Here is a 56479-nt window from a genome sequence, read left to right on the forward strand (position 1 = left end):
AGCCGGGTTTACCATCCATTTTTGCCACCTGTTCTTTTACTTCTTTTCTTAAATCTTTAAAAGCCTGGTATAAAGCTTTCTCAGCCTCTGTCGTTTCTCTCTCCAATTTCCTTCTTTTTTGTTTTATGTTCCTCCAAATCCAGAAAAATCCAGAGATTACAGTTGCAGTTAAAACTAAAAGGGGAATAGTAATAGAAAGATAATCGATAATTTTCCCTCCAATTCTAACAAAAGCTGGGGGAGCAATATAAGTAACAACTTTTTCTGAAGGATTGCTTTTTGCTCCCTTTAAATTTATGGCCTCTGCAAAGATTGTATACACTCCTTTTTCCAAAATTCTATCGTGGATATAAAACCAATTACCCTCCTCATCGCTTTGGATTTGACCTGTTTCTATCTTTCCTTCTTTTTGAATATAAACCTTTATTGTAACCTCTGGCGCTGAAATTCCTTTAATTAAAAGAGGGAAACCAGAAATTAATTCTTTGGGATATTCGGTTATCATCGGAGGATCAAGAAGAGTAGTATCTATTTGAAATTTAAAATGAGAAATCCCTCCCCAACCGAATTTGTTTTGTAGTTGGGCATGAAAATACCAAACACCATCAGCTAAATCTTCTAATTGTTTCTCTGATATTGGCTCTGAATAAAATACGGTGGGAGTGTCAATGGGCTTGTGGTTAACCAACAATTTTACCCCGGTAATGTCTTCGGGAACCTCCCAATTAAATTTCGGATCATTATTTGAATACCAGTTATCGGGATCGGGGTGGGTAGAAGAAGAGATGCTTGGAGCCGTCGGTGCATTTTCAGGAGGAACATATTCTTCGACCGGCGGAAGAACTGTTTTCGGCTGAATAACGTAAGTCCCAGAACCCATGCTGGCTAAAACATTTGTTCCCTTATGATCAGCGGCTAATACTGAACCGGTAGAAAACTCTATATTACTAGCACCAATAGTTTCGGCTCGAAAAATAATGGTGATAATAGTTCCTGAACTACCGGTAAAGCTTTCAGGTGTTCCTCCCCCAAAGCTAACGGTTCCATCAGAATTAGAAAAAGTCGGCTCAGTAGTCCATAAAGTAAAAATTGAGTCGCTTTTGGAAATACTAACCACATTAAGTTCATCTGGATCAAATGTCAAAGTTCCTTCAGCGGCATTAATAGCCTCTCCCTCGCTATCTACTTTAACTTTCACTGAAAAAGTGCCACCAGCAGTAAAGGTTCCACTAGAAGGAGATAGATACAGGGAAGCACTAGCAGCGTTCGTTCCGCTCGCTAATGTTAAAAATAAAAAAGCAAAAATCCAAAATACAGCTAAAATACCAAAAATATTTATTTTTGATATTTGGAATTTGGAATTTAAAATTCGGGCTTTATTATTTGTCATTTTGTTTTTTTATTTTGGTCTTTTTAATTAGCCACCAGACCACCCCTGCCCCTATCAAAATTAAAATGATTATCCGATAAGGGGATGGTTTTGGTTTCACTGGTGGCATATATTCGGCAATTCTCTCATTCCCGGCTTTATCCACCGCTTTCACTAATATTTCACTTTGCAAACTCTGGTCTTCCAAAAGATAAGGGCTCTGGGCTTCATCCCAATCTTTGCCCTCCTCTTTAATTTCATAATAACTCATTCCGGTCTGTTTGTCAGTAGTAGAAAAAATAATAAAATATTTTTCTTCGAAAATCAATGGATCCTGACGAACTTCTATTTCAAAGGGTTCTGGTGGAATATTATCTTTTTCTATCATCTCCTGCCACTCATCTCTGGGAATTCCTGGCTTACTTAAAATTTTAAATTTTGCTCCCTGAGTAGCGAGTTTAGCTTTTGTTCCTAACATATCGCTTAAAAGCACCTGGGAGCTCTCTAAAAATTTTACTTCGGCTAACTTTTCTCCTGATTCTTTAACCATAAGTCCGGGGACTTTGAATACTATTTTCCCTATTAAATTACTCACTCCCGGGTCACCGGGTATTTTTCCACAATAACCCCCGGGAATTCCCCCAATAAGAGAAATTTCGCCTTTACTTTGATCAATGGTTGGTAATTTTACCCAAAGAGTTAAAATTGATTCCCCCTGGCTAAAATCAATTGCTTCTAAAATATCCTGAGAAAAACTTAAGTTAGCTCCAACAACATTAATACACTCTTCAGTATCGATCTTTATCTCAACTAAAAAAGTATCGCCCGGCCGATAATCTCCCTCTGAGGGTTCTAAATATAAAACAGCTGCCTTTGTAAATGAAGCAACAAGCAACAAGCAACAAGCAACAAGAAGTAAAAATTGAACTTTTAGAACAGAATACTTCATTTTTTAGTTGATTTTATAAACCCATTAAGAAGTTTTCCTACTTCATTTCTTAATTTTATTAATAAGTTATATTGGTCCTTATTCAAATAATCCAACCTAAAAGAGAAATCTAAATAATACTCTAATTCAGTCAGCGAACTTTTAGCAATATTATAAAATTGAATTTTTTCTTTCTTACTTGATCGACTATATCCTTCTACAACGTTAGCTGGTACAGAAATTGCAGCTCGCCTCATTTGAGAAACTAAACTAAATAATTCCTCTCGAGGAAATATTTTAGTAGCTACATAAACTTGAAATGCTAACTCATCTGCCTTCTGCCAGACAATTAATCTTCTGTAACCCTTTTGATTATTACTTGTTTCTTGTTGCATGTCGCTTATCGCTAATATCTTGTCGCTTGTCTCTTGTCTCTAGTTAGCCGGTCCAGTAACTTAAAAGAATGCTAAAATCAGCCAAATCTACGATTCCATTTTGATTCAGATCACATTGAGGATTAGGTTTCTCCCACCAGGAAAAAAGAATACTGAAGTCAACTAAATTTACCCTTCCATCTTCGCTGAAATCAACCTGGGAAGAAATCTCTTCAAAAGGGACTGTTACTTCTCCAATATAAAAAGTCAACACTTTTCCAAAGCCGCTTCTTTCTTCAGCATTGAGCTGAGAGCGGGCCTTGGTAATGTGGGCTCCCTCATCTAAAGGTTTGGTATCAAAAGGTAAAAGCCAAGCCCCGATTTCATCGCTAGTAGTAGTGGTAACAATCTCAGAAGACAAGACATGAACATTTACTTCGATTTCTGGTGCGGTTTGGCCAAAAATATTTAAAGTTTCACCTTTGGGAAGTGAAGTTTTATCTATACTAATAGTTGGGGGTAAAAAAATACCACTAACTGTAGTGATAACATTTGAAGTAACCCGGAAAGTCAAAGTATAGGTAATGGACCTTATTCCGTCTTTATCTTCAACCCAAAGACCAAAAGTATAAATGCCGGGAGTAATTTCAGTAATTTCTTTCTTAAAATCAGCTTTGGAATCAGCTTTGGTAGTAGTTATTTCTTTCCCATCTTTTAAAATATGAACTTCAGAACCGGGAAAGGCTTTTCCTTTAATAATAACCTTAGTGCCAATAGGTGGCGGAGTCCAAGCACCTCCTCCACCACCAGGAGAAGTACAATCAGAAGTATCAAAGGTACAATCATCATTACAGCTTAAAGTACCACTCGCAAAACCACGACTTACGCAAGTTTCTCCTCCAAAAGCAGAACCGTCGCACTGCTCTCCTGTTTCAAGAATTCCGTTACCGCAATTCCCTTCTACCGTAGCTGTAATATTAACTGTTCCTTCTAAAGCCCGAACATAATAAAAACTGATGGTCAATCCTCCTAGAATAACCAGAATTAAGAATAAATAAATTTTGGGATTTTCCATCATTCATTTTTACCTTACTTTAGTGCTCTAGCCTTAGCTATTATCCACTGGTTATATTTTTTTATTCCTTTAGCAAGCAACAAGAAGGCTATAATTAAGAATGAAATTGCCAGAGTTAAAATCCTCCAGGGAATAACAAAAAAACTAAAACTAGCCCGAGCTTTCTCATTTGATGCACCGTATTCTAAGCTTAAATTAGCAGTATATCTACCTAAGGCAAAATTATTCCATTCTCTTTTCAAATCTTGGAAAAATCCTCCTTTTATGTCTTTGTCACTTGTCTCTTGTTGCTTGTTGTTCTGTGTTTTCTCCCAACTAACCTCAAACTTTCGAATACTCTGGGGCAAAATATTTCCTTCAGATTTATTTGCGGGTAAAACTGCTGAAGTCCCGCCGAATATATTTTTTATTGTCATCTCCCCTTCTGGTTTAATACGGTCGTCTCCGCTGTTATGGAAACGGTAAGTAAACGTTACAGGTAATGAGCTAAAAAACTTTTGTTTATCTTTGGTACTGAATTCCAAAACTCCTCCTCCCTCTTCTATTTCCCCACTCACCCTCAACAAGATTAGAACGCCCACTTTTGTTCCAATGGAAACCTGCCCTCCTTCTTCAGTTTTAGGGGGAGAGGTGCCCCAAAAAATAGCAGCAAAATGCCCTCCAGGATCAGCATCCTGAGGGATTGTAATGGTATAGGGAACTTCTTTTTCTCCTCCTGACCCCAAGGTTATTGAAGAGGCAGTTTCAATCCAGGTAGCAAGACCCTCCTCTCCTGGAACAAACGAGGGTGTACCTGTTTCTCCAGTCGCCTCAAAGTTCCCAGAAGAAGAATAAAAAGTTCTGGTTGCCTCCTGCTCGTTGGTAAGTATGAGCTCGCCCTCAATAACTGTTCCTGGATCACCAGTGAGTTCTATTCTTACTGGAGAGACAGTTAAAGCAGCTACCTCAAAAGGCAACATACTTCCCACGGCTAAGAGAAAACTAATAATTACCAAAAATCTCATGGTGCTTCGATGGTACCACAAACAGCTGGCTTTTATAGCAACCTAAAAGTTTCCGGTTGCAATGTAGGTAATGCTCGTGGTGTAAGAACCTGCCTCTGTATCTCCTGAAATATTTGCGAGATAAAATGCAGAAAATGTCTCTGTAGCAGTTGGGCCACCCTCTGTAATAATGGCAGTCGTTGTGCTTGCGACAAAACTGTAGTTAAAAGTTGGAGTAACCTGATTGTATGCTGAAGTAATGGTTGCATCACCGTTTGTTGTAAAGCCAATAGCAAACTGCTCAGTTCCAGGGGTTCCGTCTTCGTCGCCAGTGACTGTGGCAACGCTAATGGTGGTATCTGGATCTGGATCCGTATCGGTGAGTGTAGCCCCATTGTAGGTAACGGTGTATCCGCTCGCAGCATTGGTTGCAACAGTCATAGTATGAGCAGAGGTTGATGTAGGACCATCTGACCCGGTCGTATCTGTTGCAAAACGAGCATTCCCTGACACAAGAGTTCCAAAACCAATGGTCAGGTCTCCAACGATGGTAAAGGTGAGTGAGGGATTCACTGTGCCTGAAACCGCTACTGAGTCATCATCAATAATATTTATCACATAGGAACCTGAATCCACAGAGCCAACAGTCAAACTTACTGTTTTCTCTCCTGTTGTGGTAGGGTTTATATACTGGGAGTTTGCAGAACCACCTGTAGCATTTTCCCCTATCTTAATACACACCTCGGAAGTAGCAGCTATAATTGCGCTGGCACCACCAGAAGTAAGAGTGAGGACTCTATTTTCCGTGCCGCTAAATGCTGCGTTCCACTCTGACGAACTAGCGCCAGAGGCAACCAAGGTCTCCTCTACGCCATCACAAACTTGGTCAGGCGTAGTATCCTCAAAAAAATCAACGTCACTAAAATCAAGAGCTCCTTGAGGATCATTTGACCCGTCAAAGTCAGCGGGAAAGGTAATAACAATGGTCTCGGTAGACGCTACTCCAGTAACGGTTTCAAACTGAATCGCGTGGTCGGCAAGCACGGAATCTGCGAGCGTTGAAAGCGTGTCAGTCAAATTTGATAAGCCAGCCGCGTTAACAACAGGAGCTGGCGGATAAAGCAAACCTATCATGGCCAAAATCACTGTCAGGGCTAAAAATCTTATCAATATTTTTTTCATTCTGCTTGCCCCGTTAGAATTTTTTCCATTAAAATTTCTAATAGGGTTTTTATTTAGAGATATTAGAACTCTCGACCTTTTATTTGTTTAAATTATTATACCAAATTACATTAGTTAAGTAAAATCTTTTAGTTGGGGAAAAACTCTTGGGCTAGAAATTCCCAGTAGCAATATAGGTCACACTGGTGCTGTAACTCCCAGCTTCAGTAAGCGAAGAAATATTTGCAAGATAATACGCAGAAAAGGTCTCTGTAGCAGTCGGGCCTGACTCTGTAATGATGGCAGTCGTTGTGCTTGCGACAAAACTGTAGTTATTGCTTGCCTTAGCGTATGCTGAAGTAATAGTTGCGTCACCGTCTGTTGTAAAGCCAATGGCAAACTGTTCAGTTCCAGGGGTTCCGTCTTCATCGCCAGTAATTGTGGCAACGTCAATGGTGCCTCCACTCGCTGTGAGCGTAGCGCCGTTGTAAGTAACAGTGTAGCCCGATGAAGCATTTGTTGCAACAGTCATAGTATGAGCAGAGGTAGCAGTATCTGACCCGGTCGTATCTGTTGCAAAACGAGCGTTGGCTGACACAAGAGTTCCAAAACCAATGCTCAAGTCTCCATCAATGGTAAAAGTTAAAGTTAGAGCAGCGGTCTTGATTGAAAGTTCAGTGGCATTGGCTTTATGGCCGTAAGTATCGTAAGCCCAAATATTAAAGACATAATCTGTGTTAGCGGTAAGCCCAGAAACGGTTGTATTGGTGGTACTGTTGTAGTCAATAAAGCCAAGATCTGCATCCGAATGCTCTGTATCACTTTCAGTAACGCCTGTAGTGCCTTGCTTGTAGTAAATGCGGTAGGTGCTAAAGTTCGTTTCGGTCGTCTGGCTGCCAAAAGTTAAGGTAATACTGGAGGTCGTCTTGCCACCGTCGGTTAAATTTCCTGGCGCAGTTGGAGCAACATTATCAATAGTTAGGGTTTGAGTAACTGGTGTGGTCTGGTCCACTGTATCGTCATTAACTGTCAGACGCAGACAATAAGTGCCGTTCCCGCTCGGCGCATCAGTAGCTGAATTCCAATCAAATTGAACAGTGTTAGAGCCAGAAGAGGTGATAATTCTATAATCAGCCGTAGTCCCCACCTGATAAGTGTCAGCGTTAACTACTGAAGGAGCCCCACCCGAATCATTAAAGTCTGCTGTTGCTCCTCCGGCTTCATCTAAAGTAGGGTCTAAGGGAGTAGCAAAATCACAAGTGCCATTAGCTACATATTCTATTTTGGCCTTAGTATCATCATCATTGGGGTCATCAACTTCAATAGAAATATCCACTGCCCCGGAACCATCGGTTTTTTGTGCTGCAGAATTAATAGAGCCCGTTGGCGGGACGTTTGCTGGCGGCGTGTAGTATATCTCAATGGTTACATAGTCAACATCCACATCAGCATTATTCGCTGTAGCAAGAATACCAATTGCTACACCAAAATTGGCATTCTTTACCCACGCAGCGTCCAGGGCATTGCCCCACAAATCTTCTGAAGTACCCTTGGTAATAATTGTTGTATCATCTTCGGTCAGCACTACGGGTGTAGCGCATTGATTCGTGCCGACTTTCGCTTTAGATGTATCAAGTAACTGAAGCAAATCCATTGAACCTGAACCCTGACCAGACCTATACCACGAATTAACGCGAACTATTACGCCGTTAATAGTAGAACCATCTAGAATTGCGCTGAAATCAAAGCCGGTTGCCTTCAAAACAGCTGTCTGGTCGCCGTTATCAAAATTCGCCGCAGTTACGTTTGCCGTAGCCCCATCATCAGCATAGATATTGGTAGGCGTATTCCAGCTATTATCACTCCAAGGTGATTCTTTTACCGACTCACCAAGAGTTGGATATACTTCTTCAGTAGTATCCGCCCGTGCTTCCGGAATTTCCGGCGGAATTGGTGGCTTTTTCCAAATCTGGGGCCAGCCAGAAAAAATCCAAACCGCCACCATTAAAAAGATAAGGCAAATCGCCAAAAAATTAGCTAAGGCATTTTTAATAATTTTAGCCATTATTTTATTTTACCAAATCAGAAACAAAAGCAAAGGCCCGAGAAAAACTCTCGGGTGGGGGCTTGCACTAAGCGTTGTCCAGGTGCTGCGGGGCCTGAACGCTGTTCGAACCTATTTTATGATACAAAACGGTATTTTGAGATACCAGTTTTGGCCAGTCCCTAATATACCCTATCCTCCTACTTACTATTTCTTTCTTATTTTGATTGCTTTTCCATTGATTAAGGCTTCGGCTACTTTTTTACGAGCAGAAGTTAAAATTCGGCCTAAAGTGCTTTGAGAAATTTTCATTCTCTTAGCAGCTTTGATTTGGTTTAAACCTTTCAAATCACACAGTCTGATTGCTTCTAATTCATCTACGCCTAAATCAACTTCTTCTAACATAGAAAGAGGCACTGCCCTAGGCTTAAAATATGTGACATTCGGATCAAACATGACCCTTCTTGGTTTTATTGGTCTTACCATAATTGATTGAGATTTTTAGAAATCTTTTTAATTTCTTTTTTAACTCTTAAATTGGTTTCTACGATTGGTTTTAAGTTGGCAATGGCTTTAAATATTTCCTTATCATAAGATATTTTGCCCAAAAATTTTTTGCCAGCCCACTTTTCTATTTTATTGCTTAAACTTTTATAAATATCCCACTTATTAATTACTACACCATAAGGAATATTGAAATGATTAACTACTTTCAAAACTCTTTTTAAGTCAGTAAATCCAGAAGGAGTGGGTTCAGTAATCAGAATAGTAAAGTTTGCTCCCTGTAAAGAGGCAATCACTGGACAGCCGGTTCCAGGAGCGGAATCAATTAACATTATTTCATAATTGAATTTTTCTGCTTCTTTTTTAATTTCGGTAACTACTTTACCAGACCCTGATTCTCCCGGATAAAGCTGACCAGAAATTAATGGAAAACCATATTTTGTTTTTTTAATTCTAATTTGGCCGTTTTGAACTGGTTTCAAAGAAATAGCTTTTTGGGGACAAATAACTTCACAAGCACCACAACCTTCACATAAAAATGGATTTAGTCGAGGTTTATCATTTACCATTTTTAATGCTTCAAATTTGCAATTTTTAACACAGAGGCTACAGCTATTGCATTTGTTTAAGTCAATCTCTGGCTTAGCCGAAGTAACCACTGGTAAAGTTTTATCCCATTTTTTTATTCCTCCTAACCAAATAGCTAAATTAGGGGCATCAACATCACAATCTACAGCCGTAATCTTTTTCGATTTTCTAAAAAGCATTGCCAAAGCTGAAGTTAGCATCGATTTCCCTACTCCGCCTTTTCCAGAAGCTATAACTATTTTCACATTTCTTACAATTTTACTAATTCAAAATCGAGTAATTTCCCTTTTGAATAGGCCTCAACTAATTTTTTTGAATAAGGAATTTCTTTTTCTATTTTAATTTTATATTTTTTGGCGATTTTTTGAATTTTCCTTTTATCTCCTAAATTAGCGTGATTCAAAATTATTTTGGCTGGCACCTTGAGTTTTTGGCATAAATCCAAAATTAAATTCAAATCATAAGCTCCCATTGGAGTAGGTTCAGTAACAGCGTAAGCCAAATCACAACCCAAAAGAGCAGAAATTACTGGACAATGAGTACCGGCAGCCGTATCAAATAAAAGAAAATCTGGCTTATTTTTCCTAACCAGATTTGAAACAAATTTTTTTGTTTTAGTAACTACAGGGCCTGTTTCCTCAAGGCCCGGTTTGGCAAGACCAGTTACTAGCCAATAGTCTTTCTCAATTTTATTTAAAAAGATTTGACCAATCTCTTCTTTTTTCGGCTGGATGGCTCCGTGTGGACAAACAATCCAGCAAGCTCCACAAGCTGAACATAGATCTTTAATAAATACTGGATATTTCTCTGGAGCTTGAAAAGCAGCATTATTTCGACAGATTTCGACGCACAAACCACATTTTTTACATTTTCTTTTATTTAATTTTGGGAATTCAGCATAAACTTTCTTTTTGGATTTTTCTAATTTTTGACCCAATAACAAATAATCATTAGGGCACTCCACATCACAATCACAAAGAATAACTTTCTTATCTTCTTTAATTAATTTATTAGCAAATAAGATAGTAATGGTACTTTTCCCAGTACCACCTTTGCCACCGGTAATAGCAATTTTTTGCATGCTAAGTTGATTCTAATTCTCCTTTTTTAAATTTCTCCAAGGCCTCCTTGGCGGTTCCCGAAACCCCAGAAATTACTTTAATTCCCGATTGTTCTAGTACTGCTAAAGCATTAGGCCCAACATTGCCTACAATTACTACTTCTGCTTTTTCATTGGCAACAGTCTGAGCAGCAGCAATTCCTGCTCCGCCCACTGCCTTTTTTGCTTCATTTTCTACTGTTTTAAATTCTTCGGTTTCCATATCTACAAATAAAAAATAACTACATCTACCAAAAACTTGATCAATTGGAGAATCTAAATCAGGGCCAGTTGTACAAATACAAATTTTCATAAATTTTATTTAGCCCTAGTCATTGAAGTGCCACATTTTGGGCATTTATAAGTATAACAAGGTGTCCCTCTTCCGTGAGGAACTTTGGTCCCACAATTCGGACAGATACATTCTCCCCCGGGTCCTAAACCAAAACCACCAGGTTGTCGACCCCGACCACCTCTTCCGGGCGCTCTAAATCTCCCACCAGGAGGAATTGAAGGAATTCTCTTTGGCATGTTATTTTTTTCCTTTTTTAGTTTCTAACTCTCTTAATCTTTCTTCAATGGCTTTCATTTCCTCTCGTAAGGCCTTAAGCTCTTCCAAAAGCATCTCTTTTTCTTCTTTCGGAGTAGGCTCTTGCCAATTCTCAGGATAAGCCCACCACCAACGAGGAAGCCAAGGAAATCTAAAACATCTTCCCCCATATCTTCTTAAATCTCTTTGATTGTAAGCCCACCAAGGACCACCACCATAACCAAAAGGCATAATATTATAATCTATTAATTGCTATTACTTTTTCGACCTTTCTATTATGATTATAAACCCATAACTATGTCTTGTCAAGGTTTATTTATCCACAATTAAAAAAAATCGCTAAGGGGATTTTTCCGGTAGCGATTTGTAACGAATACTTGCGAAAGAACAATTTTATCCACTGTTGGACGAGAGGCACTTATTTTATTCTTGCTGTCTGTTCCCTGATTATATTCATTACTTCTTCTGGTTTTTCAGTTGAAAAAACAAACTCTTTAAATCTACCTTTCTTCAATAAAAGCACAACTCGAGGAGCTCCTATAACATTATACACTAATCTCCATTTTCCCTTAACTCTTCCTATGCGTATGCCCCAACCTCCATATCTAATTATTGAGGCTTCGTCTAAATAACAATTCTTAATATTCTCCCAGGTGATGATGTGCCTAAAAATCCCATAACTGACCTTGACAGACAGATGAGTTATTCTAATGCTTAGCCTACTAAAATTAATCGTCACGCCTAAAAACAATAGAAACATAAGTAGGAAAAACCAGTTTGAAGCGGGACGAGTACCAACTGGTCCTACCAAAATTTGATAGACCAATACAAAAAGAAATCCAGCTGTAAAAGCGGTCAATATACTCGTCATCCACCACTTCGAGGATATCTTTTCTTCGTAGAGGTTACTTCTCTGCATTTTTTTTACCTAAACAATAAAAAAACTCTAAAAGAAAGCATACAATACAGCCATTGCCAGCGTGATAAATAGAGTCATACCAATCCAAAGTTTAGCACCAACTCTCCTTGTTATGTATCCAATATAAAGAAACACTGGAATTAAATATAAGGGCACCACATTCAGCGGTTTGTATATTACATTCTTAAAAATTATTATCAATCCTATCATGAGAGCAGCTGTAACTATTGCTGTTTTTGTTTCATCTTTCATGTTTTTTGGTTGCTTATAAATTATTTTATATAACCTTTAAAACATTCTACCAAAAAACCGCCTCTTTGGCGATTCTTTGGCTCCGCATATGCGACAATGCCTGCCCCGTATACAGCTTGCTGTTATTTTGGGTTAGAACCTGTTTGTTTAACTTATCTAAAAATATCTGTAAATCCTTTTCCGGAATTTAAGTAACCTTAGCCCATCACCCCTTCGATCCACCAAGACAATGAGCACAGTTATCAAATCCTTGTTTATAAGCATCAATGAGATTGATAAATTTTACTTTATTAGTATTCTTGACTAAATCAAGCCAAGGACAGGTATGTTGATGCACCTCCATATGATTTTTGTCCTTATTTCCGATGTATAAAATTTTAGGCCTTTTTATAAATTTTCCCCACACTAAAAGCCAAATTCGCGCTACTGATTCAACGACATCGTGAAAAACTCGATTAGTAATATCTACAAACTCTTCTTTCCCTTTTCTTTTAATTAATTCTCTTACATCGTCGTATCCTAATTCTTCATTTTCTGTGTCTTCTTTATCAATCCAAACTCGCGAGAGAGCATAAGATACTCTGCAGATATTAACCATCTCTTTCCATACATCACTATTGCTTTTCTTAAGTCCGTCAGCACTTGCACTTAATTTATACTTTTTTTCTTTATCTATTTTAATTATAGAATTTTTTGGAAGGTTAAGGACAATATCATCTACTGAATCTTTAGAATATTTACCTATCCCTACTATTCTCTCCTCGGGAAAAGATTTATCCCATCTTTCTTCTATCGAAGGATGCAGGCGGGGCGGAATAGGTCTTATTCTGTTACCTCTATCATAATCTCGATAATCACAATGCAAAGGCATATGGCCATCAGCAATATAATGAGAGAGCATAAAAAAAGTGGTAGCGATTTGGCGAGCAGAAAAAGTAGGCGATAAAGAAAGACTCTTTATGCTTGCAGCAGACAAATCACACTCATAAGCCTTTCTTCTTTGCTCTCTAAGATAAAAGGCTAAGGGGAAATCACCAAGTTTCAGCATATCACTAACAGTATGAGTAAGAGCTATTACTCGATCAGGTAAATGTCCTTTCTGTGACCAATAAGATTCATTTAACACTTTTTCTCCTTCAAGGTATTTCAAACAAAGACGTCTCCCCCGGAGCCTGGATATAAGTTCTTCGTAGGGTACCTGGCTTCGTTTATCTTTTTTTATAGAACCTAGAAGTTCTGGGTCATTAGTCTGTTTAAAAATATGGCCATACTGCATATCGCAGATTAAACTATCAGGAATCCAGGCTCCATTCCATGTATCAGAAAGATAATAAGAAAGGAGCTCTATTAATTTATCAGTATGATATACATTACCTATTTTACCATTAACGCTAATGTCATCTATAAACTTATAAGCTCGGAGGGCTATCCAACCATGAGCAGTACGTTTCATAATTTTTTCCTTTTATATGTTTTTATATTATCGACCTTTTCATTTCTATTCTACCACAAAAGAAAACCCCGAGAAAAACTCTCGGGCGGCGGAAATAAAAATACTGCGGGTAGTGGACGCTGTTAGAACCTATTTTATGAGAACAAAAGAGTATTTTGAGGTGCCGGTCTTGACCCATTCATAAACAAAAACTGCCTAATTATAGACAGTTCTTGCGTTCTTTTCTCCTTTTTCCAGCTCATAATTTACATTCTGGGCTCGAAAAAAGAGGGGGAAGGTGACGGCAAACGAATGATCCTGTGGTACCTCTACAATAGCAGTGCGCCTAATAGGAAAGAGATTAGCAAGGCGATGATTACTCCAGTGAGATACTTTTCGCCGTCGCTGCTCTTCTTCCACCTACCGTAGAAAACGGCAGGAAGGAAGGCGCTTACCAAAAAACCCAAGTAGACGAAAGCTGGGATAACAGTTCGAGGAGTTAACGTTGCTGCGCTGTGTTCGTTTTCTAAGTCCTTTATTACCTCTGGCAAGCTTATGTCGAGCTGTTCGGGAGTCGTCATAGTGGCAAGGATTTGAAGGTTTTCCATGTTTGGTCCCTGTTGGTAGTGTTGAATAGCTTCTTTGACGTATCCAATCTTGTCTTCGAAAGCTTGTGCTTCCTTAGCTTGCTGTAAGTCAGCTATAGCGTCTGAGATGTGGCCGTACTCCATTGCTACGAAGTTGCTGTAACTATACCATGAGTAGAGTGCTACTGCTATTCCAATCACGAATAGTACCACGAAACCAAGCCTAGCTTTTTCCATTTTTTTGCCCTTTCACTCCTGCTTTGAGCGAGCGAACTATTTACCAAACATGATAGACAATTCGCTCGCTCAGAACTCCTTTCCCCCTTAATTTTTTATCAAAGAACTATCTTATTCTTACACCTTAATTATACTATATAATTTTCTATCTTGTCAAGCGGCGGCTCTCAGAAAGACGGGGCGGGGCGGAAATAAAAAAGATAAAATGTGAGGCCTTTCGGTCATCCGAAATGCTCACAAGCCTGCTCGGACTATTGGACGATTTTAGAACCTTAAGATGGGAAGACGTGTTTAAATATCCTGAGGTTGTATTAGGACAGATGAGGGAATTGTGTAAACGATGCTAGGACCTGATTTATGAGGTTTTAATCTAAATATGAATCTATAACTTTCCAAGTAATTTCACCCCCATCTGAAACCGTATATTCAAGCAACATATATCCCCCAATGTGTCCATCTTCAAACCAAGCCAAAACCCATTTTTTTGTTAAAATCCATATATTATCTTTACTGTAAAAACCCATAGTGCCTCCCAGAATACCTTCATATGGTATCAACTCTGAATGTTGCATAAGGTCAGATTTTAAATCGTTAACAGGGTCTATCAATCCTTTCTTTTTTAGCTCATCAATTTCCCAACTCCATAATTTGGGATCACTTTCTAAGCATCCTTCTCTTTGTTCTAATAATTCATTAATTTGCCGCTGCAAATCCTCCTTTTCCCTCTTCTCTTGTTCAAATTGAGCCTGTAATTCACTTATCTGTTGTCCCATCTCAGATTTTACACCCTCTAAAGCAGATTTTTGCCACAAATAGACACCGCTCGCCACTAAAACGATAATAATCAATAAAATGATTCCCTTTGCAATATCTTTGTTTTCCATATTATTACATTATAACACAAACCTAAGAAAAACTATCGGGGGCGGGCGGCTCGGTCTAGCGGACGATTTTAGAGCCTTGAGATGGGGAAAGGTGTTTAAATATCCTGAAGTTTTATTAAAACAAACGAGGGAATTATTAGAATTTACCCCAAAAACCTAAAAGTAGAAAGCATCTCTTCGTTTATTTTTGAATATCAATAATTATTCTTACTGGATTTGTTAAGGCGTAGAGATAATATTCAGAATATTTATTTAAAGCTATTGAATATTGAAGTGTTTGATCGTCATAAATTTTTTCTTGGACATAAGAAAATACTACCGGATCTCCGATCTCTACAATTTTTCCAATTGATGGGCCAGCGAGATTGTTTCTCATACCATTGATTACCACCTCAATCACCTTCGCGCTTGCATAAAGAACAGCCTTAGTAAAAGGAATCGCTTGGGCTTCTGAACCATCGAGTTTCTTTATTTCAAAAACAAAACGATAAAATGCTCCGTGATCGCTATATCTAATAGCATTAAGCATTAATCCATCGGTTGGCTCACCTATTGTTTGCGCTCCGCCTTGAAATTTTGCTTCTTCGCCTTCAAATATTTCTGAAGAAATTTCTAGCACCTTGTTATAAATTTTATTGTATAGTTCAAGATACTTAACGCTAAAATCTACCTCAAAACCTTCCAAGAGAGAACGGTGTAATTTTATCTGGTTGAAATAATAATCTGCCCTTAGGTGATCCTCTTTATAATAGTGGGCAAAGCCATTAATAAAAAATGAAATTACCTGCGTATCAGCTAAAAGGTCATCAGCGCCCGAAAAAAAGAATTCTGGTTCATATCCACACCGTTGGGTAGTATTTTCTAGATCATTAAAAATGATGCTTTCTGCAATACATACTTTTGTTCGCTGAACTTTCCAACTTCTCAAGTCAGGGGCATCTTGGATTTCTAGCTCTAGATCTTCAAATTTTCTGATAAGTTCCTGAACTCTATTCTTTATGTCTGTATCTTTAAATTCCAAAGCGTCTAACAAGATTCTATCAGCCCCAACATCATTAAAACTTATCGTTCTTTTTTGAGCATATTCTCTTAATATTTCATTAACCCCTTCATCAGACAAAATAACTTGTTGGGCATTAATGCCCTCCTCTGGTTTCTTTATCTCAGGAAATTCAGTAAGAGAAATCTCTTGTTTTATTACATACCATAAGATTGTTCCAACAACTAAGATGCCTAAAAGTATTACAATTCCAATATAGTTCCAATTAGTTTTACCTTGTTTAATAAAATTCATATTATCTAATTATAACTTAAATCACCCGCAAAACAAAACCCCGAGAGAAAAACTCTCGGGCGGGGCGGGCGGAAATAAAAAAAGAGGCAGTTGAAACTGCCTTTGTTCGAGAAAATAAGGTTTTTTTAACGACCGTGGTTCAGTCCTCGAGGATGACTTCGTTATTTCTTAGAAAGGCTTTTTGTCCAGCTCTGTTGTAAGTAAGCGAACCATCTCCCCAATGGAGACGCCCACAGGTATCACAAGGGTAAGCGGTCGCATGAGGACCGCAGCATCCGCCACCACACCCAGTCATAAGAGAGATAGGATTACTCGTATCAATTTCTCCTGTGCAGCCTTCCTGTTTACATTTCATTTCTAAACCTCCTTATCTCTTACTGATAAAGATTATATAACTTTTTATCAAAAAAATCAACTCCTAGGGGGCAGGAGGAGCAAGTTAGAGGATTTGTCGATGCTCCCCTGGTGGACGATGTAAGAACCTGTCTGGTGGAATCTCAGAACTAATCTGCACAAAGCATTTCTTCTGGGCGTTCGGGATCCCAGAAATAACAACCAGTCCATCTTCCTGAACAGAACCAGTTCTTTCCATCTTTAGAGATGCAACGCTCATCTTCAGGACAATCGGTGTGTAAGCTACAAGGTTTCTGTGAGTCTGGAGCACAATAAGGACCAGAGAGAGAACCAAATTTTTTGTATCCTTCGGGACACCGCAAAAGTTTGTAGCGGATTGGTATAAAAAAGGGGGAATTATAGATGAACCATCCACCGATTATAATTATTCCAACTATTAAAATGACAATTAAGGTTTTTGTGGTCATATTATCTAATTATACCTCAAATCGTCCGCAAACCAAAACCCCGAGAAAAACTCTCGAGGGCGGGCGGAAATAAAAAAGCTCCCCCTATTGGACGCATTCAGAACTGTCAATTGGAAAAGAATTAGAGAGGAATTGGAAGAATTAGGGCTTAGTTTAGGGATTCAATTAGCTCCTGTAAAGATTTAAATAAAAAAATTCGGGCGGTCAGTTTTCTGAAACGCCCTTTGAATTTGGTTAAGTAAGTCCTGGAGTCTCCTTGGGGGTTCTTTTGTTTCTTTAATCCTTTTTAATGCTGGAATCCAAATGAAATTTCCACCGCAAAATCTGCAACTCGGGTCGTTTCCTTCCTTAATCTTTTTGAATCCATACTGGCTTGCTGTATGGCCTGTTTTTCCTTCTACTACAATCCCCTCGCATTCAAACTCTGCACCGCAACCTTTACATCTGTATCTCTCGCTCATTCTTCCACTTCCTTTTATATTTTATAGAAAGAACTGTCTTTAAATTATACTATTATTATTTCAAGCTCGTCAAGATTTTAACAGGGTCTGCCCGACATAATCAAAAACCCCGAGAAAAACTCTCGGGCGGTGCCATGCTGCGGGGCCTGAACGCTATTAGAACCTATTGGCAGTGGACAATGGAATACTCTGCGATACCAGTCTTTAATAAAATATAAAGGAAAACTGTTGTCAACTAACTAAGCATCTTAGTGTTTTGGGTTATATTAAAATCATTTAATTTTTTTGTAACTTCTTTAAGATCTATTTTTCTGGAAACATAAGGAAAACGTACTACATTTTTGGTGTACTCTTCTTCAAAGCCAACTTTAAATAGGACTTGGCTCTGTTTTTTATCTTTATATTTGCAGAGCCCTGTTAATACAGATATTAAGTTGGAATAATCAGGAACATAAATTCGATTACCAAAAGCTCGTTGGAGATCCTTTGTTACAAAAATGCCATTTATACTAACTTTAAAAGCATTATTATCTATCATAAACTTGCCTGTTTTTATTGCAACTTCTATTACCTCCTCTCGTTTCATGTCTAAACCGCCTAGCATTATATATCCGTTCCACTCAATATTTAGTTTATTTAAAATATCTACCGCTTGCTGAATTTGTTGTGTGTCGTTCCCTTTTTTATGTTTTTTTAATAATTCATCATCAAAAAATTCTATTCCTAATCTTATTCTCAATTTTTTTGTCTCTAAATGAGATTTTATAGTTTTAAGTTTTTCTTGGAAACGAATTACATCATCTACTCTTGCCTCGATTTCATACGCCTTACATTTTTGATGAAGGGCAATATACTTTGGGATATCTATTAAAATAGTTGGTTGATACATCTCTTCCTCCCTCAAGATATTCCCGCCGTTATATAAAACTAGTGAATTCGGAGAATACTTGGTTATATACTTTTTAATTTTAGCTAATACTTCATTACCAAATTCTTCATTGATTTTTAAATTCTTATTACGCTCTTCCTGAACACCGCAAAATAAACATCGGGGAGTCTTCGTGCATCCTGTATAAGGAATAGTTACATAAAGAACTTTCTCTTTGCCTAATTTAATTAAAGTAACCTCATAACGCCCTGATTTTCCTTGTTCTTCTATTTTGATATTTGATTCTTTAGAATCCATATTCTCAATTCTACCAAAAAACCGCCCTCTTGGCGATTTTTAATGCCGCTCGGTCGCTCGAACCGAGCACTAGCCTGCTCCGCGATTTAAACAATTACAAACTTTCTCTATTATCCTACCAAATCTTATCCATCAGTGTAGGAAACGGGACTTAAAAAACTAAAAACCTTACCCCTAACTATATATACTTTTACTATTATTTTCTTTTACTCTTTGGTGGGCTCGGTCGCTCGCTATTGCTCGCTCCCTCGCCCCTATTTTATATTCAAAAAATGAGTTTTTGAAGGTAAAAAATCCTCTAAGACCCCTCTTTTGCAAAAATTAAAAGTTGACGTTGACTCGACATTCGAGTGTCGAGTTTTTATCAAAAGTTGTCGTTCACTTGTCGTTCTAGAACGACAAGTTTTTGAATCTAATAATTTTTAAAGAATTCTCCCAAAAAATCGCCCCTTTGGCGATTAGTTAGCTCCGGGGATGGTACAATATTAGAACTTGGTTTTGGGATAATTTTCCAATAATAGGCCCATTATATCTTAAAGTACCTTGTTATCTCGAATAAATTTAAGTTGTTTTGTCCAATCCATTAGATTGCCTTCTACCCTACTAAGATCCCGATCTGACAATGGATTATGATGGGCAATAATACGTCTTGATGGTATAGTTTCATCTAGTTTCGATAATAACCATTCGGTTTTTCTCCTTTGATTTTTCAAATACTTATTAAAAATTCTATTATGGCTCTTCAAAATTAAAATTAAATCTCCAAAATCAGAATAATATATTGGATGATCGCCCCTTTTACCGTGCCAGGCTCTTCGCTTTTCTTCTTTCATTCGCTCTTTTACTCTAGTCATGATTTCAGAAAGTTTTTTGGTATTCATTTTTGTCGGCCACCAATCTGAACCAAATTCTTTTTCTAAGACTTTATTTATAAAATTTCTAATAGAATTTTCAAAAATATAAAGTACAAGATATGCTTTTCCTGCCATTTTTACTGCGTCTTTTTTCACCGAATTTGGCAACAAAGGTTCATTGATTATACCAAATTGGGTCTTAATTGGCCTCGACACAGAGGATCTAGCCTTATAGTATAGTCTTCTTTTTTTCTCAGATTGAGAAACTTGAATTGCACTAGCTATTTTACTCTGTTCTTTTAGGGAAAGTTTCTTAAGTTCCCTTGAATAGCCCACATTATTTTCTGCAGCCAGAATAAAAATAGCCTCTTTTGAAGTAAGACCAAGAGGTCTTCCTCTTTGCCAAATTCTTTTCTTTAGAGCGACCACTGTGGAAGATCTAAGTTTTTTTTGAAGACGTTCAAGAAGAGTCATGACTTCTTTTTCTTTTTTATTTCCTTAATTGGAACAATTTGCTGAACTCTTCTCTTGCTAATCTCTAAAATCTCTGCAATATCCTTTGATTCAGCCCCGTTCAACATTGCATTCAAAATTAGAAGCCTTTTAATCGCTTCCAGTGGTTTTAGTGATTGTTTCCTTTTCTTAGCCATATTGTTTTTATTTCTTTTTCAAATGTTTGGCAATTTTATTCACCATGTTAATATCTGTGCCAACTATCTTCCGTATCTTACGTTGGGTCATACCAGCTCTGCTAAGCTCAACAATCAAAAGCTTCTTCAGTAAATCTATAATCTCCTCTGTTTCAGATTTTTTTTCCTGTTTTTTATTCATTTTACTTCTTCTTTCTTCTTTTGTTATCATAAAGTAAATGTGATACTTGTGTATTAGTTTTCCCTAGCAATCGTGCAATTTCTTGGTTTTTAAAACCTAATTGTCTCAATTGACTAGCTAAACTAGCCAAAGTCATTTTTGATCTTTTTTCTTCACTTTGGGTAAGAGAGGTTAGTAAAAAGTTAATTATCACATCTAATCTCTTTATGATGTCTTGTGTGTTTTTGTTCGAAGGCATATTGCTTTGTTGTTTAAATCAATTTAAAAAAATATTTTTTGCCTTTTCTGGTTTCACTTGTGATAAAACCTAACTCAGAGAGTGTTGTTAAGTGGTGGGTAACTGTTGGCTGTTTGACCCTGAGGATTTTAGCAATTTCAGTAACACCTTTTTTGCCATCACATAAATTATAGACTTTTTTTCTAGGCCCACTAGCTAATGCTTTCTCTTTAGCAGCTTCTATTTGATCAGCGTGTGTTAGCTTATAGAGAGAGAGGACTTGGTTAAGAACAGACTTTAAAGCTATTATTTCTTTTATAAATTCTTCGTTCATTTATATCTTTTTTCTATAAGTTTAATTTTTAACATTGTCGACCATATATAGTTTAGCTGATATAGAAATTGTTGTCAAGAACCAGAACATAATACTCACACAGGGCTCGAATCGAGAAAATAAAAAATTGCCCAGCGAATGGGCTTTTTGTTTTTAAATCTCTTGGTCTCTTGATAAAAAATTTGGTTACGGAACATCGTGGACAATGTTAGAACTGTGTTTAGAGAATTAGATGAATTATGTTTATATACCCAACTTAAAGGTCTCAAGCACATCCACTCTATGACCATCGGGCGGTAATCCACCTTTAATTATATTGATTTGACTGACAAGCATTTTCCCAAACGAAATTTCTTGGTAGTTTTTCTTGATGGTTTCAAATAATTCAGTAGGCTCTTCGTAGAAATAAATTACTGCAACGTGGGGCATATAATTATTTCCCTCAAATTCGGGATACTCGCTAAAAGGAATTGCATTGTTTAATCGCTTATGTAACTCAAAGAGTTTGTCGTCAGGAGAAAAAACCTGCACAAATATATTATTGGGAAATTGACTAAATCCTTTAAGTTCTACCTCAAATGGTTGAAATCCAACCAATGCTTCTTTAGTTTTTTTAATAACATCTGGTATTACAGATTCTTGAATCTGTTTTCTCAACAAACCACAGGATTTAACAGTGCAGTGATACATATCCTGAGGTACATAATCTTGATTCGGAAATTTTTCTCTCAGAAGTTGGGCAATTTCACTGATTTTCTCTTTTAAAGGAGGTGAAATCCAAAAATTAAGAGATAAATCATTGAATTCTGGAATAGGATTATTCTTATTTCTTAGAAATATCTTATTTTTCATAAAATTTCTTAAGTCGTCTTCATTCTATCAAAAAACCGCAAAAAGTTCTAACCGTCCACGACGGGTAGCTAATTTTGAGTTAAAAATTGAGTGCTGGAGGGGTAGGATTCGAACCTACATTACGGGTTCCAGAGACCCGCTGCCTACCGTTAGCAGACCCTCCAAAATAACGAGAATTATACTTCTAAATATCTCCTGATAGCAATTATACTGGAAATTACCCCTAATCCTATTCCGGTTAAAATCTGAATTAAAAGCAATGTCCAGAAATTACTGACAAAGAAACTGTAAATATTTAAACCGGGAATGAGAATTTCCAGTTTTGGACTTAAAAAATAGCAAAGAGGAAGAAAAATTAAAAGGCAAATTAGAGTAGCGAGAAAACCAGAAATTACTCCCTGGATTAAAAAGGGTCCTCTGATAAACCGATTTGAGGCACCAACTAATCTCTGAATTTCAATTTCCTCTCTTGAGTTATAAATTGCTAATTTAATGGTATTAAAGGCAATTAAAATGGCCAATATCCCAAAAATCAAACTGGCTCCAATTCCCGCTTTGTTAATCCCGGAGGTTATTGAGAAAATTCTTTCAATGACTGGTTTTCTTTGATAATAATCAACTTTTTCAATTAGATTTTCAGAGGAATTGTCTTCTAAAAAATTTGCGACAATTCCGTATTGAGTGGCTTCCCAGGCTTTAATATTTAAGGCAGCTAAAAAGGGGTTTTCAACCTCAACCAAAGAGGCCATTAACAAAGGATTATCTTTGTGCCTCTGAGTAAATCTTTCTAAAGCCTCAGTTCGAGAAACATATTCTATATTCTTTACTTCTGGAATCTTAGAAATTTCGTCCTTTAGTTCTAAAATATCTTCTTCTGGAGAATCTTCTTTAAAATAAACTGAAATATCAACTTTTTCTTGAAGGCTCAAAATCAAAAATCGAGTCGCTTTTTGTGAAATAAAAAGGGAGGTGGCCAAAGAAATAACAATCAACATAATAAAAATAGTAGCCAAAGATAATCCGCTATTCCTTTTAAAATTTAACCAACCAGATTTAAATATTCTTTTAATTAGTACAAACATTAATTTAGCTTTTTAGCTTCTTAGCCGGTTAGCTTATTAGAAATTTATATCTTTACCTAAAAAGCTAATAAACTACAAACTAGTCAGCTACAGAATGAATCGGCCTTTTTCTTTATCCCTAATTATTCTTCCCTCCTCCAGGGTTATTACCCTTTTCCTTAAGATATTAATTATTTCCTTATTATGGGTGGCTAAAATAACAGTAGTTCCCAATTCCTGAATTCTCAATAAAAGTCTAATAATGTCTGAGGCGTGATAGGGATCTAAATTACCAGTTGGTTCATCGGCTAAAATAACATCAGGTCGATGGATAAAAGCCCGAGCAAGGGCTGTTCTTTGACGCTCTCCCTGGGAAAGTTCAGCTGGGAAATTATCGGCCCGATCAGTCAATCCAACAATTTCCAAAACTTCAGGAACCTGACGGGCAATTTCCTCGTCTGTTGCCCCAATTACTTCTAAAGTATAGGCAATATTTTCATAAGTTGTTTTTGAAGGTAGAAGTTTATAATCCTGGAAAACTGTCCCAATTCTTCGCCTTAGTTGAGGAAGATCACCTCTTTCTATTCTATGAACATCGTTTTTATCAAAAAAAACTCTTCCTTTAGTTGGTCTTTCTTCGGCTAGGAGTAATTTAAACAAAGTTGTTTTACCAGCCCCCGATCTTCCGACAATTGAAACAAACTCTTTTTTTGCTACTTCAAAAGAGATATCCTCTAAGGCAATAGTATTTGGAGGATAGACTTTAGTAATATTCTGAAATTTAATCATTTAATTTTATTTGGGCTTCAATAAATTTATCTAAATTACCATCCAAAACCCCTTCAACGTCAGATGTTTCTATTTTGGTTCTGAGATCTTTGACAAGTTTATAAGGATGTAAAACATAAGATCTAATTTGATTTCCCCAGCTAGCCGAAATTAGACTACCTTTGATTTCTTTTAACTCTTTTTTTTGTTTTTTTGCTTTCAGTTGAAGAAGTTTAGCATATAAAACCTTCATTGCCTTTTCTCGATTTAGTCCCTGGAGTCTTTCGCCTTGACAGGAAACAGTAATTTTAGTTGGTAAATGGGTGATTCTAACTGCCGATTCTCTCCTGTTCACATACTGACCACCAGGACCTGAAGCTCTAAAAGTTTCTAATTTTAGATCATCCTGTTTAATTTTAATATTCTGTTCCTCAACTTTTCCAATCTCGGGCAAAACTTCAACTAGGGCAAAAGAGGTATGACGAAGGCTCTTTGGAGAAAAGGGAGAAATTCTAACAAGTCTGTGAACTCCAGTTTCTTTTTTAAGGAAACCGAAGGCATAAGGTCCTTTAATCTCTAGAGTGGCTGATTTTGTCCCAATTCTTCCTTCTGGACCACCTCCTTGACCAAAGGATTGGTCTAAAATTTTTGTTTTATACCCCGAAACCAGGCAATACCTTTGATACATTCTAAGTAACATTGTTGCCCAATCTTGAGCATCCTGTCCACCTGCCCCGGCCATTATCTGTAAAGTCGCACTTCCCTTGTCATATTTTCCAGAAAGAAAGATTCTCAGTTCTTCCTTTTTAATTTTAGTTTCTAAAATCTGAATTCTTTTTTGTATCTCTAATTCTTTAAAATCTTTCTCCTTAAGTAAAGCACTCAATCCTTTTAGTTCCCTTAATATCTGATCCCATTTTTTTACCTCATTAGAAATGTGAGCCAATTCTTGACTAATTTCAGTTGCCCTAACTTTTTCTTTCCAAAAATCGGCTTTTTGAGATTCTTTTTTAAATTCTCTAATTTTCTCTCTCTTTTTTTCTAAGTCAAAGACGGTCCATCAACTGATGGATTTTAGTTTGAAGTTCTTTTAATTTTAAAAATAGATCAGCCATAATTTTATTCCTTTTCTAATTAACTTCAATAAAGCCAGAGATCGGATTTGAACCGATGACCTGCGCTTTACGAGAGCGCTGCTCTTCCTCTGAGCTACTCTGGCATCATAGCTCTTCAATTTAAGCGGGATACGGGGATTGAACCCGTGTCTCAACCTTGGGAAGGTTGCATTGAGCCACTCAACTAATCCCGCAGATTTGCTACGAAACTTGGGAAAAGTCACAGTAACCATTATACGACACCCGCCCATTAAAATTTTAACTTTTCTAACTTTTCTAAAATTTTCTGCCAGAGGCTTTTTGGCTCCTCGGTTTTTTCTTCCTCTGTTTCTCCTGATGGCGAAATAACTACTACCTCTTCTCCTTCTTTTTTGAGTAAAAACTTTTCTCTGGCCACTTTTTCTAAATAGCTTTCATCTGAAATCTGAAAAATTCCAGCTTTTAATTCCTCATTTTTTTTCTCTAGAGTTTGGATTTCTTCTTTTAAGCGCTCAATTTGGGAGGTAAGTTCTCTCTTTCTTTGATTTATTCTTGAATTAGAAAGGAGTAAAAAGGCGATTATTCCTAAGGCGAAAAGGGTTGAAAAAATAGTAAAAAGGACTTTCTTATAAAGGCGCTTCCTTTTAAATTTCTTTGATTTTGCTATCATATACCAATATGCCTAAAATTAGACCGAAGAAAATTTTTAGAATAATCTGGATTATTATAGTCTTTTCAGTGATCTTAAGTACAGTTTTCTTTCTAATCGCTCCCCTATTTTGATTATACAGAATTAATAAAATTTTAAAAGGGTAGTAAAAAACAGCGGTCATTTGAGCCGCTTTTTAACGAACTGTTTTAAGATAGCGAAATAATTAAGAATTGTCAACTTCTTTTAGGCCTTAAATATTTCTAAAAATACCTTTGTAGGAATTCTTACCCCTCCAATTTCTTTTAATTTTTTCTTGCCTTTTTTTTGTTTTTCTAGAAGCTTTCGCTTCCGAGTGTAATCACCACCATAAAGAGGAGCGGTAACGTCTTTTCTCCTAGCTTTTATTGTTTCCCGGGCAATAATTTTTCCGCCAACTGCTGCCTGGAGGGCAACAGAAAAAAGTTGGGAAGGCAAAATTTCTTTTAATTTTTTAACAATCTTTTTTCCTTCTTCAAGGGTCCTATTTTTTGGAACGATTTTTGAAAAAACCTCTTCTTTTTTCCCAGCAATTAAAATTTCAAGTTTTATTAAATCTGCCGGCCGATAGCCTAAAATTTCATAATTCATTGAGGCAAAACCCTGACTTTGCCCTTTAAGTTGATCATAAAATCCGACAATAATTTCTCTTAAAGGGACCTCGTAAATTAGAAGTAATCGATCCTGGCTGAAATACTTTTTTTCAATGTAATTTCCTTCCAATTTTTCGACGATTTCTAAAACTCGGCCAAGATAACCCGATGGGGTAATAATTTCTAATCTTACCCAGGGTTCTTGAATTTCTTTTATAACTGAAGGGTTGGGCCAATCACTGGGGGAATAAACAAAAAATGTTTCATTATTTTTTTTGATAATTTTATAAACCACTGAGGGGGTGGAAATTACCAAATTCAAGTCAAATTCTCTTTTTAATCTCTCAGCGACAATTTCGATATGGAGGGAACCTAAAAATCCACAAAGATATCCTCGACCGAGACCCTCTTTTCTTTCTGGTTCAAAAATAAGAGAGGCATCGTTCAATTTCAATTTCATCAAAGCTTCTTTTAAAAGATTAAAATCATCAGGATTTTCTGGATAAAAACTAGCAAAAATCATGGGTTTAGGCTCCAAATAACCAGGTAATGACTTCACTGAGTGACTGAGTGACTGAGCGACTGAGTGACTGGTAATGGTATCCCCTACCCTTACCCTTCCCGGTTCTTTAATTCCAGTAGCAATATAACCAATTTCACCTGTCTTTAACTCTTCCTGAGGTAAGAATTGAGGTCCAAAGAAACCTAGCTCTTTTACTTTACCCTCTATCTTTCCAGCCAATAAATAAAGGTTTTGTCCATTTTTAATCTTGCCATCAACTATTCGGACAAAACAGATTACTCCCTTATAAGGATCGTATTTTGAATCAAAAATTAGAGCCCGCAAGGGCCCTTTTATATCGCCTCCTGGAGAGGGAATTTTTTCAATTGTCGTTTTTAAAATCTCTGGGGTGTTGGTTCCGTATTTGGCTGAAATTTTCATAACCTCTTTTTTTTCTATACCCAAAAGGTTAGCCATTTCCTCAGTTGTTTCCTTAATTCGAGCATTAGAGAGGTCAATTTTATTAACCACTGGTAGAATCACTAAATTTTGCTTTTTAGCCAAATCTAAGTTTGCCAATGTCTGGGCCTGAATTCCCTGAGTAGCGTCAATTAATAAAATTGCTCCTTCAACCGCTGCCAAAGAACGAGAAACTTCGTAAGAGAAATCAACGTGGCCAGGGGTATCAATCAAGTTCAGGGTATAGGGTTTAGCTACTAGGGTATAATTCATTCTTACGGGATGCATTTTTATTGTAATGCCTTTGCCTCTTTCTAAATCCATTGTATCGAGATATTGTGGCCTCATTTCTTTTTTATCTACGGTCTCTGTCAACTCTAAAAAGCGATCAGCCAAAGTTGACTTACCGTGATTTATGTGTGAGATAATACAGAAATTTCTGATAAAAGATTGATCTCTCATGATTTGCTTTGAAATTGTCTTAAAATCGAATATTTAAAGGTTTCAAATTCCGGTGATTTTAAAAGAAAAGTGATTAAAATATAAACAAAACCACCCACTGCCCCAGCTAAAACCGTCTGAAGGGAAAGCCCAAAGACTGTTTTGGTGTTAACAAAATTGGCTGAAAAATAAAGAGTAAAATAAGTGAAAAGGATCATTAAAATACTAGCTATAATAATTTTTGAAAGAGAGCGCCAAATTTCTATTAATTTTATATCACCGATTTTTTTATAAAAGAAAAATAAAAGCAAAATAAACTGAAAGATAACACTCAAAGAGAAGGCTAAGGGTAATCCAGTAACTGATATATTTTCCATTCCCTCTAATTTTAAGATTGCCCTCAGGAAATCCTGAATAAAGTTAGGAAATTTTAAAAGCCGGACAAAATTAAAACTCAAAATAATATTTAAAATAACCGCTCCGACAGCAATTAAAGTAGGAGTTTTAGTGTCTTGCATGGAAAAGAAGGCCCGGGAAATCAAATGAATAAAAGCCAGGGCAAAAATTCCAATAGAAAAAAGTCCAAGACAGGCAGCGGTCAATTTAGTGGCTGGCCAATCAAATTCCTGGGGCCCTAAGGTCCCTAAAACTAATCTAATTATCTGAGCTCTTAAAATAAACATTAAGAGTGAAATTGGAATAATTAAAAAAAGAATATGTCGAAAGGCCAAAGAAAATTGTTCTAAAAATTTTTCTTTGTCATTACTAGCCCAAGCCTTAGAAAGAGTTGGAAAAACAGCAATGGCAAAAGGAATAGCAATTATTCCAATAGGAAAATACTGAAAATCATTTGCATAATTAAAAATAGCAATCCCACCAGCGATCGTTGAGGCAATAGCAGTAATTACCAAAAGGTTTATTTGTTGAGCAGCGACAGTGAAGGTTCGAGGGATCATTAAATAAAAAATCTTTTTTATAGCCGGATACTTAAAATCAAAAAGAAACCTATATGAAAAACCAGAATTTATAGCCGCCGGAATCTGAACTAGCCAGTGACAAAAAGCTCCTAAAATTACTCCATAAGCTAAGCCTAAAAGACCAAAGGTTGGATAAAAAAACAAAATCCCAAAAATAATTCCCAGATTATACAAAATAGGAGCTAACGAATAAACAAGGAATCGATTAAAATACTGCAGAATTCCAGAAAAGATATTTGACATCCCAAAGAAAATCGGGCTTAAAAACATTATTCTAGCCAAAACAACAGTTAAGGCTCTATCTTGAGGAGAAAAGCCAGGAACAATAATTTCCATTAACTGGGGGGCTAAAAAAAAGAGTACCAGTGAAGTTAAAATAAGGAGAAACAAAAAAATATTTAAAACGTAGTTTGTCATTTCCCAGGCTTTTTCTTTATTTTTAGTAAAATATTCTGAAAACAATGGTAAAAAGGCAACCGCCAGTCCACCAACAATTAAAACATTATAAACTAAATCAGGGATTCTAAAGGCGGCTAAATAAATATTTGCCTCAGTTTTTGTTCCAAAGTAACCAGCCAAAAGCCCATTTCGAATAAGTCCTAAAATTCGACTGATTGCCGAAGAAAGACCGATTAAAATGGCAGCAAAGGTAACGGTTTTAGTTTGAGAATTAAAAATCCGATTAAACATTTTATATTAAGTTAATATATCATTATACCCTTGACAGAAAAAAATTAAAGGGTTAAAATGAATTTGTCCTAGTAAGTCGGGTGATTGCGGATCGTTTTTACGATCTGAGGAAAGTCCGAACACCCATTTCCATCGCTGAGACGGATCTAAAAAGATAGCGGTTAACAACCGTCGATCGTAAGATTAGAGGTGCGAACAGAGACGCCGAGGCTCGAAAGGGTCGAGGCGCCCTCCGAAGCCAAAGGCCTCGGAGGGCGAGTTCAGCCTAAAGGCTGAGGTGAAACGGCTAAATCCTTATCGGGTGCAAGAACAAACCAAAGTTCTGCTAAATCTTGTAGAACTCTTGGAAAAGTAGTTCGCCTGAGCCCAGTGGTAACATTGGGCCTAGAGAGATAATCACTTAAAACAGAATTCGGCTTATGGACTTACTAGGACATTAAAAAACAGGGAATATCCCCTGTTTTTTAATTATATTTAGACTAATTTCTGAGTCTTTGCTCGAATATTGAGAGCTTCATTTACCAGCCTATCGGCCTCTTTATTTTTTTCTCGAGAAATGAGTTTAAATTTAACTTTTTTAAAATCAATTTTTAGGTTCCAGGCTTTTAAAAAAAGAGGTTGAATTTTTGAATCTAAAATTTTGAATTGACCTCGCAATTGTTTTACTAAAAGCTCTGAATCTGATCTTAATTCGATTTCTGAGTTTTTGGCTAATTTTTTTCCAAAAAGAGCCTTAAATTTTTTCAAAGCAGAAATGCAAGCTAAATACTCAGCCTCGTTATTTGTAAAATTCTCACCCAAATACTGAGAGTATTTTTTTATCATCTGACCCTTTTCATTACAAAACAAAGCTCCAATGGCCGCCGGCCCAGGATTACCCCTGGAACCTCCGTCGATGTAAATTATTATCTTTTTCATAGGTTTAAAAGTATACTTTATATTAAAATCTGACAGTAATCCTGGGCCACAGAAAGGGGTCGGGAAAACTGGGTGTTTTCCCGTAGTGGAAGTATTGAAACCGCAAGGTTTCAAGGAGCGAAGCGAAGCCCCGAAGGGGCGCTCGAGCCGAAGGCGAGAGAGAGTGGAGCGACGGCCCAGGATTACCTCTTGAGCCTCCATCTATGTAAATAATAATTTTTTTCATAATTTTTAGATTTTTTTTCGTGGTGACAGTCACCTTTTAGAGAAATATTCAATTAGGCGTTTTTTAAATTGTTCTAAGTTTTCATTTTTTATTCTGAAACCACAGGCCGGTGGATGACCACCATAGGTCTCTAAAATTTCTGGACAAGTGCCCATCGCTTTGACTCCATCAAGTCCTTGAGGTATCCTTACTGCTCCTTGACTTTCTTTTTGGCCCTTCTGAAAAAGGAAGGTCGGCTTTTTATATTTCTGGCAGATTCTGGAAGCAACTGGACCAAGTAAAGTTAATGACCAGTCAGATGCTCCTTCAAAAACTATTTCTTCTGATTTTTTCAAAATCCTTTCCTCAACTTCTCTATTTATCTCTCTGATTCTGACTTTGCGTTGAGAACTTTTTTCAAGGAGACCTTTAACCAAATATTCCGCTGTTTCTTCGTCTTTTTGAGTTAAAAGTAAATAAGCTCCGGTAAGGTGATTTTTAACATCGGCGGTATTTAAAGAAGAAATAATTCTTTGAATAAATTCTTGGAAATTTTTACAACTTTTAAGTAAATTTATTTTCAAAAAAGCCCTCAATCCCGGTCGCCAACTATTTCTAAGAGACCTAATTCCTTCTTCAATGAAAATCTGATTCTCTTCAATTCTGGGCATCTGATCGGCGATAGTGGCTAAAGCAACGAGTTCAAGGAAATTTTCTTTTAAAGACTGAGTTAATTTTTTTCCTAAGAGAGCCTGGGAAAGCTTAAAAGCAATTGCGGCATTGGCCAGTTCTTTAAAAGGATACTCATCACCTTTTTGTTTTGGATCAACGACAATAGAAGCCTGGGGAATTTTATTTAAAACTTGGTGATGATCAACAATAATTACCTCAAATCCCAATTTTTTAGCAAGTTTTATTTCCTCAAAATTTCCGATTCCACAATCTAAGGTAATTAGCAAACTAGGGGCTTCATTTTTTAAATAATTTAGAGCTTTAACATTTAATCCATATCCTTCTTTTTCTCGGTCAGGAAAATAAATAGCGGGAATTTCTCCGCCCAGAGTTTTGAGAGTTTCTTTTAAAATAAGGACTGAGGATACTCCATCTAAATCAGCATCTCCATAAAGGATGATTTTTTCTTTCGACTTAATTGCAACTATTATCCTTTGGGCTGCTTTTTTTAAATTTTTAATTTCCACAATATCCTAATTTATTTTTTTATTCCAGCATAGAATTTTGAGTTTTTCTCATAGAAATTTAAAGCTTCCAGGCCTGGCAGTTTTTCGCCACCTAGAAATTTAAGCATTGCCCCTCCTCCAGTAGAAAGATAATCAAATTTATCCGCTAAATTAAATTTATTAAGAGCAGAGAGGGTATCCCCTCCGCCAGCAATTTTAAAGACGAGGGGGTTCCTAATAATAGCCTGGGCAATTTCTTTAGTTCCTTTTTCAAATTGTTTTTTTTCATAAACTCCTAAAGGGCCACTCCAAATAATCATTTGAGCATTTTTAATTATTTGAGAAAAAATTTTGATAGTTTCCGGCCCGATATCAAAAACTCCCTCTTCTTTTCTAATACTTCCCAGGGCAGCCTCTCGAATATAATCCCCCTCTCCGCTCTCTAAAGAAACAATCCCATCCATGGGAAGATGAAGCTTGGGATTAGTTAAATCTAATTTTTTAATTTCTTCTATTACTTCTTTTTCTGGCCAGGGTTTTCCTATAGAAATTCCTTTTATTCTCAAAATAATATTAGCTATTTCCCCTCCCACAAGTAGATGGTCAGCTATTTTGAGAAATTTAGGGATTGCTTTAGCCTTAGTTGAAACTTTTATCCCTCCAATTATTGCTACCAGAGGACGCCAAGGTTTTTCTAAAACCTTAGAAAGAATTTTAATTTCCTTTTCTGATAATAATCCCACTCCCGAAGGTAAATATTTCGGTACTTTGGCAATTGAGGCATGGGGTCTATGACAGGTTGAAAAGGCTTCATTAATAAAAATATCCCCTAATCTGGAAAGTTCTTTGGCAAAATTTTCAGAATTTCCTTTTTCCTCTTTGTGAAATCTTAAATTTTCTAAAAGTAAAATTTCTCCAGACCTCATTGAATCTATCCATTTTTCAATTTCTTTTCCTAAACAATCTTTTGCCTTTACTACTGATAAATCTAAATATTCCATTAATTTTTCCTGAATCATATTCAACCTCAATCTCTCCACAATTTCACCTCCGGGATTATCTAAATGACTCATTAAAATAATCTTTGCCCCTTTTTTTATTAAATATTCAATGGTGGGGATGGTCTTTCTAATTCGGAAATCATCTAAAATTTCCCCTTCTGGAGTAAGGGGAACATTAAAATCACATCTTACCAAAACTCTTTTATCTTTGAAGTCAAAATCCCTTAGACTTTTCATTCTAAGTTTTATCTCCCTGATTTTTTGTCTTTGATTTTGTTTTCTTTAAAGATTCTTCTAAAACTTTCTTTAATTCTTCTAAATTAACGGTTTTTCTCTTTGGTCTTTTTGTTTTTTTTATTTTTTTAGATAAAAAGGGGGTGGGTTCTTTTTTAAAAGCCTCTTTAAGGGAAATGGTTGAAACTTTTGATGTTTTTATTTTCTTAAGACAAGATTTACAATAAACTGGCCTGGTTCCATCGGGAGGAAAAATAACTTTTGTCCATTTTTTGCACAAAAAACATTGGGCATCGTAAAGAACAGGAGTGGCTGGTCTGGGAGTTGTAGGCAGGGTTGAAGTTCCCAACCAGCGACTAATTTTTTCTTCAACAATTGACCTTGAGGCTCCATATCTTTCCCTAGAGGCCTTAATAATCTTTTCTCTATTTGATTTTTCTGGTTTTAGTATAGGAAGTAGGGTTTCAGCAGAAAATGGACGGCCTGCTATTCCATCAATCATTAACTTCAAATAAATGTTGTATTTTGCCAGATTAACCAAATCAGTAGCCGAAAACTCGGGAATAAATTCTTTTTCTAAGTATTCAGCGTCTTCAGCTCCCACTCTAAAAGAGATGAGAGTTCCGACATTACCAAAAACAGCATCTCTAACTGAATCTTCCATTTGGGCAATATATTGATGCCCTAAAGTCAAAGACAGCCTATATTTTCTTGCCTCAGATAAAATGTTAACAAAGGATTCAGTGGCAAAGTTCTGAAATTCGTCAACATACAAAAAGAAATCTCTTCTTTGTTCTTCGGGAACATCCACCCTTGACATTGCTGCTAATTGCAATTTTGTAATTAAAAGAGCTCCCAAGAGCATTGAATTATCTTCACCAATTCTTCCTTTAGACAAGTTTAAAATCAGAATTTTCCCTTCATCCATTATTTCTCTCATATCAATAGCTGACTTAACCTGGCCAATAATGTTTCGAACTAAGGGGGCAGAGATGAATTGGCCAACTTTATTTTGGATGGCAGCTGTTGCCTCTACTTCATATCTCTGGGTGTATCTGGCAAATTCATTAACCCAAAAAGTTTTTATTACCGGGTCAGTAATTTTCTCAACTACCTTTTTTCGATATTCGGGATCAGCCATCATTCGGTTAATCCCTAATAAAGTTGAACCAGGATATTCTAAAAGAGCTAAAATAGAATTATTTAAAATGTATTCCATTCTGGCTGACCAGACATCTGGCCAGATTTTTTTAAAAACTCCCATTAGGCCCGAGGCGATCAAATGTCTATGTTCTAAACTAACCTTTTCCATAACATTGAAGGTAATTGGATAGTCTAAATCGGCCGGATTAAAATAAACAACATCATTAATTCGATTAGAGGGAACAAAGTTTAATAATCTTTCGGCTGCCTCACCATGGGGATCAACAAAACCAATACCTCTACCCTGCTGAATATCTTGAATAGCCATATTTTCCATCATTACTGTTTTTCCCATCCCCGTTTTCCCAATAAGATAAATATGTCGACGCCGATCATCGAGTTTTATGCCAAACTTTTTCCTTATGTTCCGGAAAGTTGTTTCAGCAAAAAAGGTTATATCTTTGTTATTTTTCATATTATTCAGTAGGTAGACCCGGAGGGGCTTCTCCTTTTTTAGCCTCTATTCGAGGAACAGCTGGAGCAGGAGCAACTATTCTCCCAGGGAAATGATACAAAGTGGCTAATTCGGCAGTATTTAAAATATAAGTGCCACCTTTTCGAGGAAATAAAGGAGGCCATCTTTTTATATAATATTTAAATAATCTTCTCTTCCTTAGATAGGTTCTTCTCTTTCTCAGAATCCATTGAATCTTTGGCATTGTTTTTGTCCAGGGTTTAAGACCATTCATATTCTCAGTAGAAATTTCCTTAAAAAAACCAAAGGGAATTCGGGCTTTTGGTTTAAAGAAAACACCTTTTTTCCCAAGATAAAAATATCTAACATTACAGTCAAAACCAAATTTTGAAATTTTTTCCTGAATTCCTTTAATTATCTCTAATTCTCCGGGAGAAAGTCTTAAGGCTCCAAATTCTATTTTTTCTGGTTCTTTTTTTGCTTCTTCAAGGGGTTCCCCAGCTATTAAAACCCGAGTGGTCCCTTTTATAGCATACTGAGGAAATGGCTCCAAAGAAGGAGGAGCAGCCCTACCCATTAATTCCTCAACTATTTTTTCTCCTTCCTTAATCCAGGGAATCTCGTCTCTAATTGGTTTAGCAATTATCTGAAGCCAGAGTTGTTCGCCTGGTTTAAGAGTAGCCATTCCTTCAAGAAGTCCAGCTAAAGGGTCAATTCTTTTTTCTTCCTTTATCTCTCTTTCTAATTCAAATTTTGAATAAGTCTTAATTGGGTAAGGACTTGGTCTAGGGTTTTTCATATCAAAACCAAAAAGATCCCAATCTTTGTTGGGAATATCTTGGGGAACATATTTTGTATAGTCATCAACTTCAGAAATTTCAGCCTCGGCATATTGAGAATAGATATTTGATTCAATAATATTTCGGAATACTTCTGGCGCTCTGACATAAAAGTGAACCTCACCACCAAAACTAACGATTTCCAGAGAAATGGCCAACTGACATTTCCCTTCTAGCCATTTCTCTCTAAAGCTAAAAATATCATGAATTGCATGGAAACCAGCGAAAACCTGTTCCATGGCCTTGATAGGCTTTAATACTTCTTTTGGTATCTTGATTTCGAGGAGAATAAATTTAATTTTGGATGTCCACCTGTCTCGAATAAAATAAAGATAAAGATACAAAAAAGGCTGGATAAAAATAAAAGGCAGGATAACCCACCACCAATTCTTTAAAATTTCTAAACTAGAAATTGAAGTTTTAGCCCAGAAATCAGGAGTTTTTAATAAATCTAAAATTTCCAGAATCATTTAAACTTCTTTAATTTTGTACTTCCCAGCAGAATTTTTTAAAAAATACTTTTTATCTTGGAGATTTATCAAAATAGTATTTATCTTAACTAATCTTTGTTTTAAAACCTCTTTCACTATTTCTTCTTTGCTTAGAGACCTCTTGCTCTTTTTTAAAACCATTGAAATTATATCCTTGACCACTCCCGGGACATATCCCCATTCTCTTAGGGCATAAAGGCCGCGACCAACCAGAACAAATCTGGGATCTTTGATTAATTCATTATGAACAGTCTGGGGTAAGGCCAAAGATTGAGATATTTTTTCCAGTTTTGAATTGTTAATTAATTGAGTGACCTCTCGAAAATGCAAAGGCTTTTTTTCTCTTTTAAATATTAAATGGGCCCTATCTTTTATCCCTCGGGGATTAATCTCTGGCCAATCTTTTAGGCCAAATTTCTCTTCCGGCCCCTTTTGAATTTTCTTTGAAACCTCAAGATAGGAAACTAAAGCTTTAGGAGTTAGCTTTTCAAAGCCCAAATTGGTTTCTTTAATAATTTCTTCAAACAACAAGGGACGATTAATCTCTTCAAATTTATTATAGAGAGAAGATAAGACTTCTTGAGCAAAACTTAAAGAATTGGGATTAATTGTCCAGAGAGAATAAAGGTTTCTTGTTTCAGAAAATCTATCAAATTTTTCTCCCAATTTTAATAAGAAGAAAACCTGGTTTTGAAATTTGGAATCACCCAGCAAATCAAGTAATACTTCTTCTCTCCTTAAATCTCCGAAAGTATGAATTTGATCAGAAAAATATTGAAAAACCTTTTGGTGTTTCTCCAATTTCGGTTTCAACTTTAAAAATCCGGCCTCTTCAATTTGCCGAACCCTTTCTCTGGTAATACCGTAGCCTCTTCCAATTTCCTCTAAAGTCTTTCTTTTGCCAGTCTCAAAACCAAAACGAGACTCAATAATATCCTTTGTTCTTTTGGGTAAATCCTTAAGCAGATTTTGACAAATTTTTTGGTAATTAAGAATCATTATATCTTTATATCACAGTTAAAAAGATATGTCAAGAAATTTTAGAGCTTTTAAGAACCTCCTTATGCGGGGACGGCGAGACTCGAACTCGCAACTCTCCCCTACCAAATCTGCGGGTCCGATGGGATTTGAACCCACGATTTTCGGTTCGACAAACCGACGTGTTAAACCTAGCTACACTACGGACCCATTTTGGTGGGGGGGGTGTTCTAACCAATTGAACTACGTCCCCTATGCCGAGGGTGGGGTTCGAACCCACGACTTTCGCCTTATGAGTGCGATGCTCTAACCAACTGAGCTACCCCGGCATTATTCCAAGTCGTTTCTGCAATTTGGAAAATCAATTTGTTGCGCCGCCTGGAATTGCACCAGGGTCTTCAGCTTATGAGACTGACGAGGTACTACTCCTCTACGGCGCGCCATTTGAAAATCGTATCATAAAAATTAGAATAAAGTCAAGTCTAAAATACCTCTAGTTCGTGAAGGGTTTGTTCATAAATTTTCAAAACACTTCTGGCCTGGTCTAAATCCAGCCTGTAGCCTGGATCATGAACAATATTGTTGCGAATTTTATGAGCCCCCCACAAGGAATCTAAGTTTGAAATTACATCTCTGCTCAATTGTTTCAATCTTTCCCCTAAGCTTTCTCCTCTATATCCCATCCTTTTTAAGGTATCGCCTAACATTGAATCAGCCTCAATGATTGCCAGCTTTGCTTCCGATTCACTGTCTTTTTCCAATCTTTTTAAAATTTCTGCCCAGACCTTTGCCGTTTTTCTCATTCCATAGGGTTTAAAAGTTAAAATTTCTACTAAATCCGCCAAACCCATCCTTCTTAGCCAGGTAGATTTTAGAAGAATATAGATAAGACCAAAAATGGAAAATAGAAAAAGAACTAAAAATATAATTTTTAAAATGAAAAGGATTTCCTGAAATGGAAGTGAGGTTAAATTTTCGTATATCATATTTTTTCAAAGATTAGACCTGCCTCTAAGATTTTACTCTCCTCAAAAGCCTTTCCAATGATTTGTAAACCAACTGGAAGATTCTTAACCTTACCCACAGGAATAGAAAGGGCCGGTAGTCCAGCTAAATTGACTGAAACCGTAAAAATATCAGAGAGATACATTAAAAGAGGGTCAGTAATTTTTTCTCCCAGTTTGAAAGGAAGGCTGGGTGAAACAGGGACTAGAATGACATCGACAGTTTTAAAAGCTTTTTCAAAATCTTTTTTAATCTTAGTTCTAACTTTTTGAGCTCTTAAATAATATGCTTCGTAATAACCAGCAGATAAAGCATAGGTGCCAAGCATTATTCTTCGTCTAACTTCCTCTCCAAATCCTTCTTTCCTTGAATACAAATATACATCTAATAAGCTTTTAACTTTTGCTGGAGCTTTTGACTCCCCTCCATAAAATTCTTTTGATAGTCCGTATTTTATTCCATCATATCTGGCTAAGTTAGCCGAAACTTCAGATGGCATAATAATATAATAAGTAGCCAAAGCGTATTTTGTATGGGGAAGACTAATTTCTTTAATTTTTGCCCCTAGATTCTCAAATTTTTTTATTGAATCTCGAATTATTTCTTCAACTTTTGGATCCATCCCTTCAATAAAATATTCCTTGGGAATGCCAATTTTTAAATTTCTAATTTCTAATTTCCTTCTTCTAATTTCTGGTATTTCTACGCTTGTCGAATCCATTTCATCCTTGCCAGAAATTACCCCAAAAACTATCTTTATCTCCTCAACCGTTTTTGCGATTGGTCCTATTTGGTCCAAGGAAGAAGCCATGGAAATTAGGCCATAGCGAGAAACTGCTCCATAAGTTGGTTTTAACCCTACTACCCCACAAAAAGAAGCTGGCAATCTAATTGAACCTCCGGTATCTGATCCTAAGGCAAAACAACATAAATTTCCAGCTACCGCCGCTGCCGGTCCTCCCGAAGAACCTCCGGGAACTCGAGTTAAATCAAGGGGATTATGGGTAGGACCAAAAGCTGAATGTTCAGTAGATGAACCCATGGCAAATTCATCCAGGTTTGCCTTTCCTAAAATCACTGCCCTTTGAGCTTTCAGTCTTCTTATCACTGTAGCATCATAGGGAGCGATATAGTTTTCCAGAATCTTAGAGCCGGCCGTAGCTCTTATATTCTCGACTAAAATATTATCTTTTACTGCCAGGGGGATTCCAGCTAAAATAGGAATTTCTTTTTCTTTTGAAATTAAATCATCAATGATTTTAGCCTGCGAAATTGCTAAATCTTTGCTTATTGTTAAATAGGAAAAAAAATTTTTATCTAATTTTCCAATTCTATCCAAAAAAGCCTGGGTTAATTCTAATGCCGAAAATTCCTTTTTTATTAAACCCTGGTGGGTCTGGGGAATGGTTAGTTGGTAAAGTTCCATATTAAAAATTTACAATACTGACTTTACCCGAATATATCTTTTTTTCTTTTCAGGAGCCATTTCAATTAATTTATTGACTTTTTCTATCGGTTGCTTTTTTCGTTCATCCTTCCTCATTATCTCTTCTTTTTTTGGTAAAACATGAAAGGTCGGCTCAACCCCCTCTACGTTAACTTCTTTTAAAGAGGTAAAATAATCTAAAATTGAAGAAAGTTCTTTTTGAAATTTTTCTTCTTCTGATTCAGTAATTCCTAATCTAGCCAGTTTGGCAATGTGTTTTACTTCCTTTTTTGAAATCATAATTCTAATAAGCTATTTTGGGAGTTCTAAGTATTCTGTTTCAATCAATACTTCCTGTAATTCATCAAGATTTTCTAAAACCATTCCTGCCCCCCTAACCATTGCTGTCATAGGATCATCAATAATTTTAGTTAGAATTTTTGTTTCTTTAGCAACTAAGATGTCTAATCCCCGAAGAAGGCTTCCTCCACCAACCAGATGAATTCCTCCGGACATAATGTCAGATAAGAGTTCGGGGGGAGTTTCCTCCACTGTGTTTTTAATTTCAGTAACAATTCGTCTTACCGATTTTTCTAAGGCTTTTCTAATATTTTCATCAGAAACTAAAATTTCCTCAGGTAAACCGGTAACTAAATTTCTTCCTCTCATGGCCATTTCCTTTTTTTCTTTTAAAGGATAGGCAGAACCAATACCAATTTTAATTGTCTCAGCCATTCTTTCCCCTAAAAGAAGTTTATATTCCTCCCGAGCAAAATGAATTATGTCTTTATTAAGTTTATCCCCGGCTATTCTAAGACTCTTGGCTATAACAATTCCACCAAGGGAAATTACTGCTACTTCAGTTGTTCCTCCCCCAATGTCGACAATAAAATTCCCTCCTGCTTCCTGAATTGGTAATCTTGCCCCAATCGCTGCTGCCATTGGTTCTTCAATTAAAAAAACTTTTCCCGCTCCGGCATTTTTGGCGGCATCTTGAACTGCTTTTTTTTCCACCTCAGTAACTCCACAGGGAACACCAACAATCACCCGGGGCCTAAGACTCAAAATAAATTTTCTTTGTCGAACCTTCTCAATAAAATACCGCAGCATTTGTTCGGTTACCTCAAAATCAGAAATTACCCCTGAAACAAGGGGTCTGGTAGCTACAATATGAGCAGGGGTTCGACCAACCATTTTTTTGGCCTCTTCCCCTATTGCTAAAATCTGGCCGGTTTTTTGATTAATGGCCACTACTGAGGGTTCAGAAATAACTATTCCCCGACCTCGAACGTAAACTAAAGAATTTGCTGTTCCTAAATCAATAGCAATGTCTTGAGAAAGGAAAGAAAAAAGTTTTTTTAACATATAATTTTCATTAGTTGACTTATTTTTATCAATCTTGCCTTTTTTTCGCTACGCTTTTTTATCTCCACTCTATTTTTAGATAAAGTTTTTTCACTTACTACTAATCTCTGGGGTATTCCAATCAAATCAGCCTCGACAAGCTTTTCTCCGGGGGTAACATTCTTTCTATCATCATATAATACTTCAAAATTCGATTTTCTCAAATTTTTATATAATCTCTCAGCTATTTTTCTTACTTTTTTTGTATTTTCAATTTGAATCAAGTGGAGAGAGAAAGGAGCTACTTCTTTTGACCAGATAATTCCTTTCTCATCATGATGAATCTCAACAATTGTTCCAATTAAACGGCCCAAGCCAATCCCATAGCATCCCATTTTTACTAATTGTTTTTTGCCATCTTTATCCACAAAATAAAGACCTAGGGCTTTTGCATATTTAGTTCCCAAGTTAAAGGTATGCCCTATCTCAATTGTATTTATTTTTTCTAATTTTGTTTTACACTCAGGACAAGGGTTTCCCTTCTTTACTTTGGCTACCTCTAAATTAACTGCGAAATTGCATTTTGGACAAAAAATCACTTTATCTTCTCCTACCTCGGCTGGGACCTGAAATTCATAAGTCTCAAATTCGGTAAAAGTTCCTCCCGAAGCCTCAGAAATTTCAGCCCTCAAGCCACATCTTCTGAAAATTCTCGAATAAACTTTAACTACTTTATCAAAGAAATTTCTTAAATCTTTTTCTGAACTATGAAAACTATAGAGATCTTTCATTATAAATTCCCTGGTTCGTAGAAGCCCACCAGTAGACCTCATTTCATTTCTAAATTTATTTTGAAATTGATAAAGATATAAAGGTAAATCTTTATAGGATTGAATCCGAGATTTGGCAATTTCAGTAATTACTTCTTCGGCGGTTGGGCCGAGGGCAAATTCAGCCTTGTGTCTATCTTTAAGTTTAAAAAGAGGGGGCTGCATATTTTGCCAACGATTTGTTCTCTGCCAAAGCTCTTTTGGTTGGAGCGTAGGCAAAAATACTTCCTGACCAGAAATTTCCTCCATCTCTTCCCGAATTATCTTCTTGATTTTTCGATGAACTCTCCATCCCAAAGGTAAAAAACTATAAATTCCTGAGGCTAACTGGGCAATAAAATCAGCCCTAGTTAAAAGTTTATGGGAAATAGTTTTGGCTTCTTTTGGTAATTCCTTTTTAGTTTTATAAAAAAGTTGAGATTGGCGCATTTTTTAAAATAGCCTGGATATCTTTTATTGTTACCCAAATCATTAAAGCAATTAATAAAGCAAAAAAGATAGTATTAATTCTTTGCTCAATCTTTTGATTTAACGGTCTTCCCCTAATTTTCTCAATCCCCAAAAAGAGAAGTCTTCCTCCGTCTAATGCTGGAATAGGCAAAATGTTAAAAAAAGCAAGGAAAATAGAAATCATTGCAAGGGAAGATAGAAAATAGTTTATCCCTTTTTGGAGTTCTCCAACCATTAATCGACTAATACCAACAAGGCCCTTAAATTCAACTTCTTCCACTCTTTCACCTCGGATTGCCTTTTTCAGGATATCGCCAAAAAGATAGGGTATTGAAATAGTAGTCTTGGCTGTAAGTAAAATTCCCTGAATCGGGGCCTTGGACCAGGGATAAAGTTTTAAAGCAGTTCTAATTAAAGCCACCCCCATTGGCCCCTCCCCTTCCGGAGGAGAAACTCGCGGAACCAAGGAGACCTCAAAGATTTCTTTCCCTCTTTGAATAGCTAGAGTAATTTCTTCTCCCTTATGGGCCTGAGTAAATTCAATCACCTCTTTTACTTTATCAGTTTTTAATTCTTGATCATTTCTCACAAGTTTTAAAATAGTGTCGCCAGATCTCAGGCCGGCAACTTCGGCTGGGGAACCAGAAGCAATCTTAATAATCTGAATTTTAGAATCAATTAAATTATGATTTGACTCATCTTCCACTGCTATTGGTAACCCCCAAATTCCAGCAATAATAGTTAATAAAATGGCAGAAATTATCCAAAAAGTAACTACTCCCCCGATAACAATTAAGGTTCTCTGCCAGATTGGTTTTCCACTAAAACTTGTGGGTTCTTTAATCCGCTCTTCTTCACCATAAAGCTTAACAAAGGCCCCAATAGGCAAAAGATTCAAAGAATAAATTGTCTCTCCTATCTTTTTCTTTAAAATTCTTGGCGGGATACCGATTCCAAATTCCTCAACTTTTACTCCAAATTTCTTGGCTAAAATAAAGTGGCCAAACTCATGTAGGGCAAGTAAAAAAACGAGGCTAAAAATAATAATAAGGATGTTAAAAACCATATTTAAAGAATTTTCGAACTATTCTTCTAATATCTCCTTTCTTTTCTTTTCCCCAATTTCTTTAACTTTTTCATTATAATCGTCAACCAATTTCTGAAGTTCATCCTTGGCTCGAAATTTATCGTCCTCTCTAATTTCTCCCTCACTAAATTTATCTTGAATTTCATCCCAAGCTTTTCCTCTCCAATGTCTAATAGTTTTTTTACATTCTTCTTGTTTTTCCGACAAAATCTTAAGCAAATTCTTTCTATATTCTTCGCTTAGAGGTGGGAGAGAAATTCGAATCGACTCTCTATCTACAATTGGAGCCACTCCTAATGGGGACCGAGAAATTGCTTTTACTATTCCTTCAAGATATGATTTATCCCAAGGCTGAATGATAATTTTCCGAGGTCCAGGAGAAAAAATTGCCCCAAGTTGCTTTAAGGGGAGTTTTTGGCCAAAACAATCAACTTGAATATTTTCAACTAAAGAAGGGGAAGCCCGGGTGGTGCGAATCTTAGCCAATTCCCTCTCTAAAAAATCAATGGTTTTATCTAACTCAGGTTTAATTCTTTCTAAAATTTCTTTATGAGTATTCATAGCTCCATTAGTAAATTCTCCAGGGCTAATCTCGGATTAACGTTAGTAGTGGATAGGAAAAAAATTGTATTTTGAATAAGTTTTAAGATGCTCTTTAGTTTTTTCAAAGAATATTTCTCAGATGGATGATCAATATTAGAAAATAAAATGTCTCTAAAATATCTTAGCCAGATTTCTAAAATTTCTTTTAAATTCTGAGGTTTTAAAGATAAGTCCTTGGCATACTGAAAACGGGAAACTAAATTAGAATTTAAAACTGAAATTAACTCTTTTAATCTTTTTTCTTGATTTTCTATTTTTTTTGGGTCTAAAAGAAAATCTAAGGCTTCTCCTGGCTTTCCTAAAGAAAGTTGGCTAATCTTTGAAGCAAATTTTTGGGAAACTCCCTGGGTCAAAAGATATTTTTCAATTTCTGCTCTTTTTATGGGATAAAATTTAATTTTTTGGACTCGAGAAAGAATAGTCGGTAAAAGAATCTCTGGATATTCAGTTATCAAAATCAAAAGAGTTTTACCCTTTGGCTCCTCAAGGGTTTTTAAAAAACAACTCTGAGCCTCTCGATTCATAAAATGAGCCTTGTCTATAATTGCTGACTTAATCGAGGCTGAATAAGGCTTTAATGCTAATTTCCAGGAAAGATCTCTTATCTGGGAAATTTGAATTTCCTTATTGATTGGTTCAATTAGTAAAACATCAGTGTGTTGTCTTTTTTGAATATCCTGACAGGATCTACAAATTTGACAGGGCCTCTTTGAAAATTGAGGATTTTGACAATTCAATAACTTAATAAATTCCAGAGCTATTGTTTTTTTTCCCAATTTTTCTTCACCATAAAACAAAAGACTATGGGAAATTCTTTCTAATTCTGCCGATTTTTTTAGAAACTTCCATTGTTTTTGATGGCCCAAAATCATTTTTTTGCCAATACACTTTTTTTGTAAACCTCCAAGTTTTTCAATACTATTCCTGTTCCTTTAGCAACGCAGAGTATCGGTTCTTCAGCTAAAAAGCAGGGAACGCCAGTGCTTTGAGAAATTTTCTCATCGATATTTCTGAGCAGGGCCCCACCACCTGCAAGAACCATTCCCTTATCCATTATATCAGCCGATAGCTCAGGTGGAGCATCTCTCAAAACCATCTTCACCGCCTGAGTAATTCCTGTTAAAACATCGGAAATTGCTTCACAAACCTCATTAGAGGAAATCTTAATGGTTTTTGGTAGTCCTAAAATCAAATCTCTGCCCCGAACTTCAAAAGATTTTTCTTCTTTTTCTGGTAAAGCTGTCCCAATTTTTATTTTTATTTCTTCAGCTGTCTGCTCTCCAATGGCTAAATTATATTTTTGCTTAATATAGTCTGAAATAGCGAGATCCATTTTATCTCCGGCTATCCTAATTGAATGCCAGCAAACTATTCCTCCAAGAGAAATTAAGGCTACTTCTGAGGTTCCGCCGCCAATATCAATAATCAAATGACCTGAGCAAGAATTAATAGGAATACCGGCACCAATAGCAGCTAAAATTGGTTCCTTAGCTAAATAAACCGCCTTAGCGCCGGAAGTCATCCCGGCCTCAATTACTGCTCTTCTTTCAGTAGAAGTAATTCCAGCTGGTACCCCAATCAATAGTTCTGGTTTTAAAAATCGAAAATATCCCATGGCTTTATCAATAAAATATCTTAGCATCGCCTGGGTCACTCGATAGTCAGCAATCACTCCATCTTTGAGAGGTCGATAAACTCTTAAGGTATCGGGGGTCCGACCAAGCATTTCTTTGGCCTCTTGACCCACTGCCAAAATTTTATTCTCAGAAAGGGTTACCGCTACTACTGAGGGCTCTCGCAAGACGATTCCCTTCTTAGGAATAAAAATTACCGAATTGCAGGTTCCAAGATCAATACCGATTTTTCTTAAAAACATATTTTTTAGGTTTTAACTCTTTTTATATCTGCTCCTAATTTTTGTAATCTTTGCTCTATTTTCTCATATCCCCTATCTATCTGATAAATATTTTCAATAGTAGTCTGGCCTTTGGCAATTAAACCGGCGATAATTAAAGAGGCTCCGGCTCGAATGTCCCAACTTTCGATTTTTCGACCTCGCAGAGAAGTCTTCCCAAAAACAAAAGCTCGGTGGGGATCAACAATCTCTATATCTGCTCCCATTTTTTTTAATTCTTGAATGAAATTAAATCGATTTTCATAAAGGGGGTCATGAACTAAACTCTTTCCTTTAGCCTGGGTTAAAAGAGGAGCAATAATTGGAAGCAAATCAGTTTGAAAACCAGGATAAGGAAAGGCCTGAACTCGGGTAGCCTTTAAATTCTGCGAAAAATCGCCAACCCTCACAAAATCTTCACCTCTTTCAAAATTAACCCCAATTTCCTCTAATTTATCTAAAAAGATATCTAAATGCTCAGGAATTATATTTTTGATTTCAATTTCCCCTGGAGTTACTGCTCCAGCAACAATAAATGTTCCAGCTTCTAAGAGGTCAGGGATAATTTTATGATAGGTGCCTTCTAACTTTTCAGTACCTTCAACAAAAATTGTATGAGTCCCCAATCCATCAATTTTAACTCCCATTTTTCTAAGAAATTCTCCTAAATCTTGGACCTGAGGTTCAGCTGCCGCCCCTTTAATAATTGTTTTCTCTGGTAATCTGGCTGCGGCCATCATTAAATTTTCAGTAGCTGTAACACTAAATTCTTTAAGAATAATTTCTTTGCTTTCGAGATTTTTTCCATTAAAAGAATAAAAATCACCTTCATTTTTAATATCTGTACCCAGTTTTTTAAGAGCTTTGAGATGAGTAGTAATTGGCCTTACCCCAATTCTGTCTCCTCCGGGATGAGAAATTTTAAACTTTCCAAATCTAGAAAGCAGACTACCAATTAACAAAACTGAAACTCTTGTTTCAGTTATAGGACCTTGAGTCATTTTTTCTGGATCTGTTTTTGAGCCTGCTTTAATTTTTACCTTTCTCTCATTTAACCAGGTAATTTCAACTCCCATGCTTTCTAAAATTTTCAACATTTTAAAGATGTCCTCAACCAAAGGCAGGTTATCAATGATAACTTCTTCATCAGTTAATAAGGCAGCTGCTAAGCAAGCCCCAGCTGCATTTTTATAGCCTGGTATCTCAACAACTCCTTCTAAAGAATTACCACCTTTAATAATAAATTTCTCTGGCATACTTTTATATCATAAATTAAAATTTAAAATTTAGCAAGTTTTTTTCCTAAAATCCCCGCTATTAAAACGAAAATTCCGCCAAAAATAAATAAAAAGCTATAACCTAAAAAACCAATAACCAATCCTGAAATTAAAGCCCCGAAAGCTATACCTAAAGGAGAAAAAATTGTATCAATAGCACCGGTTTCCTCGGGATACTCTTTCAATTTCTGAGAGATTAACCCACTTCTTCCAGAACCTGTCATCAGGGCACCCGCAGATTTCCCAATCATAATTAAAAGAACTGTGAAGAAGTTTAAAAAGGGAACTAAACTTCCGAGTAAAACCGAGAAGATTCCACAGAGTGAACCCCCACGAGAAATGCTCTCCTCGCTTTTTTGTTTTCCAACTCGTTTTATTACAAAAATAGAAATTGGCAAAAATACAAGAGAAAGTATTGAACCAAAGAGAAGTATCAAATTTTGTGACCAGCCAAAATCTTTTAAAAACAAAACGAAAAAAGCTCGATAAAATCCAACTAAAATTAAAACTGAAAGGGAAATTAAAATAAAGGGCAAAATAGCTCTACTTTTTATTTTTTCAAAAATTTCCAGATAATTTTGTCTTACCTGTTGAAATTTAAAACCTCTATCCACCAAATTCATTGCTGGTTTTCTTAGAAAGATAAGACAAAAAATGACAGTGAAAAGACATAAAATCAAACTTAAAACAAATACTCCAACGAAATCAAATTTCCAGATAAAAAAAGCACCAACTGCCGGGGCTAAAGCATCGGCATAAAAAGGGGAAGAATAAAACCAAGCAAAAGATTGATCAGGGCTTTGAAGGGGAAAGCCCATTAAAATTGCCCGAGAGGAGGCAAAAAACAAAGCAGCTGAAATTCCTAGAAGAATCTGCCAAAAATAAAACAAAATTTGATTTTGAATAAAAATCATTCCTAAAGAATAAACTCCATATCCTAAAACCCCAACTGTAACCAAAATAGCTGGATTTATTTTATGATTAAGAAAACCAACGAAGGGTGCAAAGATAACAATTGGTAAATAAATTAGAAGATAATTATAGCCCACCTCGGGTAGAGAAAAACCCCGGGCAACCAAAAATAAGGGAAAATATAAAGAAAAAAGTTTATATCCAAACATCAAAAGAAAATGGGAAATTGAAACATCTCTGGTAATCTTTTCAATTTTTGGAAAAATTGCCATATTGTTTATTTTAACAAAAAATAGACGTTTCAGCTAAACCAAAACGCCTTTTGTTCTTGCGTATTTTAAAGGACCAATGTATTAGAGATTGGCTAGTTTTTTCTGAACGCCTTCAATATGGAATTTAGCGCTCTGACCGGTAGCTTTTTCGTATTTCTTGTAGAGCTCAATCGCTTCTTTATATTCGTGTCTTGCTTCTTCAGCTCTTCCCAGTTTTACTAAAGCATCAGCTTTATTGTGTTTACCGTGGCCGGCCGTTCTATAGTCTTCTTTTTCTATAGCAGTCTCGTAGACTTTTTCGCATACCTCAACAGCTTTTTCGTAATCCTGTGCCCAGCGACAGAGAATGCTTCTTGTGTTCCAAATTGAAGGTATATCTGGAAATTCTTCCGTAGCTTTATCACTTACTTGCCAAGCTTCTTCTTTTTTTCCTAAAATCCAGAGCGCCAGCGGTAATCCATTCATTGCTGAAATTCTTGTTTTGTCTTCTGCTTTTTCCAGTACTGCCTTGAAGGTATTTTCTGCTTCCTCAAGATTCTCTGTCTTTTTGTCTTTTGGTCCCTTTATTCCTAGATAGTAATAGCTCCATCCCTTTATCCTATTAGCCTCTGTAATATCACTGTCTGTTACCAAAGTGGCTAAATTCTCGTCGATTGCATCGATTGCTTCCTGCCATTCTCCTTTGTTGTATAGCTGCTGTGCTTTTTTCAGTACTTCTTTCGCTTCCATTCACCTCACCTCCTTTTTAGATTTTTTCTTCTCCAAACACATTCTTTTTTACTTGTTGGATTCTTTCAATATCTCCAATTTCTTCAAAGTATCTTAGGGCTTTGTCTCCATATTCTTGGGTTTTTTGACCTTCGCCAATTTTTTTGTAACACTCCCCTAATCTAGCCCAAGTTAAACCAAAACCCCGCTGATCATTAGCTATCCCTCTAAATACCTCAGTCACCTGATAAAGCCAGATGGCTTTTCTTATCTCTCCCTGTTTAGACTCAACATAAGCTAAGTTCTGAAAAGCATCTCCTATTTCTTTTGGATTTTGACTGGCATCAATCAGTTCCCAAAGGGCTATTTTTGTCTCTTTTACCTCTTCAGGCGAGATGAGAATTCCTCCGTAATCTTTGCAAATATACAATTGAAACATGGAATAGCTATAGCCAATGGGGTCTTCTTTTCTAAGTTCAATTGCCGTTTTAAGTCTCTCCACTGCTTCATCGTATTTTCCCATTGCTTGCAAGATTCTACCTTGATAGTGGCGAATCAATCCTCTTAGAGGCTTTGCTTTATCTTCTGGAAGTAATTTGGTTTTCTCTTGAGCTTCTTTTAAAAGCTTTAATCCTTTCTCCCATTCGCCTTTGTGCTGCAGTTCTATTGCTTGATTAACTATTTCTCGTATTGCTTGCTCAGCTTTTTCCTCTCTATATTTATTTGTCAATTTACATACCTTCTTTGGTAAGTATAAGAAGTCTTTTAATTTTTGTCAAATTTTTATTGTTTACTATTAAATTTTGATTTAAAATTAAATAGAAGCTTTATGACTAAAAAAGCTCGGACAATTTTATTTTTAATTTGCCTATTTTTATTTTTAATATCTGTTCCTTTAATTGTTTTTTATTCTCAGGGCTATAGATTTGATTTTGATTCAAAAAAAATTGTCCAGACAGGGGCCTTTTATTTTAAGGTCTGGCCAAAGAGTGTTCAAATTTATCTCGATGGGAAATTAGAAAAGAAAACTGACTTTTTCTTTGGCTCAGCTCTGATTAAAGACTTATTACCAAAAAAATATGATGTTGAAATAAAAAAATCTGGTTTCCATTCCTGGAAAAAAATTCTTCAAATAAAAGAAAAGGAAGTTACTGAAGTAAAGAGTGTTTTTTTAATTCCCGAAAATCCCAAATTTACCATCTTAACTAAGGAAACCGAGAATTTCTTTTTCTCTCCTGATGAAAGAAAAATAATTTTAGAGGAGGTCGATGAAAAAGGTTGGAACTTAAAACTTTTAGAATTAGATCGAAATGTTAAAAGCCATCTTTTTGAAGAAAAAGATTTCTCAAAAGAAAAAGTTCCTGAAGTTGAGTTTTTAGATTTAGAGTATTCTTTAGATTCAAAAAAAATTTTACTTAAAACTAGAGAAAAAGAGAGAATAAGAACCTCGCCTTCGGCAAGAACCTTGATTCCTTCGGAATTAAAATATTGGATTGTTGATTTAGAAAAAATTCCGGTTAATTTAATCTCTCTTGATTTTTTGGGGAGGGATATTGAAAAAATTTCTTTTAACCCAAGAGATTCTCAAAAAATATTTTTTATAAGTAAAAATAGCCTTTTTGAGGCTAATTTTATAAAAAGAGAAACAAATCAAATTTTAGAAAATTTAATAACTTATGAAACTTCCGATAGAAATATATATTTGATTGACAATAATGGATTTTTTTTGAAAACTGACCTTTTAGGCCAAAGCCAAGAAAAGCTTAATTTAGAACCTCTTCCTTTAAAGGAAGAGGTTGAATATCAACTCTGCCTGAAATCACCAAGAACTTTCCTAAAAGAAAATGATATTTTACATATTTTTAATCCAGACTCAAAGAATTTTGAAAAATTTTTTGAATCAATTAAAGATTTTAAATTTTCTCCAGATTTGAAAAAAATGGTTTTTTTTAGTGATTATGAGATTTGGGTCTTTTTTTTAGAAGAAAAATATGGCCAGCCTCGGAAAAAAACCGGAGAAAGAATTTTTTTAACTCGGTTTTCAGAAAAAATCAGGAATTGCTTTTGGTATACTCCCCATTATTTAATATTTAATGCTGGGAGTGTCATAAAAATTGCCGAGATTGATGATCGAGACAGAATAAATATTGTTGATTTAGCAAACCTTCAATCCCCAGAGATATTTTGGAATGAGAGCAATAAAAAACTGTATGTTTTGAGTGATGGAAATTTATATGTTTCCGAAATGTTAATAAAATGAGGGAGTTATTTTTTGATATAAAAGTAGTGAAATTTTCTACTGCTGGATAAATAAAATTTATTTACCTTCACCTGTTTCACCTTGAGTTTCAATTATCTTTTTAAAATTTTCCCAACTAACATCTCCCTCTCCTGTCATCAAACAAATTTCTTTAAACTGACAGTATTGACACTGCCAATTCTCTGGCCATTCTGGAATTCTCGGGGGAATGATATTGGAATCAATTTTTGTTTTAAGGTCAGATAGTACTTTTAAAAGAGATTGGGCTCGATTCGAATCGTAATTAATCAAAAATTCTTTTAATTCTTGAGTGTCTTTATTAACATAAAGCAATATTCCCTTTTTAGGATCTAAATAATGAAGATAAAGTTGAATTTGATCAATATGTTCTTTTTTTGGCTGATTTAAATTTTTAAAAACCATGCTATTCATACTTTTAATATCAAGTATATACAAATCTTTGCCATCGCTAATTACTGCGTCGGCCCTTCCTCTGATTAATTCTCGGGGAGGAATATCTACTTCTGAAGCTACTACATGAGCCTCTTTCGTGCTAAGGAGAGGTTTCATGATAAGGCGATGAATAGAATCACCGTGATCAAACAACCTCAAAACCCTTGCCTCTATTTCTTCTCTGGGGACTTTTTTAAATTTAAAAAATATTGCTCGTGAGCATTTTCCAGCATCAGAAATATAAAAATGATGCTGTTCTCTATCTCTCTGTCTATCCAAATAAAATTTATTAATAAGTTCTTTTAACATAATGGTGTTATCTCTTCTGCCACTGAGGCGCTTTTCTTGCTCGTTTTAATCCAAATTTTTTTCTTTCTCTCATTCGGGAATCCCGAGTTAAGAAACCGGCTTTTTTTAGTCTTTTTCTAAAATAAGAATTAAAAAGAACCAAGGTTCGGGATATCCCGTGCCTTACCGCTTCAGCCTGGGAATGATATCCTCCTCCTTTTACCTTAGCTGAAATTCGAAATCGATCAAGACATTTCATTTTTTTTAAAGCGGCTTGAGCGATTTGCCGAAGTTCAAAGGTAGGAAAATAAATATCAAAAGGTTTTTCATTAACCAAAAATTTCTTTTCTCCTTTTGTGAAAAGGCGAATTCTAGCTACTGCGGTTTTTCTTCGACCAACTGCTTCAAAATATTTTTCTTTCTCAGGTTTAACCTTTGGTTTCTCAACCTTTTTTTTAATTTTTTTTGGCTTTCTCTTTTTAGTTGGCTTTTTCTTTCTGATTGTCTTTTTCTTTTTTATGGTTGACTTTTTAGTTTTGGTCTTTTTCATAAGATTTTAATATTTTCAATCTTTTTATCTGTTTTGCCCTTAATTTATTCTTGGGCAACATTCCAAAAACTGCTTTTCTTAGAACTTTAGCCGGATTCTTTTTAAAAAGTATTTTCAATGGAATTTCTTTCAAGCCTCCAATATATCCTGAATGACGATAATATTTTTTCTGCTCAAATTTTTTACCAGTTAATTTAATCTTTTCAATATTTTTAACAATCACAATATCTCCCATATCTTTTTGGGGTAGGAAATCTCTTTTATGCTTACCACGTAATAAAATTGCAATTTCAGTAGATAGCCTCCCGAGAATTTTTCCAGTGGCATCAATTGTGTGAGTCTTACGCTCCATTATCAAAATAAAATTTTATTTAATTAGTTCTATTATTGCCATCTTCGCCCCATCCGATTTTCTAGGTCCTAGTTTTATAATCCTTGTGTAGCCTCCACCCCTTTCTTTGTATCTCGGAGCAATATCCTCTATTAATTTCTTAACTAATTTTTTTGGAAAAAATCTCAATAATAATCTTCTTGAAGATAGATCTCTTTTTTTAGCTTTAGTTATAAATTTCTCCAAAAATCTGGAAACTTCTTTAGCCTTAGTCTCGGTTGTCTTAATCTTTTCATTTAAAATGAGGGCTCTAGCCAATGATTTTAACAGGGCTTTACGTTGATTGCTTTTACGAGAAAATTTCCGGCCAAGTTTGCGTTTTTTCATTGTTTAAGTTCTAAGTTTAGTTTTTTTAGAACTTTTTTTATTTCTTTCACTCCCTTTTTGCCCATCCCTTCCAGTTTTAATAAATTTTCTTCACTCTTTCTTAAAATTCCACTGATAGTTTTTATATTATTTTTTAACAAAGCATTTTTAGTTCTGATGGAAAATTTTAAATCCTCTACTTTAACTTTAAGTTTCTCAATTTTTTCTTCTTTTTTCACTGGATAGACTTCCTTTGGTTTAAAGGCTTGACTAAACATGGTAAAATGCTGGTTTAAAATTTCTGATGCCCGGTAAAACGCCCATTCAGGAGTAATTGTCCCATCGGTCTCAACTTCCAGGATTAACCGATCAAAATCAGTTCTTTCTCCAACCCGCATATTTTCTACATGAAAACTCACGTTTCTAATGGGAGTAAAAACAGCATCAAGGGTAATCTTTCCTATTTCCAATTTTTCCTTTTTCCTTAATTCTCGGGAAACATATCCTAATCCTTTTTCAATTTGGATTTCCATTTCTAATTCTGATTTTTTATCTGTTAAAGTAGCAATCAGAAAATTCTTGTTGACTAATTCAACCTGGGAAGGTAACTGAAAATCAGAACCTAAAACTTTTTTTTCTCCTTTAACTCTCAAAAATCCTCTCTGGGGTTCATCGGTGAAGATTTTAAATCTTAGTTGTTTCAGATTTAACATAATAGTAATCATGTCTTCTAAAGCACCAGGGATTGTTGAAAATTCATGTTCAACTCCCTTAATCTTCACTTGAGTAACGGCCGCTCCCGACAGAGAAGAGAGTAAAACTCTCCGGAGAGAATTACCAATGGTCACCCCATAATTAGGATATAAAGCCCTAATTTCAAAACGGGCTCGATTTCCTTTTTTTTCAATAATTTTTGGCTGAAGAGGAAGAGAAATCATAGTGGTAATACAAAGTTAATCGCTCGCCCTCTTCCAGCCTTACGGCTGGCGGTCGCCTTCGGCGACCTTCGGGCTCGCTCTTTAAAAACCCTCGGTTTTTAATATTTTCCTATACGGGGAAACCGAAGGGTTTCCCCGACCCCCTTCCGATATTTCAACGAGATCCTGTTATCTTGAATAAAATTCAAAAATTGCTGATATTTCCGCTGGGGGCACAGTTTCCTCAAGAGAAGGTTGACCTATTACTTTTCCTTCTAATTTTTCGACATTTAATTTAAGCCAAGAGGGGGGTTGGTATTTTTTGAGTTTCATCTTGAGATTTTTAAAAAAAATCTTTTTAAAAGAAGATTGAGAGATATCAATCACATCTCCTTTTTTAACTTGATAGCTAGGGTAGTTAACTTTTCTTGAGTTTATCCTGAAATGACCGTGACTGACAAGTTGACGAGCTTGAGACCTAGAGCCGGTCAACCCTAAACGAAAAATTACATTATCTAGACGGCTTTCTAATTTCTTAATAAGAGAAGATTTAGCATCTTCTCTTCCCCGTCTATCCAGGACTTCTAAAATATATTTTTTAAATTGCCTTTCTCTCAAGCCATACCAATTTTTTAATTTTTGTTTTTCCCTTAGTTGTTGTGCATATTCAGAAGGAGCTCTAGTTCTTCTTTTTCTTTTTTGACCTGGCGGATAAGGTCTTTTTATCATTGGACATTTTGAAGTAAGACAACGTTCACCTTTGAGAAACAACTTCACTCCTAGCCTTCTACATATTTTACATTTTGAATTTTGCATAATATCGGGGGGTCCCCGAAATTTGCAAAAGCAAATTTGGGGTATTATTTAGACTCTCCGGGCTTTTGGGGGCCGACAGCCATTATGAGGAATTGGGGTTACATCTTTAATTGAAATAATATCTAAGCCTCGAGCGGCTAAAGATCTAATTGCTGATTCTCGACCAGAACCTATCCCTTTTATTAAAACCCTCACTTTTTCTATTCCTAATTTTTTAGCTCTCTGAACCATTGCCTCAGCTACTTTAGAAGCAGCAAAAGGTGTACCTTTCTTTGTTCCCTTAAAACCAATATTACCGGCACTGGCCCAAGAAAGGACATCTCCCCGGGGATCGGTAAGGGTTATTATAGTATTATTATAAGAAGAGGAAATATAAATTTTCCCCTCGTTAATCTTTTGAGGGGCTCGGATCTTAACTTCTTTTCTTAATGCCGCTTCTACTCTTTCTCTTTCTTTTAGGAGCTCCTCTTCAGTTTTTTTGATAATGCGTTTTTTTCCCATAATTTTAGCTTTTTAGCTTCTTAGCTAGTTAGCTTATTAGTTAAAAAAAATTAAAAATTCTTGAAAGTATTTTATTGGGAAAATTCCTAAAAAGCTAATAAACTACAGTCTAATAAGCTACAGCCTAATAAGCTATTTTACTTCGGTGTTGGAGGTGGTCTCCTTCCCGATCCCACCGTCTTTCTGACATTTCCTCTAACTGTCCTGGTATTAGTTTTGGTTCTTTGTCCTCTAACTGGTAGTCCCTTAATATGCCGAATTCCTCGCCAGCTACCTATATCTTTTAATCTTTTAATATTCATCATTCTCTCCCTTTTAAGTCCTCCTTCAATTTTGTAATTCTTTTCAATAATTTCTTTAAGTTTACTAACTTCTTCAGAGGTCAATTCTGAGGCTGATCTCCCCGGTTTAATTCCGGCTTCAGCTAAAATTCTTCTACTCAAAGGAGGACCTATTCCATAAATATAGGTCAGGGCTATTTCAATTTGTTTTTTCTCTGGTATATTAATACCAGCAATTCTTGGCATATTTTTATTCTAGATACTTGATACGATTTTAAAAATTTACGCACAAATTTCTTCGTGGTGACAGTCACCTTTTTTCAAAGCGAGGGAACCAATTTTTGAACCCTTAGCGAGACTATAATTTTTAGAGACGTTTAGCCGACTTGCGGCCATGGTTTCGCGAGACGAAGAGCAAGGCGGCGTAATACGAGTCAATTTTTCCCGGTGGGAAAAATTGACGTACTCTAAAAATTAGCTTCTCGAACGCCTATCCTTGGCGTTGTTTATGTTTAGGATTTGAACATATCACATATACTCTTCTCTTACGCCTCACAATTTTGCATTTTTTACAAATTTTTTTAACTGATGGCCTAACTTTCATATCATTTTCCTCTATAAACTATTCTCCCTCTTTTTTTATCATAGGGAGTTATTTCTACTGTTACCCGATCTCCCGGTAAGACCTTAATTCGATAAAGTCTTAATCTTCCAGCTAAATGGGCAATTATCTCTGAGTCATCATCTAATCTCACCCGAAAATGGGTACTGGGCAGAGCTTCCAGAACTATTCCAGTTTTTCGGAAAGTTTTCTTAGATTTAGGCATTAGGTAATTTTTTAGAATAGCAAATTACTTAGATTTAGTCAAGATTTAATTTTATCTCAATTTTCTCAATATCTTCTGGGGTAGTCTTAACCCAAAAGGGCCAGAATTTAAGCCTTACTCTAGTAATCTTGGGTTGATCTTCCAAATGTACTTGAGTCTCGGCTAATAATTTTCCTCTTAGAGCTCTCTTTAGAGAAATCACATCAATATCTGAATAAATTTTAGCTGAGAATTCTAAATTTAGAGAAATTTTCTCTGACTCCCAATCTATTGACTCTAATGAATAATCTATTTTTAGACTATCCTCTTGGAATTTTTTATCTTGGGGGAGACGAGAAAGAATAAATTGTTCAGCAAAATAACCAAGATCAGGTTTTTTAAATACTAAGGCCTTGGATTTAATTCTGACCTGAAAATTAAAAGATTGAGCCTCGGCTCCGGCCTCAACTGAAGAAGAAGTATCGACAATTTTTTCTTTTAAAGTTTCGTCTAATAGAATGAAATCCCCAC

Annotated in this window: 65 protein-coding genes, 6 tRNA genes and 1 other RNA gene (1 of these 72 cut by a window edge); 2 read left to right on the plus strand and 70 right to left on the minus strand. The window is 35.9% G+C overall.

Translation table 11 applies throughout. The annotated features are described in order from the left end of the window. The 37 genes from KJA15_00295 to murJ form a co-directional block, all read right to left on the minus strand. Positions 1-1390, minus strand: a 1390-nt coding sequence (locus KJA15_00295; GenBank protein MBZ9571771.1) for a hypothetical protein, incomplete at its 3' end; no start/stop codon positions are given. Then, positions 1380-2318 carry a hypothetical protein gene (locus tag KJA15_00300; protein MBZ9571772.1) on the minus strand — a complete coding sequence of 313 codons (939 nt, stop codon included), beginning with the start codon at positions 2316-2318 and terminating at the stop codon, positions 1380-1382. The genes KJA15_00300 and KJA15_00295, both read right to left, overlap by 11 nt. Then, positions 2315-2692: a four helix bundle protein gene (locus tag KJA15_00305; protein MBZ9571773.1), complete on the minus strand. Its 378-nt coding sequence runs from the start codon at positions 2690-2692 to the stop codon at positions 2315-2317. The genes KJA15_00300 and KJA15_00305 overlap by 4 nt, the downstream gene beginning before the upstream one ends. Before the next feature lie 43 nt (positions 2693-2735). Further along, positions 2736-3749 (minus strand): hypothetical protein, encoded by a 1014-nt coding sequence (locus tag KJA15_00310; GenBank protein ID MBZ9571774.1) that lies wholly within the window; start codon positions 3747-3749, stop codon positions 2736-2738. Between the two features lie 11 nt (positions 3750-3760). Further along, positions 3761-4750 (minus strand): hypothetical protein, encoded by a 990-nt coding sequence (locus tag KJA15_00315; protein ID MBZ9571775.1) that lies wholly within the window; start codon positions 4748-4750, stop codon positions 3761-3763. A gap of 42 nt (positions 4751-4792) precedes the next feature. After that, complete coding sequence (locus KJA15_00320) at positions 4793-5911, minus strand: hypothetical protein (protein MBZ9571776.1); 1119 nt, start codon at positions 5909-5911, stop codon at positions 4793-4795. 151 nt (positions 5912-6062) lie between these two features. Continuing rightward, on the minus strand, positions 6063-7955 hold the full coding sequence (locus KJA15_00325) for a fibronectin type III domain-containing protein (protein MBZ9571777.1): 1893 nt from the start codon (positions 7953-7955) through the stop codon (positions 6063-6065). A 186-nt stretch (positions 7956-8141) separates the two neighbouring features. Further along, positions 8142-8420, minus strand: coding sequence for a DUF134 domain-containing protein (locus KJA15_00330; GenBank protein ID MBZ9571778.1), 279 nt, complete (start codon positions 8418-8420; stop codon positions 8142-8144). After that, entirely contained in the window at positions 8414-9271 is an 858-nt protein-coding gene (locus tag KJA15_00335; protein MBZ9571779.1) for an ATP-binding protein, read from the minus strand. Before KJA15_00335 ends, KJA15_00330 begins: the two co-directional genes overlap by 7 nt. 5 nt (positions 9272-9276) lie before the next feature. Next, complete coding sequence (locus tag KJA15_00340; protein ID MBZ9571780.1) at positions 9277-10107, minus strand: P-loop NTPase; 831 nt, start codon at positions 10105-10107, stop codon at positions 9277-9279. Between the two features lies 1 nt (position 10108). Beyond that, positions 10109-10438, minus strand: coding sequence for a NifB/NifX family molybdenum-iron cluster-binding protein (locus tag KJA15_00345; GenBank protein ID MBZ9571781.1), 330 nt, complete (start codon positions 10436-10438; stop codon positions 10109-10111). Between the two features lie 5 nt (positions 10439-10443). Beyond that, positions 10444-10656, minus strand: a complete 213-nt coding sequence (locus KJA15_00350) for a hypothetical protein (GenBank protein MBZ9571782.1) — start codon at positions 10654-10656, stop codon at positions 10444-10446. A gap of 1 nt (position 10657) precedes the next feature. Continuing rightward, entirely contained in the window at positions 10658-10906 is a 249-nt protein-coding gene (locus KJA15_00355) for a DUF5320 family protein (protein MBZ9571783.1), read from the minus strand. Positions 10907-11093: 187 nt separating this feature from the next. Then, positions 11094-11546, minus strand: a complete 453-nt coding sequence (locus KJA15_00360; GenBank protein ID MBZ9571784.1) for a hypothetical protein — start codon at positions 11544-11546, stop codon at positions 11094-11096. A gap of 75 nt (positions 11547-11621) precedes the next feature. Then, on the minus strand, positions 11622-11846 hold the full coding sequence (locus tag KJA15_00365) for a hypothetical protein (GenBank protein ID MBZ9571785.1): 225 nt from the start codon (positions 11844-11846) through the stop codon (positions 11622-11624). A gap of 205 nt (positions 11847-12051) precedes the next feature. Then, positions 12052-13299, minus strand: coding sequence for a hypothetical protein (locus KJA15_00370; GenBank protein MBZ9571786.1), 1248 nt, complete (start codon positions 13297-13299; stop codon positions 12052-12054). Between the two features lie 308 nt (positions 13300-13607). Then, the gene (locus KJA15_00375) at positions 13608-14102 is read right to left on the minus strand and encodes a hypothetical protein (protein MBZ9571787.1); all 495 of its coding nucleotides are present in this window, start codon (positions 14100-14102) and stop codon (positions 13608-13610) included. Positions 14103-14467: 365 nt separating this feature from the next. Then, entirely contained in the window at positions 14468-14986 is a 519-nt protein-coding gene (locus tag KJA15_00380) for a hypothetical protein (GenBank protein ID MBZ9571788.1), read from the minus strand. A gap of 181 nt (positions 14987-15167) precedes the next feature. After that, positions 15168-16280 (minus strand): hypothetical protein, encoded by a 1113-nt coding sequence (locus KJA15_00385; GenBank protein ID MBZ9571789.1) that lies wholly within the window; start codon positions 16278-16280, stop codon positions 15168-15170. 503 nt (positions 16281-16783) lie between these two features. Further along, complete coding sequence (locus tag KJA15_00390) at positions 16784-17101, minus strand: hypothetical protein (GenBank protein ID MBZ9571790.1); 318 nt, start codon at positions 17099-17101, stop codon at positions 16784-16786. Positions 17102-17283: 182 nt separating this feature from the next. Further along, positions 17284-17562, minus strand: a complete 279-nt coding sequence (locus tag KJA15_00395) for a hypothetical protein (protein MBZ9571791.1) — start codon at positions 17560-17562, stop codon at positions 17284-17286. Between the two features lie 235 nt (positions 17563-17797). After that, entirely contained in the window at positions 17798-18748 is a 951-nt protein-coding gene (locus KJA15_00400) for a hypothetical protein (protein ID MBZ9571792.1), read from the minus strand. 533 nt (positions 18749-19281) lie between these two features. Then, positions 19282-20076, minus strand: coding sequence for a hypothetical protein (locus KJA15_00405; GenBank protein MBZ9571793.1), 795 nt, complete (start codon positions 20074-20076; stop codon positions 19282-19284). Beyond that, positions 20073-20252 carry a helix-turn-helix domain-containing protein gene (locus KJA15_00410; GenBank protein ID MBZ9571794.1) on the minus strand — a complete coding sequence of 60 codons (180 nt, stop codon included), beginning with the start codon at positions 20250-20252 and terminating at the stop codon, positions 20073-20075. Before KJA15_00410 ends, KJA15_00405 begins: the two co-directional genes overlap by 4 nt. Positions 20253-20259: 7 nt before the next feature. After that, a complete protein-coding gene (locus tag KJA15_00415; GenBank protein ID MBZ9571795.1) occupies positions 20260-20433 on the minus strand; it encodes a hypothetical protein in 174 nt (57 codons plus the stop codon). A 1-nt stretch (position 20434) separates the two neighbouring features. Beyond that, the gene (locus KJA15_00420) at positions 20435-20671 is read right to left on the minus strand and encodes a hypothetical protein (GenBank protein ID MBZ9571796.1); all 237 of its coding nucleotides are present in this window, start codon (positions 20669-20671) and stop codon (positions 20435-20437) included. A 13-nt stretch (positions 20672-20684) separates the two neighbouring features. Next, the gene (locus KJA15_00425; protein ID MBZ9571797.1) at positions 20685-20984 is read right to left on the minus strand and encodes a winged helix-turn-helix transcriptional regulator; all 300 of its coding nucleotides are present in this window, start codon (positions 20982-20984) and stop codon (positions 20685-20687) included. Positions 20985-21227: 243 nt separating this feature from the next. Further along, positions 21228-21836, minus strand: a complete 609-nt coding sequence (locus KJA15_00430) for a 2'-5' RNA ligase family protein (GenBank protein ID MBZ9571798.1) — start codon at positions 21834-21836, stop codon at positions 21228-21230. Positions 21837-21929: 93 nt separating this feature from the next. After that, positions 21930-22000 (minus strand) — tRNA-Gln (locus KJA15_00435). 12 nt (positions 22001-22012) lie between these two features. Beyond that, on the minus strand, positions 22013-22918 hold the full coding sequence (locus KJA15_00440; GenBank protein MBZ9571799.1) for an ABC transporter permease: 906 nt from the start codon (positions 22916-22918) through the stop codon (positions 22013-22015). 87 nt (positions 22919-23005) lie between these two features. Next, positions 23006-23686, minus strand: coding sequence for a cell division ATP-binding protein FtsE (ftsE, locus tag KJA15_00445; protein ID MBZ9571800.1), 681 nt, complete (start codon positions 23684-23686; stop codon positions 23006-23008). Continuing rightward, positions 23679-24689, minus strand: a complete 1011-nt coding sequence (gene prfB, locus KJA15_00450; GenBank protein ID MBZ9571801.1) for a peptide chain release factor 2 — start codon at positions 24687-24689, stop codon at positions 23679-23681. Before prfB ends, ftsE begins: the two co-directional genes overlap by 8 nt. A gap of 123 nt (positions 24690-24812) precedes the next feature. Beyond that, a tRNA-Thr gene (locus tag KJA15_00455) sits at positions 24813-24884 on the minus strand. A gap of 19 nt (positions 24885-24903) precedes the next feature. Next, positions 24904-24974 (minus strand) — tRNA-Gly (locus KJA15_00460). Positions 24975-25030: 56 nt separating this feature from the next. Then, positions 25031-25429, minus strand: coding sequence for a septum formation initiator family protein (locus KJA15_00465; GenBank protein MBZ9571802.1), 399 nt, complete (start codon positions 25427-25429; stop codon positions 25031-25033). A gap of 225 nt (positions 25430-25654) precedes the next feature. Continuing rightward, positions 25655-27463, minus strand: a complete 1809-nt coding sequence (lepA, locus tag KJA15_00470) for a translation elongation factor 4 (protein MBZ9571803.1) — start codon at positions 27461-27463, stop codon at positions 25655-25657. Next, positions 27460-29109, minus strand: a complete 1650-nt coding sequence (gene murJ, locus KJA15_00475; GenBank protein ID MBZ9571804.1) for a murein biosynthesis integral membrane protein MurJ — start codon at positions 29107-29109, stop codon at positions 27460-27462. Before murJ ends, lepA begins: the two co-directional genes overlap by 4 nt. A 68-nt stretch (positions 29110-29177) precedes the next feature. Between murJ and rnpB the strand changes: the two genes are divergently transcribed. Further along, positions 29178-29545: RNase P RNA component class A (gene rnpB, locus KJA15_00480), an RNA gene on the plus strand. Between the two features lie 38 nt (positions 29546-29583). Here the strand turns inward: rnpB and KJA15_00485 are convergent. From KJA15_00485 to KJA15_00590, 22 genes are all read right to left on the minus strand, one after another. After that, positions 29584-30027 carry a ribonuclease HI family protein gene (locus tag KJA15_00485; protein ID MBZ9571805.1) on the minus strand — a complete coding sequence of 148 codons (444 nt, stop codon included), beginning with the start codon at positions 30025-30027 and terminating at the stop codon, positions 29584-29586. A 255-nt stretch (positions 30028-30282) separates the two neighbouring features. Next, the gene (locus tag KJA15_00490) at positions 30283-31431 is read right to left on the minus strand and encodes a DHH family phosphoesterase (protein MBZ9571806.1); all 1149 of its coding nucleotides are present in this window, start codon (positions 31429-31431) and stop codon (positions 30283-30285) included. 11 nt (positions 31432-31442) lie between these two features. After that, positions 31443-32648, minus strand: a complete 1206-nt coding sequence (locus KJA15_00495; protein ID MBZ9571807.1) for a phosphoglycerate kinase — start codon at positions 32646-32648, stop codon at positions 31443-31445. A gap of 1 nt (position 32649) precedes the next feature. After that, positions 32650-34263, minus strand: a complete 1614-nt coding sequence (locus KJA15_00500) for a type IV secretion system DNA-binding domain-containing protein (protein MBZ9571808.1) — start codon at positions 34261-34263, stop codon at positions 32650-32652. A gap of 1 nt (position 34264) precedes the next feature. Then, complete coding sequence (locus KJA15_00505) at positions 34265-35572, minus strand: hypothetical protein (GenBank protein ID MBZ9571809.1); 1308 nt, start codon at positions 35570-35572, stop codon at positions 34265-34267. Next, on the minus strand, positions 35573-36592 hold the full coding sequence (locus tag KJA15_00510) for a hypothetical protein (GenBank protein MBZ9571810.1): 1020 nt from the start codon (positions 36590-36592) through the stop codon (positions 35573-35575). A 113-nt stretch (positions 36593-36705) separates the two neighbouring features. Continuing rightward, positions 36706-36781, minus strand: a tRNA-Asp gene (locus KJA15_00515). Positions 36782-36826: 45 nt separating this feature from the next. Beyond that, positions 36827-36900 (minus strand) — tRNA-Met (locus KJA15_00520). A 40-nt stretch (positions 36901-36940) separates the two neighbouring features. After that, a tRNA-Met gene (locus tag KJA15_00525) sits at positions 36941-37011 on the minus strand. A gap of 42 nt (positions 37012-37053) precedes the next feature. Then, positions 37054-37557: a hypothetical protein gene (locus KJA15_00530; protein MBZ9571811.1), complete on the minus strand. Its 504-nt coding sequence runs from the start codon at positions 37555-37557 to the stop codon at positions 37054-37056. Beyond that, positions 37554-39002, minus strand: coding sequence for an Asp-tRNA(Asn)/Glu-tRNA(Gln) amidotransferase subunit GatA (gene gatA, locus KJA15_00535; GenBank protein ID MBZ9571812.1), 1449 nt, complete (start codon positions 39000-39002; stop codon positions 37554-37556). The genes KJA15_00530 and gatA overlap by 4 nt, the downstream gene beginning before the upstream one ends. Positions 39003-39011: 9 nt before the next feature. Continuing rightward, entirely contained in the window at positions 39012-39302 is a 291-nt protein-coding gene (gene gatC, locus KJA15_00540; protein ID MBZ9571813.1) for an Asp-tRNA(Asn)/Glu-tRNA(Gln) amidotransferase subunit GatC, read from the minus strand. A gap of 12 nt (positions 39303-39314) precedes the next feature. Further along, positions 39315-40367 (minus strand): rod shape-determining protein, encoded by a 1053-nt coding sequence (locus tag KJA15_00545; protein ID MBZ9571814.1) that lies wholly within the window; start codon positions 40365-40367, stop codon positions 39315-39317. Then, entirely contained in the window at positions 40361-41605 is a 1245-nt protein-coding gene (proS, locus tag KJA15_00550; protein MBZ9571815.1) for a proline--tRNA ligase, read from the minus strand. The genes KJA15_00545 and proS overlap by 7 nt, the downstream gene beginning before the upstream one ends. Beyond that, on the minus strand, positions 41580-42692 hold the full coding sequence (locus KJA15_00555; protein MBZ9571816.1) for a site-2 protease family protein: 1113 nt from the start codon (positions 42690-42692) through the stop codon (positions 41580-41582). Before KJA15_00555 ends, proS begins: the two co-directional genes overlap by 26 nt. An 18-nt stretch (positions 42693-42710) precedes the next feature. Continuing rightward, a complete protein-coding gene (gene frr / locus KJA15_00560) occupies positions 42711-43274 on the minus strand; it encodes a ribosome recycling factor (GenBank protein ID MBZ9571817.1) in 564 nt (187 codons plus the stop codon). After that, entirely contained in the window at positions 43271-44188 is a 918-nt protein-coding gene (locus tag KJA15_00565) for a hypothetical protein (GenBank protein MBZ9571818.1), read from the minus strand. The genes frr and KJA15_00565 overlap by 4 nt, the downstream gene beginning before the upstream one ends. After that, positions 44185-45192 (minus strand): rod shape-determining protein, encoded by a 1008-nt coding sequence (locus tag KJA15_00570; GenBank protein MBZ9571819.1) that lies wholly within the window; start codon positions 45190-45192, stop codon positions 44185-44187. Before KJA15_00570 ends, KJA15_00565 begins: the two co-directional genes overlap by 4 nt. Positions 45193-45197: 5 nt before the next feature. Then, on the minus strand, positions 45198-46466 hold the full coding sequence (murA, locus tag KJA15_00575; GenBank protein MBZ9571820.1) for a UDP-N-acetylglucosamine 1-carboxyvinyltransferase: 1269 nt from the start codon (positions 46464-46466) through the stop codon (positions 45198-45200). Positions 46467-46489: 23 nt separating this feature from the next. Next, on the minus strand, positions 46490-47671 hold the full coding sequence (locus tag KJA15_00580) for an MFS transporter (GenBank protein ID MBZ9571821.1): 1182 nt from the start codon (positions 47669-47671) through the stop codon (positions 46490-46492). A gap of 81 nt (positions 47672-47752) precedes the next feature. Beyond that, positions 47753-48400, minus strand: a complete 648-nt coding sequence (locus KJA15_00585) for a tetratricopeptide repeat protein (GenBank protein MBZ9571822.1) — start codon at positions 48398-48400, stop codon at positions 47753-47755. A gap of 16 nt (positions 48401-48416) precedes the next feature. Further along, positions 48417-49109, minus strand: coding sequence for a tetratricopeptide repeat protein (locus KJA15_00590; GenBank protein MBZ9571823.1), 693 nt, complete (start codon positions 49107-49109; stop codon positions 48417-48419). Between the two features lie 99 nt (positions 49110-49208). On the opposite strand from KJA15_00590, the gene KJA15_00595 reads away from it, so the two are divergent. Further along, positions 49209-50639, plus strand: coding sequence for a hypothetical protein (locus KJA15_00595; GenBank protein ID MBZ9571824.1), 1431 nt, complete (start codon positions 49209-49211; stop codon positions 50637-50639). Positions 50640-50696: 57 nt separating this feature from the next. Here KJA15_00595 and KJA15_00600 read toward each other — a convergent pair whose 3' ends face one another. From KJA15_00600 to KJA15_00650, 11 genes are all read right to left on the minus strand, one after another. Then, entirely contained in the window at positions 50697-51401 is a 705-nt protein-coding gene (locus KJA15_00600) for a PD-(D/E)XK nuclease family protein (GenBank protein MBZ9571825.1), read from the minus strand. A gap of 7 nt (positions 51402-51408) precedes the next feature. Next, positions 51409-51930: a 30S ribosomal protein S9 gene (gene rpsI / locus KJA15_00605; GenBank protein MBZ9571826.1), complete on the minus strand. Its 522-nt coding sequence runs from the start codon at positions 51928-51930 to the stop codon at positions 51409-51411. Continuing rightward, positions 51911-52282 (minus strand): 50S ribosomal protein L13, encoded by a 372-nt coding sequence (rplM, locus tag KJA15_00610; GenBank protein MBZ9571827.1) that lies wholly within the window; start codon positions 52280-52282, stop codon positions 51911-51913. The genes rpsI and rplM overlap by 20 nt, the downstream gene beginning before the upstream one ends. A 15-nt stretch (positions 52283-52297) precedes the next feature. Further along, complete coding sequence (gene rplQ / locus KJA15_00615) at positions 52298-52648, minus strand: 50S ribosomal protein L17 (GenBank protein ID MBZ9571828.1); 351 nt, start codon at positions 52646-52648, stop codon at positions 52298-52300. Further along, positions 52645-53574 (minus strand): DNA-directed RNA polymerase subunit alpha, encoded by a 930-nt coding sequence (locus KJA15_00620; protein ID MBZ9571829.1) that lies wholly within the window; start codon positions 53572-53574, stop codon positions 52645-52647. The genes rplQ and KJA15_00620 overlap by 4 nt, the downstream gene beginning before the upstream one ends. A 159-nt stretch (positions 53575-53733) precedes the next feature. Then, on the minus strand, positions 53734-54360 hold the full coding sequence (rpsD, locus tag KJA15_00625; protein MBZ9571830.1) for a 30S ribosomal protein S4: 627 nt from the start codon (positions 54358-54360) through the stop codon (positions 53734-53736). A gap of 48 nt (positions 54361-54408) precedes the next feature. Then, on the minus strand, positions 54409-54861 hold the full coding sequence (gene rpsK, locus KJA15_00630; GenBank protein ID MBZ9571831.1) for a 30S ribosomal protein S11: 453 nt from the start codon (positions 54859-54861) through the stop codon (positions 54409-54411). Between the two features lie 137 nt (positions 54862-54998). Then, positions 54999-55388, minus strand: a complete 390-nt coding sequence (gene rpsM, locus KJA15_00635) for a 30S ribosomal protein S13 (protein ID MBZ9571832.1) — start codon at positions 55386-55388, stop codon at positions 54999-55001. Between the two features lie 244 nt (positions 55389-55632). After that, a complete protein-coding gene (gene rpmJ / locus KJA15_00640; protein MBZ9571833.1) occupies positions 55633-55746 on the minus strand; it encodes a 50S ribosomal protein L36 in 114 nt (37 codons plus the stop codon). A 1-nt stretch (position 55747) separates the two neighbouring features. Beyond that, positions 55748-55969, minus strand: coding sequence for a translation initiation factor IF-1 (gene infA / locus KJA15_00645; protein ID MBZ9571834.1), 222 nt, complete (start codon positions 55967-55969; stop codon positions 55748-55750). A 34-nt stretch (positions 55970-56003) separates the two neighbouring features. After that, positions 56004-56479, minus strand: partial view of a hypothetical protein gene (locus tag KJA15_00650; GenBank protein MBZ9571835.1) — the 3' portion only. Its footprint extends 751 nt past the window's final position; only the last 476 of its 1227 coding nucleotides appear in the window; the start codon falls outside the window, past its right edge — the gene reads right to left on this strand; its stop codon occupies positions 56004-56006.

The sequence above is a fragment of the Patescibacteria group bacterium genome (assembly GCA_020148145.1).
Lineage (GTDB): Bacteria > Patescibacteriota > Minisyncoccia > Minisyncoccales > JAHCRE01 > JAHCRE01.

Bases quoted from the DNA above. Each gene is read 5' to 3' on its own strand.
- KJA15_00300 (MBZ9571772.1), bottom strand. From the start codon at position 2,318: ATGAAGTATTCTGTTCTAAAAGTTCAATTTTTACTTCTTGTTGCTTGT.
- KJA15_00305 (MBZ9571773.1), bottom strand. From the start codon at position 2,692: ATGCAACAAGAAACAAGTAATAATCAAAAGGGTTACAGAAGATTAATT.
- KJA15_00310 (MBZ9571774.1), bottom strand. From the start codon at position 3,749: ATGATGGAAAATCCCAAAATTTATTTATTCTTAATTCTGGTTATTCTA.
- KJA15_00315 (MBZ9571775.1), bottom strand. From the start codon at position 4,750: ATGAGATTTTTGGTAATTATTAGTTTTCTCTTAGCCGTGGGAAGTATG.
- KJA15_00320 (MBZ9571776.1), bottom strand. From the start codon at position 5,911: ATGAAAAAAATATTGATAAGATTTTTAGCCCTGACAGTGATTTTGGCC.
- KJA15_00325 (MBZ9571777.1), bottom strand. From the start codon at position 7,955: ATGGCTAAAATTATTAAAAATGCCTTAGCTAATTTTTTGGCGATTTGC.
- KJA15_00330 (MBZ9571778.1), bottom strand. From the start codon at position 8,420: ATGGTAAGACCAATAAAACCAAGAAGGGTCATGTTTGATCCGAATGTC.
- KJA15_00340 (MBZ9571780.1), bottom strand. From the start codon at position 10,107: ATGCAAAAAATTGCTATTACCGGTGGCAAAGGTGGTACTGGGAAAAGT.
- KJA15_00345 (MBZ9571781.1), bottom strand. From the start codon at position 10,438: ATGAAAATTTGTATTTGTACAACTGGCCCTGATTTAGATTCTCCAATT.
- KJA15_00350 (MBZ9571782.1), bottom strand. From the start codon at position 10,656: ATGCCAAAGAGAATTCCTTCAATTCCTCCTGGTGGGAGATTTAGAGCG.
- KJA15_00355 (MBZ9571783.1), bottom strand. From the start codon at position 10,906: ATGCCTTTTGGTTATGGTGGTGGTCCTTGGTGGGCTTACAATCAAAGA.
- KJA15_00360 (MBZ9571784.1), bottom strand. From the start codon at position 11,546: ATGACGAGTATATTGACCGCTTTTACAGCTGGATTTCTTTTTGTATTG.
- KJA15_00365 (MBZ9571785.1), bottom strand. From the start codon at position 11,846: ATGAAAGATGAAACAAAAACAGCAATAGTTACAGCTGCTCTCATGATA.
- KJA15_00370 (MBZ9571786.1), bottom strand. From the start codon at position 13,299: ATGAAACGTACTGCTCATGGTTGGATAGCCCTCCGAGCTTATAAGTTT.
- KJA15_00375 (MBZ9571787.1), bottom strand. From the start codon at position 14,102: ATGGAAAAAGCTAGGCTTGGTTTCGTGGTACTATTCGTGATTGGAATA.
- KJA15_00380 (MBZ9571788.1), bottom strand. From the start codon at position 14,986: ATGGAAAACAAAGATATTGCAAAGGGAATCATTTTATTGATTATTATC.
- KJA15_00385 (MBZ9571789.1), bottom strand. From the start codon at position 16,280: ATGAATTTTATTAAACAAGGTAAAACTAATTGGAACTATATTGGAATT.
- KJA15_00390 (MBZ9571790.1), bottom strand. From the start codon at position 17,101: ATGACCACAAAAACCTTAATTGTCATTTTAATAGTTGGAATAATTATA.
- KJA15_00395 (MBZ9571791.1), bottom strand. From the start codon at position 17,562: ATGAGCGAGAGATACAGATGTAAAGGTTGCGGTGCAGAGTTTGAATGC.
- KJA15_00400 (MBZ9571792.1), bottom strand. From the start codon at position 18,748: ATGGATTCTAAAGAATCAAATATCAAAATAGAAGAACAAGGAAAATCA.
- KJA15_00405 (MBZ9571793.1), bottom strand. From the start codon at position 20,076: ATGACTCTTCTTGAACGTCTTCAAAAAAAACTTAGATCTTCCACAGTG.
- KJA15_00410 (MBZ9571794.1), bottom strand. From the start codon at position 20,252: ATGGCTAAGAAAAGGAAACAATCACTAAAACCACTGGAAGCGATTAAA.
- KJA15_00415 (MBZ9571795.1), bottom strand. From the start codon at position 20,433: ATGAATAAAAAACAGGAAAAAAAATCTGAAACAGAGGAGATTATAGAT.
- KJA15_00420 (MBZ9571796.1), bottom strand. From the start codon at position 20,671: ATGCCTTCGAACAAAAACACACAAGACATCATAAAGAGATTAGATGTG.
- KJA15_00425 (MBZ9571797.1), bottom strand. From the start codon at position 20,984: ATGAACGAAGAATTTATAAAAGAAATAATAGCTTTAAAGTCTGTTCTT.
- KJA15_00430 (MBZ9571798.1), bottom strand. From the start codon at position 21,836: ATGAAAAATAAGATATTTCTAAGAAATAAGAATAATCCTATTCCAGAA.
- KJA15_00440 (MBZ9571799.1), bottom strand. From the start codon at position 22,918: ATGTTTGTACTAATTAAAAGAATATTTAAATCTGGTTGGTTAAATTTT.
- ftsE (MBZ9571800.1), bottom strand. From the start codon at position 23,686: ATGATTAAATTTCAGAATATTACTAAAGTCTATCCTCCAAATACTATT.
- KJA15_00465 (MBZ9571802.1), bottom strand. From the start codon at position 25,429: ATGATAGCAAAATCAAAGAAATTTAAAAGGAAGCGCCTTTATAAGAAA.
- lepA (MBZ9571803.1), bottom strand. From the start codon at position 27,463: ATGAGAGATCAATCTTTTATCAGAAATTTCTGTATTATCTCACACATA.
- murJ (MBZ9571804.1), bottom strand. From the start codon at position 29,109: ATGTTTAATCGGATTTTTAATTCTCAAACTAAAACCGTTACCTTTGCT.
- KJA15_00485 (MBZ9571805.1), bottom strand. From the start codon at position 30,027: ATGAAAAAGATAATAATTTACATCGACGGAGGTTCCAGGGGTAATCCT.
- KJA15_00495 (MBZ9571807.1), bottom strand. From the start codon at position 32,648: ATGAAAAGTCTAAGGGATTTTGACTTCAAAGATAAAAGAGTTTTGGTA.
- KJA15_00500 (MBZ9571808.1), bottom strand. From the start codon at position 34,263: ATGAAAAATAACAAAGATATAACCTTTTTTGCTGAAACAACTTTCCGG.
- KJA15_00505 (MBZ9571809.1), bottom strand. From the start codon at position 35,572: ATGATTCTGGAAATTTTAGATTTATTAAAAACTCCTGATTTCTGGGCT.
- KJA15_00510 (MBZ9571810.1), bottom strand. From the start codon at position 36,592: ATGATTCTTAATTACCAAAAAATTTGTCAAAATCTGCTTAAGGATTTA.
- KJA15_00530 (MBZ9571811.1), bottom strand. From the start codon at position 37,557: ATGATATACGAAAATTTAACCTCACTTCCATTTCAGGAAATCCTTTTC.
- gatA (MBZ9571812.1), bottom strand. From the start codon at position 39,002: ATGGAACTTTACCAACTAACCATTCCCCAGACCCACCAGGGTTTAATA.
- gatC (MBZ9571813.1), bottom strand. From the start codon at position 39,302: ATGATTTCAAAAAAGGAAGTAAAACACATTGCCAAACTGGCTAGATTA.
- KJA15_00545 (MBZ9571814.1), bottom strand. From the start codon at position 40,367: ATGTTAAAAAAACTTTTTTCTTTCCTTTCTCAAGACATTGCTATTGAT.
- proS (MBZ9571815.1), bottom strand. From the start codon at position 41,605: ATGCGCCAATCTCAACTTTTTTATAAAACTAAAAAGGAATTACCAAAA.
- KJA15_00555 (MBZ9571816.1), bottom strand. From the start codon at position 42,692: ATGGTTTTTAACATCCTTATTATTATTTTTAGCCTCGTTTTTTTACTT.
- frr (MBZ9571817.1), bottom strand. From the start codon at position 43,274: ATGAATACTCATAAAGAAATTTTAGAAAGAATTAAACCTGAGTTAGAT.
- KJA15_00565 (MBZ9571818.1), bottom strand. From the start codon at position 44,188: ATGATTTTGGGCCATCAAAAACAATGGAAGTTTCTAAAAAAATCGGCA.
- KJA15_00570 (MBZ9571819.1), bottom strand. From the start codon at position 45,192: ATGTTTTTAAGAAAAATCGGTATTGATCTTGGAACCTGCAATTCGGTA.
- murA (MBZ9571820.1), bottom strand. From the start codon at position 46,466: ATGCCAGAGAAATTTATTATTAAAGGTGGTAATTCTTTAGAAGGAGTT.
- KJA15_00580 (MBZ9571821.1), bottom strand. From the start codon at position 47,671: ATGGCAATTTTTCCAAAAATTGAAAAGATTACCAGAGATGTTTCAATT.
- KJA15_00585 (MBZ9571822.1), bottom strand. From the start codon at position 48,400: ATGGAAGCGAAAGAAGTACTGAAAAAAGCACAGCAGCTATACAACAAA.
- KJA15_00595 (MBZ9571824.1), top strand. From the start codon at position 49,209: ATGACTAAAAAAGCTCGGACAATTTTATTTTTAATTTGCCTATTTTTA.
- KJA15_00600 (MBZ9571825.1), bottom strand. From the start codon at position 51,401: ATGTTAAAAGAACTTATTAATAAATTTTATTTGGATAGACAGAGAGAT.
- rpsI (MBZ9571826.1), bottom strand. From the start codon at position 51,930: ATGAAAAAGACCAAAACTAAAAAGTCAACCATAAAAAAGAAAAAGACA.
- rplM (MBZ9571827.1), bottom strand. From the start codon at position 52,282: ATGGAGCGTAAGACTCACACAATTGATGCCACTGGAAAAATTCTCGGG.
- rplQ (MBZ9571828.1), bottom strand. From the start codon at position 52,648: ATGAAAAAACGCAAACTTGGCCGGAAATTTTCTCGTAAAAGCAATCAA.
- rpsD (MBZ9571830.1), bottom strand. From the start codon at position 54,360: ATGCAAAATTCAAAATGTAAAATATGTAGAAGGCTAGGAGTGAAGTTG.
- rpsK (MBZ9571831.1), bottom strand. From the start codon at position 54,861: ATGGGAAAAAAACGCATTATCAAAAAAACTGAAGAGGAGCTCCTAAAA.
- rpsM (MBZ9571832.1), bottom strand. From the start codon at position 55,388: ATGCCAAGAATTGCTGGTATTAATATACCAGAGAAAAAACAAATTGAA.
- rpmJ (MBZ9571833.1), bottom strand. From the start codon at position 55,746: ATGAAAGTTAGGCCATCAGTTAAAAAAATTTGTAAAAAATGCAAAATT.
- infA (MBZ9571834.1), bottom strand. From the start codon at position 55,969: ATGCCTAAATCTAAGAAAACTTTCCGAAAAACTGGAATAGTTCTGGAA.